Source organism: Methylobacterium sp. NPDC097929 (assembly GCF_049543375.1).
Taxonomy (GTDB): domain Bacteria; phylum Pseudomonadota; class Alphaproteobacteria; order Rhizobiales; family Beijerinckiaceae; genus Methylobacterium.
Genome location: NZ_JBMVEP010000011.1, coordinates 110,186 through 164,937, shown reverse-complemented (window position 1 = coordinate 164,937; position 54,752 = coordinate 110,186). Strand labels below are relative to the sequence as shown.

The 54,752-nt window shown below is 70.1% G+C and carries 52 protein-coding genes and 1 other RNA gene (1 of these 53 cut by a window edge); 24 read left to right on the top strand and 29 right to left on the bottom strand.

Translation table 11 applies throughout. From position 1 onward, the window contains the following. On the bottom strand, positions 1-58 hold the 5' portion of the coding sequence (locus ACPCJR_RS21390) for a methylmalonyl-CoA mutase family protein (protein ID WP_391514867.1). It extends 1,760 nt beyond the left edge of the window; 58 of the gene's 1,818 nt are visible here — the first part of the coding sequence; it begins with the start codon at positions 56-58; its stop codon lies beyond the left edge, outside the window. Positions 59-208: 150 nt separating this feature from the next. Beyond that, entirely contained in the window at positions 209-1,048 is an 840-nt protein-coding gene (locus tag ACPCJR_RS21385) for an undecaprenyl-diphosphate phosphatase (RefSeq protein ID WP_391514866.1), read from the bottom strand. A gap of 243 nt (positions 1,049-1,291) precedes the next feature. Here ACPCJR_RS21385 and ACPCJR_RS21380 point away from each other — a divergent pair, with 243 nt between their 5' ends. Genes ACPCJR_RS21380 through ACPCJR_RS21370 form a run of 3 tightly spaced genes read left to right on the top strand, consistent with a single transcriptional unit; the run spans position 1,292 to position 4,035 of the window. Next, positions 1,292-1,984, top strand: a complete 693-nt coding sequence (locus ACPCJR_RS21380; RefSeq protein WP_110351496.1) for a glutathione S-transferase family protein — start codon at positions 1,292-1,294, stop codon at positions 1,982-1,984. 32 nt (positions 1,985-2,016) lie between these two features. Next, the gene (queG, locus tag ACPCJR_RS21375) at positions 2,017-3,159 is read left to right on the top strand and encodes a tRNA epoxyqueuosine(34) reductase QueG (protein ID WP_391514880.1); all 1,143 of its coding nucleotides are present in this window, start codon (positions 2,017-2,019) and stop codon (positions 3,157-3,159) included. Between the two features lie 6 nt (positions 3,160-3,165). Next, entirely contained in the window at positions 3,166-4,035 is an 870-nt protein-coding gene (locus ACPCJR_RS21370) for an SDR family oxidoreductase (RefSeq protein ID WP_391514864.1), read from the top strand. Positions 4,036-4,046: 11 nt separating this feature from the next. Here the strand turns inward: ACPCJR_RS21370 and ACPCJR_RS21365 are convergent, their stop codons facing one another. From ACPCJR_RS21365 to glnA, 8 genes are all read right to left on the bottom strand, one after another. After that, a complete protein-coding gene (locus ACPCJR_RS21365; RefSeq protein WP_391514862.1) occupies positions 4,047-6,014 on the bottom strand; it encodes a methyl-accepting chemotaxis protein in 1,968 nt (655 codons plus the stop codon). A 114-nt stretch (positions 6,015-6,128) separates the two neighbouring features. Continuing rightward, positions 6,129-6,887, bottom strand: a complete 759-nt coding sequence (locus ACPCJR_RS21360) for an NUDIX hydrolase (protein ID WP_391514861.1) — start codon at positions 6,885-6,887, stop codon at positions 6,129-6,131. Beyond that, entirely contained in the window at positions 6,838-7,332 is a 495-nt protein-coding gene (locus ACPCJR_RS21355) for a DUF983 domain-containing protein (protein ID WP_391514859.1), read from the bottom strand. Before ACPCJR_RS21355 ends, ACPCJR_RS21360 begins: the two co-directional genes overlap by 50 nt. 23 nt (positions 7,333-7,355) lie before the next feature. Continuing rightward, the gene (rnr, locus tag ACPCJR_RS21350) at positions 7,356-9,758 is read right to left on the bottom strand and encodes a ribonuclease R (protein WP_391514858.1); all 2,403 of its coding nucleotides are present in this window, start codon (positions 9,756-9,758) and stop codon (positions 7,356-7,358) included. A gap of 156 nt (positions 9,759-9,914) precedes the next feature. Next, positions 9,915-10,253 (bottom strand): hypothetical protein, encoded by a 339-nt coding sequence (locus ACPCJR_RS21345; RefSeq protein ID WP_391514856.1) that lies wholly within the window; start codon positions 10,251-10,253, stop codon positions 9,915-9,917. A gap of 62 nt (positions 10,254-10,315) precedes the next feature. Continuing rightward, entirely contained in the window at positions 10,316-10,894 is a 579-nt protein-coding gene (locus ACPCJR_RS21340) for an NADPH-dependent FMN reductase (RefSeq protein WP_391514854.1), read from the bottom strand. Positions 10,895-10,965: 71 nt separating this feature from the next. After that, a complete protein-coding gene (locus ACPCJR_RS21335; RefSeq protein WP_391514852.1) occupies positions 10,966-12,900 on the bottom strand; it encodes a putative bifunctional diguanylate cyclase/phosphodiesterase in 1,935 nt (644 codons plus the stop codon). 344 nt (positions 12,901-13,244) lie between these two features. After that, positions 13,245-14,654, bottom strand: a complete 1,410-nt coding sequence (gene glnA / locus ACPCJR_RS21330) for a type I glutamate--ammonia ligase (protein ID WP_110351312.1) — start codon at positions 14,652-14,654, stop codon at positions 13,245-13,247. A gap of 689 nt (positions 14,655-15,343) precedes the next feature. Here glnA and ACPCJR_RS21325 point away from each other — a divergent pair. Next, complete coding sequence (locus tag ACPCJR_RS21325) at positions 15,344-16,390, top strand: glutamine synthetase beta-grasp domain-containing protein (RefSeq protein WP_391514851.1); 1,047 nt, start codon at positions 15,344-15,346, stop codon at positions 16,388-16,390. A 274-nt stretch (positions 16,391-16,664) separates the two neighbouring features. Here ACPCJR_RS21325 and ACPCJR_RS21320 read toward each other — a convergent pair whose 3' ends face one another. Together ACPCJR_RS21320 and ACPCJR_RS21315 are read right to left on the bottom strand one after the other, a co-directional pair. Continuing rightward, a complete protein-coding gene (locus ACPCJR_RS21320) occupies positions 16,665-17,594 on the bottom strand; it encodes a glutaminase (protein ID WP_391514849.1) in 930 nt (309 codons plus the stop codon). A 112-nt stretch (positions 17,595-17,706) separates the two neighbouring features. Beyond that, positions 17,707-18,045 carry a P-II family nitrogen regulator gene (locus ACPCJR_RS21315; RefSeq protein ID WP_009866062.1) on the bottom strand — a complete coding sequence of 113 codons (339 nt, stop codon included), beginning with the start codon at positions 18,043-18,045 and terminating at the stop codon, positions 17,707-17,709. A 183-nt stretch (positions 18,046-18,228) separates the two neighbouring features. Here ACPCJR_RS21315 and ACPCJR_RS21310 point away from each other — a divergent pair, with 183 nt between their 5' ends. Further along, positions 18,229-19,782, top strand: a complete 1,554-nt coding sequence (locus tag ACPCJR_RS21310) for an NAD(P)H-hydrate dehydratase (RefSeq protein ID WP_391514847.1) — start codon at positions 18,229-18,231, stop codon at positions 19,780-19,782. Here the strand turns inward: ACPCJR_RS21310 and ACPCJR_RS21305 are convergent. From ACPCJR_RS21305 to gap, 7 genes are all read right to left on the bottom strand, one after another. Then, positions 19,746-21,149, bottom strand: a complete 1,404-nt coding sequence (locus tag ACPCJR_RS21305) for an amino acid permease (protein WP_391514846.1) — start codon at positions 21,147-21,149, stop codon at positions 19,746-19,748. The two genes, ACPCJR_RS21310 and ACPCJR_RS21305, sit on opposite strands and share 37 nt — an antisense overlap. A 181-nt stretch (positions 21,150-21,330) precedes the next feature. Then, positions 21,331-22,401 (bottom strand): sel1 repeat family protein, encoded by a 1,071-nt coding sequence (locus tag ACPCJR_RS21300; protein ID WP_391514844.1) that lies wholly within the window; start codon positions 22,399-22,401, stop codon positions 21,331-21,333. Next, positions 22,398-23,066, bottom strand: coding sequence for a thiamine phosphate synthase (locus ACPCJR_RS21295; RefSeq protein ID WP_391514843.1), 669 nt, complete (start codon positions 23,064-23,066; stop codon positions 22,398-22,400). Before ACPCJR_RS21295 ends, ACPCJR_RS21300 begins: the two co-directional genes overlap by 4 nt. Positions 23,067-23,081: 15 nt before the next feature. Beyond that, a complete protein-coding gene (gene fba, locus ACPCJR_RS21290) occupies positions 23,082-24,149 on the bottom strand; it encodes a class II fructose-bisphosphate aldolase (protein WP_391514842.1) in 1,068 nt (355 codons plus the stop codon). Positions 24,150-24,259: 110 nt separating this feature from the next. Further along, positions 24,260-25,462 carry a phosphoglycerate kinase gene (locus ACPCJR_RS21285; RefSeq protein ID WP_391514840.1) on the bottom strand — a complete coding sequence of 401 codons (1,203 nt, stop codon included), beginning with the start codon at positions 25,460-25,462 and terminating at the stop codon, positions 24,260-24,262. Positions 25,463-25,481: 19 nt separating this feature from the next. After that, complete coding sequence (locus ACPCJR_RS21280; protein WP_391514839.1) at positions 25,482-25,985, bottom strand: hypothetical protein; 504 nt, start codon at positions 25,983-25,985, stop codon at positions 25,482-25,484. A 114-nt stretch (positions 25,986-26,099) separates the two neighbouring features. Continuing rightward, on the bottom strand, positions 26,100-27,107 hold the full coding sequence (gene gap / locus ACPCJR_RS21275) for a type I glyceraldehyde-3-phosphate dehydrogenase (protein ID WP_391514838.1): 1,008 nt from the start codon (positions 27,105-27,107) through the stop codon (positions 26,100-26,102). Between the two features lie 484 nt (positions 27,108-27,591). Between gap and ACPCJR_RS21270 the strand changes: the two genes are divergently transcribed. The 7 genes from ACPCJR_RS21270 (at position 27,592) to ACPCJR_RS21240 (ending at position 32,084) form a co-directional block, all read left to right on the top strand. Then, positions 27,592-27,900 carry a DUF4164 domain-containing protein gene (locus tag ACPCJR_RS21270; RefSeq protein ID WP_110351323.1) on the top strand — a complete coding sequence of 103 codons (309 nt, stop codon included), beginning with the start codon at positions 27,592-27,594 and terminating at the stop codon, positions 27,898-27,900. A gap of 22 nt (positions 27,901-27,922) precedes the next feature. Further along, a complete protein-coding gene (locus ACPCJR_RS21265; RefSeq protein WP_110351324.1) occupies positions 27,923-28,270 on the top strand; it encodes a cell division protein ZapA in 348 nt (115 codons plus the stop codon). A 92-nt stretch (positions 28,271-28,362) separates the two neighbouring features. Continuing rightward, positions 28,363-28,519: non-coding RNA, 6S RNA (gene ssrS, locus ACPCJR_RS21260), on the top strand. Next, complete coding sequence (locus tag ACPCJR_RS21255; RefSeq protein ID WP_391514836.1) at positions 28,509-29,099, top strand: 5-formyltetrahydrofolate cyclo-ligase; 591 nt, start codon at positions 28,509-28,511, stop codon at positions 29,097-29,099. Before ssrS ends, ACPCJR_RS21255 begins: the two co-directional genes overlap by 11 nt. Positions 29,100-29,109: 10 nt before the next feature. Further along, positions 29,110-29,931 (top strand): TIGR00282 family metallophosphoesterase, encoded by an 822-nt coding sequence (locus tag ACPCJR_RS21250; RefSeq protein WP_391514835.1) that lies wholly within the window; start codon positions 29,110-29,112, stop codon positions 29,929-29,931. 150 nt (positions 29,932-30,081) lie between these two features. After that, positions 30,082-31,065, top strand: coding sequence for a MotA/TolQ/ExbB proton channel family protein (locus ACPCJR_RS21245; protein ID WP_391514833.1), 984 nt, complete (start codon positions 30,082-30,084; stop codon positions 31,063-31,065). 5 nt (positions 31,066-31,070) lie between these two features. Then, the gene (locus tag ACPCJR_RS21240; RefSeq protein ID WP_391514831.1) at positions 31,071-32,084 is read left to right on the top strand and encodes a peptidoglycan -binding protein; all 1,014 of its coding nucleotides are present in this window, start codon (positions 31,071-31,073) and stop codon (positions 32,082-32,084) included. A gap of 357 nt (positions 32,085-32,441) precedes the next feature. Here ACPCJR_RS21240 and ACPCJR_RS21235 read toward each other — a convergent pair whose 3' ends face one another. Next, positions 32,442-33,449 (bottom strand): D-cysteine desulfhydrase family protein, encoded by a 1,008-nt coding sequence (locus tag ACPCJR_RS21235; RefSeq protein WP_391514829.1) that lies wholly within the window; start codon positions 33,447-33,449, stop codon positions 32,442-32,444. A 6-nt stretch (positions 33,450-33,455) separates the two neighbouring features. Continuing rightward, positions 33,456-35,318 (bottom strand): ABC transporter transmembrane domain-containing protein, encoded by a 1,863-nt coding sequence (locus tag ACPCJR_RS21230; RefSeq protein WP_391514827.1) that lies wholly within the window; start codon positions 35,316-35,318, stop codon positions 33,456-33,458. Between the two features lie 279 nt (positions 35,319-35,597). Here ACPCJR_RS21230 and rpmE point away from each other — a divergent pair, with 279 nt between their 5' ends. Then, a complete protein-coding gene (gene rpmE / locus ACPCJR_RS21225; protein WP_391514825.1) occupies positions 35,598-35,852 on the top strand; it encodes a 50S ribosomal protein L31 in 255 nt (84 codons plus the stop codon). A gap of 222 nt (positions 35,853-36,074) precedes the next feature. Here rpmE and ACPCJR_RS21220 read toward each other — a convergent pair whose 3' ends face one another. Then, on the bottom strand, positions 36,075-36,608 hold the full coding sequence (locus ACPCJR_RS21220) for a DUF1465 family protein (RefSeq protein ID WP_110351331.1): 534 nt from the start codon (positions 36,606-36,608) through the stop codon (positions 36,075-36,077). 532 nt (positions 36,609-37,140) lie between these two features. Between ACPCJR_RS21220 and rpmH the strand changes: the two genes are divergently transcribed. The 6 genes from rpmH (at position 37,141) to ACPCJR_RS21190 (ending at position 41,576) form a co-directional block, all read left to right on the top strand. Beyond that, positions 37,141-37,275, top strand: a complete 135-nt coding sequence (gene rpmH, locus ACPCJR_RS21215; RefSeq protein WP_012253788.1) for a 50S ribosomal protein L34 — start codon at positions 37,141-37,143, stop codon at positions 37,273-37,275. Positions 37,276-37,349: 74 nt separating this feature from the next. After that, positions 37,350-37,865 carry a ribonuclease P protein component gene (gene rnpA / locus ACPCJR_RS21210; RefSeq protein ID WP_391514822.1) on the top strand — a complete coding sequence of 172 codons (516 nt, stop codon included), beginning with the start codon at positions 37,350-37,352 and terminating at the stop codon, positions 37,863-37,865. Next, a complete protein-coding gene (gene yidC / locus ACPCJR_RS21205; protein WP_391514820.1) occupies positions 37,858-39,708 on the top strand; it encodes a membrane protein insertase YidC in 1,851 nt (616 codons plus the stop codon). The genes rnpA and yidC overlap by 8 nt, the downstream gene beginning before the upstream one ends. Before the next feature lie 122 nt (positions 39,709-39,830). Then, positions 39,831-40,490: a ribosome biogenesis GTP-binding protein YihA/YsxC gene (yihA, locus tag ACPCJR_RS21200; protein ID WP_391514818.1), complete on the top strand. Its 660-nt coding sequence runs from the start codon at positions 39,831-39,833 to the stop codon at positions 40,488-40,490. Further along, the gene (locus tag ACPCJR_RS21195) at positions 40,487-40,858 is read left to right on the top strand and encodes a DUF423 domain-containing protein (RefSeq protein ID WP_391514816.1); all 372 of its coding nucleotides are present in this window, start codon (positions 40,487-40,489) and stop codon (positions 40,856-40,858) included. The genes yihA and ACPCJR_RS21195 overlap by 4 nt, the downstream gene beginning before the upstream one ends. A 217-nt stretch (positions 40,859-41,075) precedes the next feature. Continuing rightward, positions 41,076-41,576 carry a hypothetical protein gene (locus ACPCJR_RS21190; protein ID WP_391514814.1) on the top strand — a complete coding sequence of 167 codons (501 nt, stop codon included), beginning with the start codon at positions 41,076-41,078 and terminating at the stop codon, positions 41,574-41,576. Between the two features lie 9 nt (positions 41,577-41,585). Here the strand turns inward: ACPCJR_RS21190 and ACPCJR_RS21185 are convergent, their stop codons facing one another. The 4 genes from ACPCJR_RS21185 to clpB all read right to left on the bottom strand — a co-directional run bounded on the left by ACPCJR_RS21185 (position 41,586) and on the right by clpB (position 47,026). Then, on the bottom strand, positions 41,586-43,025 hold the full coding sequence (locus ACPCJR_RS21185) for a short-chain fatty acid transporter (RefSeq protein WP_391514812.1): 1,440 nt from the start codon (positions 43,023-43,025) through the stop codon (positions 41,586-41,588). A 145-nt stretch (positions 43,026-43,170) separates the two neighbouring features. After that, positions 43,171-43,848 (bottom strand): metallophosphoesterase family protein, encoded by a 678-nt coding sequence (locus tag ACPCJR_RS21180; RefSeq protein ID WP_391514810.1) that lies wholly within the window; start codon positions 43,846-43,848, stop codon positions 43,171-43,173. 49 nt (positions 43,849-43,897) lie between these two features. Next, a complete protein-coding gene (locus ACPCJR_RS21175) occupies positions 43,898-44,260 on the bottom strand; it encodes a hypothetical protein (RefSeq protein ID WP_391514809.1) in 363 nt (120 codons plus the stop codon). 141 nt (positions 44,261-44,401) lie between these two features. Continuing rightward, positions 44,402-47,026 (bottom strand): ATP-dependent chaperone ClpB, encoded by a 2,625-nt coding sequence (gene clpB, locus ACPCJR_RS21170; protein WP_391514807.1) that lies wholly within the window; start codon positions 47,024-47,026, stop codon positions 44,402-44,404. Positions 47,027-47,335: 309 nt separating this feature from the next. On the opposite strand from clpB, the gene ACPCJR_RS21165 reads away from it, so the two are divergent. Continuing rightward, on the top strand, positions 47,336-47,923 hold the full coding sequence (locus ACPCJR_RS21165; RefSeq protein ID WP_391514805.1) for a glutathione S-transferase family protein: 588 nt from the start codon (positions 47,336-47,338) through the stop codon (positions 47,921-47,923). A 13-nt stretch (positions 47,924-47,936) separates the two neighbouring features. On the opposite strand, the gene ACPCJR_RS21160 is transcribed toward ACPCJR_RS21165, so the two are convergent. Both ACPCJR_RS21160 and ACPCJR_RS21155 read right to left on the bottom strand, forming a co-directional pair. Continuing rightward, on the bottom strand, positions 47,937-48,545 hold the full coding sequence (locus ACPCJR_RS21160; protein ID WP_391514803.1) for a flavin reductase family protein: 609 nt from the start codon (positions 48,543-48,545) through the stop codon (positions 47,937-47,939). A gap of 8 nt (positions 48,546-48,553) precedes the next feature. Next, positions 48,554-49,132, bottom strand: coding sequence for a nitroreductase family protein (locus ACPCJR_RS21155; protein WP_391514801.1), 579 nt, complete (start codon positions 49,130-49,132; stop codon positions 48,554-48,556). 114 nt (positions 49,133-49,246) lie between these two features. On the opposite strand from ACPCJR_RS21155, the gene ACPCJR_RS21150 reads away from it, so the two are divergent. Continuing rightward, entirely contained in the window at positions 49,247-50,164 is a 918-nt protein-coding gene (locus ACPCJR_RS21150) for a hypothetical protein (RefSeq protein WP_110351343.1), read from the top strand. Positions 50,165-50,168: 4 nt separating this feature from the next. Further along, positions 50,169-50,561 carry a hypothetical protein gene (locus ACPCJR_RS21145; RefSeq protein WP_391514799.1) on the top strand — a complete coding sequence of 131 codons (393 nt, stop codon included), beginning with the start codon at positions 50,169-50,171 and terminating at the stop codon, positions 50,559-50,561. A 16-nt stretch (positions 50,562-50,577) separates the two neighbouring features. On the opposite strand, the gene ACPCJR_RS21140 is transcribed toward ACPCJR_RS21145, so the two are convergent. Next, the gene (locus tag ACPCJR_RS21140; protein WP_391514797.1) at positions 50,578-50,709 is read right to left on the bottom strand and encodes a hypothetical protein; all 132 of its coding nucleotides are present in this window, start codon (positions 50,707-50,709) and stop codon (positions 50,578-50,580) included. 124 nt (positions 50,710-50,833) lie between these two features. On the opposite strand from ACPCJR_RS21140, the gene ACPCJR_RS21135 reads away from it, so the two are divergent. Together ACPCJR_RS21135 and ACPCJR_RS21130 are read left to right on the top strand one after the other, a co-directional pair. Continuing rightward, on the top strand, positions 50,834-52,240 hold the full coding sequence (locus tag ACPCJR_RS21135; RefSeq protein ID WP_391514796.1) for a PLP-dependent aminotransferase family protein: 1,407 nt from the start codon (positions 50,834-50,836) through the stop codon (positions 52,238-52,240). A gap of 74 nt (positions 52,241-52,314) precedes the next feature. Then, positions 52,315-54,618 (top strand): hypothetical protein, encoded by a 2,304-nt coding sequence (locus tag ACPCJR_RS21130; protein WP_391514794.1) that lies wholly within the window; start codon positions 52,315-52,317, stop codon positions 54,616-54,618. Positions 54,619-54,752 lie beyond the last annotated feature (134 nt).

Here is a 54,752-nt window from a genome sequence, read left to right as displayed (position 1 = left end):
TGCGCCAGCGCTCGCGGGTCGCGGGCTCGAACAATTCGGCGAGGGGACGATCTTCCATTGTGAGCGAGACCCTGGCGGTTCGGCGTTTCCGATCCGCTTCCTTGACGGAAGCGGCAGCTTTGCCGCCAGCCCTTGCACGGGGAGCGGGGAAACGACAACCGACTTTAGTCTGGGTGACCGCCCCCGCCTCGCTCAAAATCGTGAAGGCTCAGCCAAAAATAATCAGTCCGGCAAAGCCCAGGGAACCGACGATGATGCGCCACCACGCGAACAGCCAGAATCCGTGGCGGGACACGTAGTCCAGAACCGTGCGCACCACGATCAGCGCCGAGATGAAGGCCGCCACGAAGCCGATGACGATCAGCAGGGCGTCGTTGGACGAGAGGTTCTTGTAGTTGTCGAGCAAGTCCTTGGCGAAGGCGCCGGCCATGGTCGGCATGGCGAGGTAGAACGAGAACTCCGTGGCCGAGCGCTTGCTAGCACCCATCAGCATCGCGCCGACGATGGTGGCGCCCGAGCGGGACACGCCGGGGATCATCGCGACGCACTGAAACAGCCCGATCTTGAACGCCATCGGCAGGCTGAACTCGAACACGTCGGTCTTGCGCGGATGCTCGGTCGGCCCGTCGCCGGGGGCCGCCTTCGGCTCGCCGACCGTGTCGTCGATGACGAGCAGGACGAGGCCGCCGGCGACCAGGGTCGCGCAGACGATCCAGGGGTTGAACAGGTAGAGCTTGATGTATTTCGAGAAGAGGCCGCCGATGATCGCCGCGGGCAGGAAGGCGATCAGCACCGCCAGAACGAAGCGGCGCGCCCGCGGGTCGTTCGGAAGCGCGGTGGCGATGCCCCAGAGCTTGCCGAAATAGGCGAACAGGATCGCCAGGATCGCGCCCAGCTGGATCAGCACCTCGAAAGTGTTGTTGGGCGAGTGAAAGCCGATGAAGTGGCCGATCAGAAGCTGGTGACCAGTCGAGGAGACGGGGATGAACTCGGTGGCCCCCTCCACCACGGCGAGCACGAGCGCCTTCGCGATCAGGACGAGATCCATGAGCCTGCTGTTCCCCGCGCCGGTGGTTCGCGCCATTGGAGCGGCGCTTTCCAGAGAGCGCGGCAGACGACGGCGGTGCGGCAGCTTTGCGGCGGCAGGGTTGACGGGCGGTTACCGCGTTGCAGCGTGTTTGTTAATGAGGTGGCAACGATGAACAAATAATCCTGGCGCGTCGCCCCAATTTTGCCGGTGCGGCACGGTCTGCCCCAGGCTCTGCCTTCTTCCCGCTGAACCACGGCCTCGATGGCGACGCTCTACCACTCTCCCTTCTGCCCGAACTCCCGCTTCATCCGGCTCGTCCTGGCCGAGATGGGGATGGAACCGGTGCTCGTGGAGGAGCGGGCCTGGGAGCGCCGCCGCGAGTTCCTCGTCGTCAATCCCGCCGGCACCACGCCGGTGCTGGTGGAGCAGACGGGCCTCGCCATCCCCGGCGCGGGGGTGATCGCGGAATATCTCGACGAGACGCGGGGGCTGGGCCTCGCCGGCCGGCGCCTTCTGCCCGACACCACCACGGCCCGGGTCGAGGTGCGCCGCCTGCTCGACTGGTTCCTCGTCAAGTTCAACGCCGAGGTGACCGAGTATCTCGTCACGGAAAAGATCGACAAGCGCTTCATGTCGAGCGCCGCCGGGGGCGGCCCTCCGGACATGAACGCCATTCGTGCGGCGCGCACCAACGTGCGATATCACCTCCAATATGTCGGTTACCTGATCGGGCAGCGCCGCTGGCTCGCGGGCAACGACCTGACCTATGCGGATCTGGCGGCGGCGGCCCATCTTTCCTGCGCGGATTATCTCGGCGACGTGCCATGGGACGAGGACGAGATGGCGAAGGACTGGTACGCGCGGGTGAAGTCCCGTCCGTCCTTCCGCGCGCTCCTGGCCGACCGGGCGCCGGGAATGCCGGCGGCGGCCCACTACGCGGATCTGGATTTCTGAAAAGCGAGAAGGCCGTCCTCTCCGGCAGCGTCCTGCGCGAGGTCGTCGAGGCGCGCGCGCGCCGCCTCGGCTTCGAAGCGTTCCGCGTGACGCGCCCCGACGCCGTGCCGCATCTCCGCGAACGGCTGCCCGAATGGCTCGCGGCCGGCCATCACGGCACGATGGATTGGATGGAGGAGCGCGCCGAGCAGCGCGCGGCGCCGAGCGCGCTCTGGGCCGACACCCGCAGCATCGTCATGCTCGGCATGAATGCGGGGCCCGAGCGCGATCCCCTGGACCTCGTGCGCCTCAAGGATCGCGGGGCCATCGCGGCCTACGCGCAGCGGCGCGACTACCACGAGGTCGTCAAGGGCAAGCTGAAGGAACTCGGCGGCTTCCTCGCGGCGAAATCCGGCCATCCGGTGAAAGTCTTCGTCGACACCGCCCCCGTGATGGAGAAACCCCTGGCCCAGGCCGCCGGTCTCGGCTGGCAGGGCAAGCACACGGTGCTGATCTCGCGCGAGCACGGCAACTGGCTGATGCTCGGCGCGATCTTCGCCCGCGCCGAGCTCGCGCCCGATGCGGCCGAGGTGGATCATTGCGGCTCCTGCCGCCGCTGCCTCGACATCTGCCCGACCGACGCCTTCCCCGCGCCCTACCGGCTCGATGCGCGGCGCTGCATCGCCTACCTCACCATCGAGCATCACGGCCCGATCCCGGTCGAATTCCGCGAGAAGATCGGCAACCGGGTGTTCGGCTGCGACGACTGCCTCGCGGTCTGCCCCTGGAACAAGTTCGCGGGCGCGGCGCGGGAGGCGCGCATGGCCGCCCGCGCGGATCTTTGCGCGCCGCCGCTCGCCGAGTTGGCCCGCCTCGACGAGGCGGGCTTCCGGGCGCGCTTCGCCGGCACGCCGATCAAGCGCACGGGCCGCGACCGCTTCCTGCGCAACGTGCTGATCGCCATCGGCAACTCGGATGACACGGCTCTCGCCGGAGAGGCCGTGGCCTGCCTGAACGAGCCGGATCCCGTGGTGCGCGGCGCCGCAGTCTGGGCCTGCGGGCGGCTGCTATCGGTAGAGCGCCTGTGCGACCTGTTCGAGAGCCGTGGACGCCGCGAGGCGGACGCGCATGTGAGGGAGGAATGGCGTGCCGCCGCCCGCCTCTCTATGGGTGAGACGAGCCCCCGGGAGAGCTGACACCGCATGAACTTGTTCGTCTTCGGCCTCGGCTTCTCCGCCCGCCATTTCGTGGACACCGAGCGGGCCCGCTTCGGCACCGTGCGGGCCACGGTGACGGAGCCCGCGCGCGCAGAAAGCCTCGCCGCCGAGACCGGATTCAGCGTGCGCGCCTTCGGGCCGGAGAGCGACGATCCCCGCATCGCGCAGGATCTGGCGGACACGGACATCCTCCTCGTCTCCGCCCCGCCGGGGCAGGACGGCGACACCGCACTGAACCGCTACCGCGAGACCATCGCCGGGAGCCGCATCGGCTGGATCGGCTACCTTTCGACCATCGGCGTCTACGGCGATCAGGGCGGCGCCTGGATCGACGAGACGATTCCGGCCACCCCGAAGAGCGCCCGCTCGCGCGAGCGGCTCGCCGTCGAGGAGGCGTGGCTCGCCCTCGGCGCCGAGACCGGCAAAGCGGTGCAGATCTTTCGCCTGTCGGGCATCTACGGCCCCGGCCGCAACCCGATCGTGAAGCTGCGCGAGGGGCGCACCCAGCGCATCGTCAAGCGGGACCAAGTGTTCAACCGCATCCACGTGGCCGACATCGCCTCGACGCTCGCCGCCTCGATCGCGCGGCCGCGGGCGGGGGCGGTCTACAACGTCACCGACGACGAGCCGGCCCCGCCGCAGACCGTGATCGAGCACGCCGCGGCGCTGACCGGCCTGCCGCTGCCGCCGGCCGTCGATTTCGAGACCGCGCGCTTGAGCCCGATGGCGCGCAGCTTCTACGGCGAGAACAAGCGGGTGCGAAACCGCCTGATCCGCGAAGAACTGGGCGTGGAGCTGACCTACCCGACCTACCGGGAGGGGCTGGCCGCCCTCGTGGCCGACGCGCAGGGATAGCCGGGCGGTCCTCAGGCCACGAAGCGAACGCCGATCCCGTCCTCGGCCCGGCGGATGCAGCGGCAGCGCCGGGGCGGCTCGCCCTCGATGTGGAGGGTGAAGGTGTCCGGCAGGCTGTCCGCCGCGACGGCGAGCTTGGCCCCGCCCTCCGAGATGTTGAGGATCGTGCAGGGCAGGCTCCGCGCTTGGCCCCCACCGGCGCCGCGTTCGGGGACGAGTTCGATCCGGCCCTGCAGCGACGTGCGAACCCGCTCGTTGCCCCGGCGCTCCTCCAGCCCGACGTTCCAGGCATCGAGCTTGCTCGCGAAGCCCGCGACGCTGACCGACATGGCCTGCATGTCGGCGTTGACCTGGCCAGTGGCGGCGCGCTGCTGCGCGCTCGCGGCGGTGGTCTGCGTGATGAAGCCCTGGACCGTGTCGACCACGGCGGCGGTCGAGGTCAGCGCCCCGCCCACATCCCGTGAGACCGCCTGCATCGCGCCGATCTCGCCGGTGATGCGGGCGGTGGCCGAGCGGGCCTGCTCCGCGAGGCTCTTCACCTCGGTGGCCACCACCGCGAAGCCGCGGCCCGCCGCCCCGGCCCGGGCCGCCTCGATGGTCGCGTTGAGGGCAAGCAGGTTGATCTGCTCGGCGATGGAGGTGATCAGCTCGACCACGCCGGACATGGCGGCGGCCGCGTCGTCGAGCTTGGTCGAAAGCGTTCCGGCCGCGCTCATGCGCTCCTGGATGTCGCCCACCGCCCGGTGCGAACGATCCATCTGCTCGGCGATGGCCTCCGAGGTGCGGTGCATCTCCCCGGCGGCCGCGGCCACGGCCCGCACCCGGCCGAGCGTCTGCTCCGCCATGGAGAGGGCGCTGCTGCGCACCGACATGCTCTGGGTGATGTCGAAGGCGTATTTCACGACCTTGAACGGGCGCCCCGCGGCGTCGAAAACGGGATTGTAGGAGGCCTGGATCCAGACTTCGCGCCCGCCCTTGCCGACCCGCTGGTAGACGGCCGAGGTGAAGCGCCCTGCCCGCAGCGTCTCCCAGAACGCGGCATAGGCCCGGCTCTCGGCCGTGGCCGGCGTGACGAACAGACGGTGGTGGCGCCCCCGCACCTCGTCGAGCGTGTAGCCCAGCGCATTCAGGAAGTTGTCGTTGGCGTCGAGGACGGTGCCGTCCATGGCGAACTCGATCACCGCCTGCGAGCGGCGCGCCGCCTCGACCTTGCCCGCCATGTCCGCGGCGACGCGCTTGGCCTCGGTGATGTCGGAGGCGTACTTCACCACCTTGAACGGGCGCCCGCCGAGATCGAGGATCGGATTGTAGGTCGCCTGGATCCAGACCTCGCGCCCGTCCTTGCCGATGCGAAGATACTCGCCGGAGCGGTACTCGCCGCGGGCGAGCGCCTGCCAGAAGGCTCGGTACTCGGACGAGGCAGCCTCGTCCGGCCTCACGAAGAGGCTGTGATGACGGCCCTCGACCTCGTGCGCGGCGTAACCCAGGGCGTCGAGGAAGTTGGCGTTGGCGCTGCGGATCGTTCCGTCGAGATCGAACTGGATCACCGCCTGCGAGCGGCCGATCGCGGCGATCTGCCCCGCCGACTCGGCCGCGGCGAGCCGCTCGGCGGTCACGTCGAGGGCGAACTTGACGATCTTCACCACCCGGCCGCGCCGGTCGAGGACTGGATTGTAGGTCGCACGAATCCAGACCGCGCGCCCGTCGCGCGCGATCCGCCGGTACTCCGCGGCCTGGAAGGTCCCGTCCCGCAGCCGCTGCCAGAACGCCGCGTACTCCGTACCCTGCGCCTCCTGCGGTTCGACGAACAGACGGTGATGCCGCCCCCGCACCTCGGCCAGCGCGTAGCCCATCAGGGCGAGGAAGTTGTCGTTGGCGTCCAGCACCGTCCCATCGAGGGCGAAGGTGATGACCGCTTGCGAGCGGTGGAGGGCGTCGACCATGGCCGCCGCATCGGAGCGGCGCGCGGCGGAGAACATCAGGCATCCTGTCGTCGGTGGCAGCCGACAGATGACCCGAACCGCTTAAGGAAGCGCAAATGCATTGCGCGCGATCAATCTTTGCGAACGCGATGGAGCGGAACGTGCCGCCCCTCAGATCTCCTCCCGCAGCCCCTTGCCGCGGCGCTCGAAATAGAACGGGATCGGCCGGTAGGGCGGGAAGCCGGCGGCGGCCGCCGCTTCGAGGTCGTCGAGGATGACGCGGGTGATGCGCGGCAGGTCGAGCTTGCGGGCGGCGTCGAGATCGACCCAGGCGAGTTCGGTCAGTTCCGAATCCGGTCCCACGATGCCGGACCGCTCGGCGGCCACCCCCTTGCGATCGACGGCGAAGAAGCGGGTGTCGAAGCGGCGGGCACGCTTGGGCGGCGTGATCGCCCGGGCCACCAGATGCAGGGCTTCGAGGTCGGGCATCACGCCCTCCTCGGCAAAGGCCTGCCATGCGCCCTCCGGCGTGGCCTCCGGCGGGCCGTAATCGCGGGTGCCGATGAGAAGCCCGGTCTCCTCGAAGGTCTCGCGGATCGCGGCCAGCGCGAGCGAGCGGCCGAGATGGTGCGGCGCGCGGGGCAGCTTGGCGCGCAGGGCGTCGTCGGCCCGCTGCGAGAGGGCGCCGGCCACGGGCATGCGGCGGTCGACCGGCTCGGTACGCCCGCCGGGAAAGACGAACTTGCCGCCCATGAAGGCGAGCCCGGCATGGCGCCGGCCCATCAGCACCCGGAGCTTCTTCCGGGATCGGTCGAGGAGGATGAGGGTCGCCGCGTCGCGCGGGCGCAGCGTCACCGCCCTGCGGACGGGCGTCGCCTCCTCAGGCCGGTCCGAGTCCGGGGGCGCTGCCCGTTCTGCTTCCTGCCTCACCGCCCCGTCTCTCCCCCGTGCCGGTCCCGCCGAGCGCGGGGGGCGCCTTGCCGAAGCCGTGCATGCCGAAATTGTACTGCAGGCCGATCACCGCGCCCTTGACCGGCTGGAGCAGCCCGAGCGCCAGGACCAGGGTCAGCAGCGGCCAGACGGTCAGGGAGATCCAGAGCGGCACGTCGTAGCCCATCTCGAACTCGAGCACGAGATAGCCGACGATGTGGCCCACGAGGAAGATCACGAGGTAGGGCGGCAGGTCGTCGGCCCGGTGCCCCTCCATCTCCAGGCCGCAGGCCTCGCAGGCCGGCCGCACCTTGAGGAAGCGACCGAAGACGTGGCCCTTGCCGCAATGCGGGCAGCGGTTGAGGAAGCCGCGGGCCATGGCCAGGGTCAGCCGCGTGCGATCCGGCTGGGTCGGCTCCGGCGGGGGAAAGGTGTGCGTTTCCATGGGCAGAGCCTAGCCTCTTCCGCTCAGCGGCGCGAGCCGCGATGGCGCCGCGACCCGTCGCCCTCGGGTGCGGGCGGCGTGCCGGGCCGCGCCTTGCCGGAGGATTCTTTGCCGGAGGATGCCTTGCCCGCGAAAGCCTTGCCTACGGAGGCCTTGCCCTTACGCGCCTTCGCCTTGGCGGCGACCGCGGCCTTGCTCGGCCTCGTCTTGGTGCCGGTCCGCTTGGCGCCCGAACGGCTGCGCCCCTCCGACAGAATCTCGAAGCGCAGGGCGCCGGCGGTCGCCGCCGCCTCCACGAGGCGCACCTCGACCGTGTCGCCGAGGCGGTAGGTCTCGCCGCTGCGGTCGCCGACGAGGGCGTGCAGGGCCTCGTCGTGGCGGAAATACTCGGCGCCGATGGTGGAGACCGGCACGAAGCCGTCCGCGCCGGTCTCGGCGAGCTTCACGAACAGCCCGGAGCGCGTCACCCCGGAGATGCGGCCCGAGAAGGTGGCGCCCACCCGGTCGGCGAGGTAGCCGGCGATGAGCCGGTCGATGGTCTCGCGCTCGGCTGCCATCGCCCGGCGCTCGGCCGCCGAGATCTGCTCGGAAACGGCATCGAGCATGCCCGGCGTGGTGTCGCCGGGCAGGCCGTCCTTGCCCAATCCGCAGGCACGCACGAGGGCGCGGTGGACGATGAGGTCGGCGTAGCGGCGGATCGGCGAGGTGAAGTGGGCGTAGCGGCGCAGGTTCAGGCCGAAATGGCCCAGATTCTGTGCAGCGTAGACCGCCTGTGCCTGCGAACGCAGCACGACCTCGTTGATGAAGGGCGCGTGCTCGCTCTCGGCCACCTGGGCGAGAATGCGGTTGAACAGGTCCGGCCGGAGCGCCCCGGCCTTGGTCATCTTGATGCCGACCGAGGCGAGCACCTCCCCGAGCGCCCGCATCTTCTCCAGCGCCGGCTCGTCGTGGACCCGGTAGATCAGGGGGGAGCCCGCCTTCTCCAGGGTCTCGGCCGCGGCCACGTTGGCCTGGATCATGAACTCCTCGATCAGCCGGTGCGCCTCCAGGCGCTCCGGCACGATCACCCGGTCGACGCCGCCCTCGGCGTTGAGCAGCACCTTGCGCTCCGGCAGGTCGAGGGCCAGCGGCCCGCGATCGTCGCGGGCCCGCTTCATCGCGGCGTAGGCCGCGTAGAGCGGGCGGAGCGCACGCTCCAGGATCGGCCCGGTGGTCTCGTCGGGGTGACCGTCGATGGCCGCCTGCGCCTGGGCGTAGGCGAGCTTGGCGTGGGAGCGCATCAGGATGCGGTGGAAGCTGTGGCCGCGCTTCACCCCGTCGGCGCCGATGGTCATGCGCACGGCCAGCGCCGGCCGGTCCTCGCCCTGGCGCAGGGAGCAGAGGTCGTTCGAGATGCGCTCGGGCAGCATCGGCACCACCCGGTCGGGGAAGTAGACCGAATTGCCCCGCAGCATGGCCTCGCGGTCGAGGGCCGAGCCCGGCCGGATATAGGCCGCCACGTCGGCGATCGCGACGGTGACGACGAAGCCGCCCTCGTTGGCCGGATCGGGATCGGCCTCGGCCATCACCGCATCGTCATGGTCCTTGGCGTCCGGCGGGTCGATCGTGACCAGCGGCGCCTCGCGCCAATCCTCGCGACCGCGCTTGGTCGCCCGCTTGGCCTCGTCGGCCTCCGCCAGCACGTCCTTGGGGAAGACGTGGGGGATGTTGTGGATGTGCAGGGCGATCAGACTGACCGCCTTCTCCGAGCCGAGCGAGCCGAGGCGCTCGGTCACCCGGCCGCGGGGCAGGCCGAAGCGGGTCTCGCGCTCCACCGCGACGCTGACGAGATCCCCGTCGCGGGCCTCCCCCTCCTCGCCGGCAGGGATCGCGATCTCACGCCCCTGCGACTTCTTCTCCACCGGCAGGATGCGCCCGCCGTCGCGGCCGGCGCGATAGACGCCGATCACCTCCGCGCGGTTCTTGCCGATCACCTTGACGACGCGGCCGGTATAGCGGCCCGGCGCCTCCGGGTCCGGCGCGACGCGGATCAGGGCCCGATCGCCGAGGCCGGGGGCCGGTCGGTTGCCCTTGCGCCCGCCGCGAGGCAGCTCCACGACGATCCTGGGCGCCTCGCCCTCCCCGTCCCACTGGGCCGGACGGGCCACGAGGTCGCCGTCCCGGTCCCGAGAGGAAATGTCGGCGAGCACGACGGGGGGCAGGCTGCCGCCCTTGCGCAAACCGCCCCGGCCGCGATCCAGCGCCCCCTCCTCCTCGATCTGCTTCAGGATCGCCTTGAGCCCGATCTTGTCGGCGCCCTTCAGGCCGAAGGCCTTGGCGATCTCGCGCTTGCCGACCGTTCCGGGCGTGTCGGCGATGAAGGCGAGGATCTGCTCGCGGGTGGGAAGAACGGGCGGACCCGCTTGCGGATTGATGCGTCTGGCCAAGGGCAGGGCTCGCCGCGCCGGTCCGAACGGGTCCGGCGCGCAGGATTCTTCGATGCGGGAGAGACCGTTGACGATCCCGGCGTCCCTCGAAGATGGGCTCTTGCCCCCGCCGCGACAACGCCGCCGCGTTCCCCGTGAACAGGTTCGACGATCCGGTCAGCCCGTTGAGGCGGATTTGCGGATCGTCTCGACCGCCGCGTCCACGTCGAAATCGGCTCGCACCAGTTCGGCGAGGCTGAAGGGCGCGGCCCGCGGCAGGGTCAGGTTCACCCGCCCCTCCTCCGGTTGGAGCTCGGGCGCCTCGGCGGCACGGACCGCCAGGGTCCAGGCTCCGTCGATCCGCACCGTGTCCGGTCCCGGCGGATCGGCCGCGAGGGAGGCGAGCCGCGCGGCCGCCGCCTCGCGGAAGCCGAGGCTGCGGCGGTCATCCGAGACCAGGGCCGCCTTGATCAGCTCCGCCAGGGCTTCGCCGACTCGCTCCACGCTCGCGTTCATTCGCCGTCCCTCCGCATCCGCTCAGCCCTTGCGATGGGCAAACGGAATGCCAAGAGCAGGGTTCAGTACGGCGTGCCGCCCGCGCGCTGCGCCTTGAGCGCCTCGGCGTACCAACTGAGTTCGTCGAGGAACTTCTTGGCGGCGCGGCCGAGCCAATCCTCGGCGGGCTCGCCCGCCTCGCTCAGCGCCTTCTGGACGCGCGGGATCGGCAGCAGCGAGGGGATGCTCGGCGTGCCGAGTTCGGCCAGCATCGCCCGCAGCTGCATCGCCGCGCGCACCCCGCCGTACTGCCCGGCCGAGTAGCAGACGATGCCGGACGGCCGCCAGAAATACTCCTCCAGGAAGTGGTCGAGGGTGTTGGAAAGCGCGGGCGGGATGGAGTGGTTGTACTCGGCCGAGACCACCACGAAGGCATCCGCCCGGCGGTAGAGCGCCGCCAGCCGCTCCAGCGGCTCGGGCGCCTCGCCCTTCGGGTATTCCTTGTACATCCGGTCGAGCAGCGGAAGCTGCAGCTCGGCCGGATCGACCAGCGGCGCCGCGTGGCCGCGGGCTTCGAGCTGCGCCACGAGGAAGCGGGCGGCGCGGATGCCGGCGCGGTCGGCACGCACGGATCCGAGGATGACGGGAACGGTCAGGGACATGGTTCGGCTCGCGGCTCGGAGAGGGGCCGCGCAGACTATCCGAGGGATCCCGCCCCGTCGCCGTTCCGCGATCAGGCCGCGACGGGATGGACCTCCGCATTCGCTCCGATCGCGGCCTGCGACGCGGCCTCGAAAGCCGCGATCTCGGCCGCCGGCATCGGCTTGTGAAACAGGTAGCCCTGCATCGAGCGGCAGCCGACCGAGTGCAGGAGCTGCATCTGCTCGCGCGTCTCCACCCCTTCCACGACGCAGTCGAGGGCGAGGTGGCGGCACAGATCCAGGATCGAGCGGACGATGTTCAGGGCGGTCGCATCCTCCGCACACTGGGTGACGAAGCTCCGGTCGATCTTCAGCCGATCGACCGGCAGCCGGTGCAGGTAGCTCAGGCTGGAATAGCCCGTCCCGAAATCGTCGAGGGCGATGCGCACCCCGAGCGCCTTGAGGGAGATCAGCACCCGGCGGGCATCGCCCAGATCACGCATGAGGCCGCTCTCGGTCACCTCGAAGACGATCCGGCTCGGATCAACGCCGCTCTCCACGACGAGGGCGATGAGCTGATCGACCGTCTCGGGCGCGGCGAGGTCGTGGGCCGAGAGGTTGAACGAGAGCCGACGGTCAGCCGGCCAGTCCCGCATCGTGTCGAGGGCCTGCCCGAGCATGGCTCGGGTCAGGTCGCGGATGAAGCCGCTGCGCTCGGCCACCAGGATGAAGTCGGCCGGGGAGACGGAACCCAGGGTCGGGCTGTTCCATCGCGCCAGCGCCTCGTAGGCCTCGACGCGCCCACTCGCCGCATCCACGATCGGCTGGTAGTGCAGGTGGAACTCGGTGGCGAGATCGGCCCGCCGCAGGGCCTGCTCGACGGCGGCCTGACGGCGCAGCTGCGCCTCGTGCCGGGGCGCGAAGCACACGGCCGTGCCGCGGCAGCGGACCTTGGCGCGGTAGAGCGCGAAATCCGCCCGCTCCATCAGGCTGTCGGCGCTCAGGGCGGCTTCGGGGAAGCGCGCGAAGCCGATCGAGGCGCCGATCTGCGCGTGCCCCTCCCGGATGAGGTAGGGCTCGCGCAGCAGGGCGCAGAGCTGCCGGCCCAGGGCGTCGAGATCGGCATCCGCCTCGACGATGAGGCCGAACTCGTCGCCGCCGAGGCGGGCCACCCAGCCCAGGCCCGCCCGCTCCAGGCGCCGGGCCACCTCCCGCAGCACCGCGTCGCCGGCGCCATGGCCCAGGCTGTCGTTGACCGGCTTGAAGCCGTCGAGATCGATCACGCCGAGGCCGAAGCACCCGCCCTGCGCCTGGGCTCGTTCGGCGGTCGCCTCCAGCCGCGCCACGAAGGAGCGGCGGTTGGGTAGGCCCGTCAGCGCGTCGGTATGGGCGAGCCGGCCGTTCTCCGCGGTCAGGGCGACGAGCCGGCGGAAGTCGCCGTAGGCGAACTTCTGCATCATCGTCATGCCGATCAGAACGAACACGTAGTTGATGATGGTCACCTGCAGGAGCGGCGCACCGTAGACGAGGAAGTAGAGGCTGAAAGGGATGGCGATCGTCGTGAGGAGGCGGGCGGCGGTGCGCAGATGCATGAGGCACTGCACGCAGACCATCATGGTGACGGTGAGAAAGAACAGCCCGTGCATGTTCTCGGCGAGGCCGCCATAGGCCATCAGCGTCGCCGCCCAGATCGAGAGGCCGATCCCGAGCAGCAGGGTCCAGAGGTTGATGGCCTGCAGACGGGCGAAGGTTTCCGGCCCCTGGGACGGTTGCCGAACGGCGCGTATCCAGGCCAGCGAACGCAGCGCGACGATCGCGATCAGCAGCACGGGCGGCCCGAGGATCAGCCCCGCGGGCGCGAGCCCGTGATGCGTATAGGCCAGCGTGACCACGTTCAGACCGAGGATCGCGTAGAGGATCAGGATCTGCCGTGCGAGCGCCTGGAACTGCGCTGCCGCCAGAACGGGATCGTTCTCCTGCACGACGTAGAAGGCGCGGAGGCGGCGGAGGAGCCGCGGAATCAACATGGCCGCCTCGTCGTCGGACCTCTGATCCGAGGCATAGAAACTAACAAATCCTAATAAATCGACACGTCGGACCCGGCGAAACGAGCGTTCGGACGCGCGACGTGCCTCCAAACTGAATTGTGACGGATGATCCCGTGCTGTCCGAACGAACCGGGATCGGGATGATCGAGAAAGGCCGTTTCGAGCGAGGCTCGATAGCCGCGTCGCGAAGCCGGCGAGCGAACATTCGGAGGGGGCGGCCCCGGGGTCCGCCACAGGCCGGCACATGAAAAGCGCCGCAGCCCTGGGGGCTACGGCGCTCGATGGTCTCTCGAAGGAGGCCCGCGGCGGCTGCCGCGAGCGGATTACAGCGAGTAGTAGTTCACGAACTCGATCGGGTGCGGGGTCATCTCGTAGCGCAGCACCTCGGTCATCTTCAGCTCGATGAACGAGTCGATCTGGTCGTCCGAGAACACGCCGCCGGCCTTGAGGAAGGCGCGGTCCTTGTCGAGGTTCTGCAGGGCCTCACGAAGCGAGCCGCAGACGGTGGGGATCTTCTTCAGCTCCCGCGGGGGCAGGTCGTAGAGATCCTTGTCCATGGCCGGGCCCGGATCGATCTTGTTGATGATGCCGTCCAGGCCCGCCATCAGCAACGCCGAGAAGGCGAGGTAGGGGTTGGCCATCGGATCGGGGAAGCGGACCTCGACGCGCTTGGCCTTCGGGTTCGTCGTCCACGGGATACGGCAGGAGGCCGAGCGGTTGCGGGCCGAGTAGGCGAGCAGCACCGGGGCCTCGTAGCCCGGCACCAGACGCTTGTAAGAGTTGGTGGACGGGTTGGTGAAGGCGTTGAGCGCCTTGGCGTGCTTGATGATGCCGCCGATGTACCAGAGGCATTCCTGGCTGAGGTCGGCATACTTGTCGCCGGCGAAGAGCGGCTTGCCGTCCTTCCAGATCGACTGGTGCACGTGCATGCCCGAGCCGTTGTCGCCGTAGACGGGCTTGGGCATGAAGGTGGCGGACTTGCCGTAGCTCTGCGCCACGTTGTGGATGCAGTACTTGTAGATCTGCATGTGGTCGGCGAGCAGGGTCAGCGTGTCGAACTTCATGCCGAGCTCGTGCTGGGCCGAGGCCACCTCGTGGTGGTGCTTCTCGACCTTCACGCCCATGGACTGCATCGCGGCCAGCATCTCGCCGCGCATGTCCTGGGCCGAATCCTGCGGCGGGACGGGGAAGTAGCCGCCCTTGGTCTGCACCCGGTGGCCGAGGTTGCCGCCCTCGTAATCGGTGAAGCCGTTGGTCGGCAGCTCGGTCGAGTCGAGCTGGAAGCCGGTATGGTAGGGGTCGGCGCCGAACTTCACGTCGTCGAACACGAAGAACTCGGCCTCGGGGCCGACATAGATCGTGTCGCCGATGCCGGTGGAGCGCAGATAGGCCTCGGCGAGCTTGGCGGTCGAGCGCGGATCGCGGGCGTAGGGCTCGCCGGTCGAGGGCTCCAGCACGTCGCAGACGATCGACATGGTGGAGGCGGAGAAGAACGGGTCCATGCAGGCCGTGACCGGGTCCGGCATCAGCAGCATGTCGGACTCGTTGATCGCCTTCCAGCCGGCGATCGACGAGCCGTCGAACATGGTGCCGTCCTGGAACATCTCTTCGTCGATCAGGGAGACGTCGAAGGTCACGTGCTGCCACTTGCCGCGCGGGTCGGTGAAGCGGAAGTCGACGTACTTGACGTCATTGTCCTTGATGGCCCTCAGCACATCGGCGGCCGTATTCATGCTGTACGTCTCCTCGGGAAAATCTGACGTCGGGACGGCGGATGGTGTCCCGGTCTCGGGGCGGTCTCCCGGCCGGTCGATCGGTGCGACGCGGCCGGCCCGACGGATCGCGGAATGCCTCGCGCGGGATGCGCAGGCCTCGAACGCGCGCGCCGCGGCTGCGGCGCCGCGTGCTCACGGTCCTCCCGAGAGCCGGGAGGTCTCCGTCCGGACGCTGCGGCGCAGGGGGAATTCCGTGAGAGACACGTAGCGAGACACTTGGCTCCTGATCCGGGCACCGTCCCCTCTCGCGCCTCCGGCCGGTCTCGCCGGCCGGCGCGGACGATATCGTTCGCGCTGCGCAGTTGCCACCCACCAAAAGGCAAAAAATCCGCGCAGCGGCGGTGCTTTCGAGAGCTTTCGTCCCCGTCTCGCCCGGCCGGCGCGGTCGACTTTGCCGCAGGAGCAACCGGCGAAGCGCCGCCTTACTTGGCACATGAAATGCTAGGTGGCTGACCGTAGCGTCCGCCCGCACAGCGGACGCTCGGGGGTCGGGCAGGCGCCCTGCTTCATCGGTGGATCGGCGCCAGACGCGGCAGGGAAAGCCTGCCGGAGGCGTGAGGGTTCCGCCGGGAATGCAGGCTCGCAACGGCGCCGGTTCCGCAAAGGTTTCGTCAGGACACGGATCCTCAAGGTACGAGAGACTGGGAATGACCAAGTTTAAGCTCGAGTACATCTGGCTCGACGGTTACACGCCGACTCCGAACCTGCGTGGCAAGACGCAGGTGAAGGAATACGACAACTTCCCGACCTTCGAGCAGCTCCCGCTCTGGGGCTTCGACGGCAGCTCCACCCTGCAGGCCGAGGGCTCCTCCTCCGACTGCGTGCTGAAGCCCGTGCGCCACTTCCCCGACCCGGCCCGCACCAACGGCGTGCTCGTGCTGTGCGAAGTGATGATGCCGGACGGAAAGACCCCGCACCCGTCGAACAAGCGCGCCACCGTCCTCGACGATGCCGGCGCCTGGTTCGGCTTCGAGCAGGAATATTTCCTCTACAAGAACGGCCGCCCGCTCGGCTTCCCCGAGACCGGCTACCCCGCCCCGCAGGGCCCCTACTATTGCGGCGTCGGCGCCTCGAATGCCGGCCCGATCGCGCGCAAGATCGTCGAGGAGCACCTCGACCTGTGTCTGGCCGCCGGGATCAACCACGAGGGCATCAACGCCGAGGTGGCCAAGGGCCAGTGGGAATTCCAGATCTTCGGCAAGGGCTCCAAGCGGGCCGCCGACGAGATGTGGATGGCCCGCTACCTGCTCCAGCGCCTGTGCGAGGCCTACGAGATCGACATCGAGTACCATTGCAAGCCGCTCGGCGACACCGACTGGAACGGCTCGGGCATGCACTGCAACTTCTCGACGACGTTCATGCGCGAGACCGGCGGCAAGGACTACTTCGAGGCCATGATGGCGGCCTTCGAGCGCAACCTCGACGACCACATCGCCGTCTACGGCCCCGACAACCACATGCGCCTGACCGGCAAGCATGAGACGGCGCCGTGGAACAAGTTCTCCTACGGCGTGGCCGACCGCGGCGCCTCGGTGCGCGTGCCCCACTCCTTCGTCAACAACGGCTACAAGGGCTACCTTGAGGACCGCCGCCCGAACTCCATGGGCGACCCCTACCAGATCGCCTCGCAGGTTCTGAAGACGATCTCCGAGGTGCCGCTTCCGAACGAAGCTGCCGAGCGGGCCGTCGCGTAGGACTTTCGAGGCCGAACAGCGTGATTTGAGACAGGCCGCTCCCGCCGCGAGGTGGGGGCGGCTTTTTATGCGATTGGCTCCCTCTCATCGTGAGACACAAGGCGTCGTCCTCGAAGGACGCTCCAGGGAGCGCAGACGCAGGGGTCGCAGACGTTTGTGAAAACCTCCGCCGCCGTCGCGAGCGAATGCGAAGCGATCCAAGAGGGCGACCGCTCCGGAGGATGCGGAGCACTGGATTGCTTCGACTCCGCTTCCCAATGACGCGGAAAGAGTCCTACGCCCCGAAGATCGACCAGCCCGTGCGTTTCACCAGCATCTCCAGGGCGATACGCCCGAGATGGGAATTGCCGGCAGCATCCAGCCCCGGCGACCAGACGCAGATCGAGGCCTTTCCGGGCGCGACCGCCAGGATGCCGCCGCCGACACCGCTCTTGCCCGGCAGGCCGACCCGGTAGGCGAAGTCGCCCGAACCGTCGTAATGGCCGCAGGTGAGCATGATGGCGTTGATGCGCCGCGCCCGCTCGGCCGAGATCACCGAATGCCCGGCGAGCGGGTGGTGGCCGGAATAGGCCAGGAACAGCCCGGCCGTGGCGAGCTGCCGGCAGGTCATCGCGATGGCGCAGTGGTGGAAATAGACGCCCAGCGTGTAATCGACCGGATTCTCGATCACATCGAACGAGCGCATGTAGTTGGCGAGCGCCGCGTTGCGAAAACCCGTGCGCTTCTCCGAGGCCGCCACGCGATCGTCGATGGTGATGCCGTCGTCCTGCGCCAGAAACTGCATGAAGCGCAGGATCTCGCCGATCGCTTCCCGCGGCTGGTGGCTCGACAGGATCACGTCGGTCACCGCGATGGCGCCCGCGTTGATGAAGGGATTGCGCGGGATGCCGTTCTCCCGCTCCAACTGGACGATGGAGTTGAACGGGCTGCCCGAGGGCTCGCGGCCGACCCGGCGCCAGAGACGGTCACCGACCATGCCGAGCGCCAGCGTGAGGGTGAAGACCTTGGAAATGCTCTGGATTGAGAAGGGGATATCGGCATCGCCCCCGGCGGCGACGCGGCCCTCGCCATCGATCACCACGAGGCCGAAGCCCTGCGGATCGATGCGCGCCAGCTCCGGGATGTAGCGCGCCACCGCGCCGCGATCGGGCCGGACCCGCATCTCCTCGGCGATGTCCTTCACGATGGTGTCGAGATCGGGCACGGCGTCGCTCGGCTACGGCGCTCTTTCAGTCATGAGCGCGGATGCTGCCGGCCCTACACGAAGCGGGCCAGAACAGCGCGTCCCTGCCTCTGTGTCCGCGGATGCGGCCGGATCAGATCGCGTCCGAGCCGGTCTCGCCCGTACGGATGCGGATGGCTTCCTCGATCGTCGAGACGAAGATCTTGCCGTCGCCGATCCGGCCGGTCTGGGCCGATTTGCGGATCGCCTCCACGGCGCCCTCCACCAAAGCGTCCGAGAGCACGATCTCCAGCTTCACCTTGGGAAGAAAGTCCACGACGTACTCGGCGCCGCGATACAGCTCGGTATGGCCCTTCTGCCGGCCGAAGCCCTTCGCCTCGATCACGGTGATGCCCTGAAGGCCGACCTCTTGGAGCGCCTCCTTCACCTCGTCGAGCTTGAACGGCTTGATGATCGCCTCGATCTTCTTCATCCGGAAAAGCCCGTTCCGCGTGCGTCTCTTACCTCCATTTATCTACCATCGCCGCGGCGTGACCGCCACGCCGTTTTGGAAGGAGCCTTCGGTAAGCTGCACGTGGAATATGCAAACAAAGCAGAATTTCTAGGCAATTTCGTCGCAATCGATGAAATTTCAGGCAGAGGATGGGCCGGTTGCATGCATGAGCGGGTGAAATCCCCTGGAAGCGCGGATCGGCTGCTCACCGTTGAGGCGATGCGTCGGGTCGATGCGGCGGCGATCGCGGCCGGCACGTCCGGGCTGACGCTGATGGAGGCGGCGGGCGCCGCCGTCGCCGCGCGGGCGCGGACCCATCTGCCGGCCAACGGCCGTGTCCTGGTTCTGTGCGGACCGGGCAACAACGGCGGGGACGGCTTCGTCGCCGCCCGTCTGCTGGCCGAGGGCGGCTACTGGGTCGATCTACGCCTGCTGGGCGAGCGCGCCGCCCTCAAGGGCGACGCAGCGCTCGCCGCCGCGGCCTGGACCGGCCCGGTCGGCGCAGCCGAGGCCGAACTCGGCGAGACCGACCTCATCATCGACGCGCTGTTCGGCGCCGGCCTGTGCCGCGATCTGGACGGTCTCGGGCGCGCCCTCGTGGAGGCGGTCAACCGGGCGGGCTGCTTCGTGCTCGCGGTGGACGTGCCGAGCGGCGTCGACGGCGATACCGGCGCTGTGCGCGGAGCCGCGATCGAAGCGACGGAGACGGTGACCTTCGTCGCCCTCAAGCCGGGCCACCTGCTGGAGCCGGGCCGGAGCCGATGCGGCGCGCTCCACGTCGCCGAGATCGGCACCGGCGAGGCCGCCTTCTCCGCCGGCATCGCCGGGGAAGCGGCGGCGCTCTACCGCAACGGGCCCGGCCTGTGGACGCTGCCGCGGCTCACCGCCGCCAGCCACAAATACACCCGCGGCCACGCCCTGGTGCTCTCCGGCCCCGCCTACCGGACCGGCGCGGCGCGCCTTGCCGCCCGCGGAGCCCTGCGGATCGGCGCCGGGCTCGTGACGATGGCTTCGCCGGCCTCGGCTCTGCCGGAGAACGCCGCCCACCTCACCGCGATCATGCTGCGCCCCTGCGAGAGCGCCGACGATCTCGACGACATGCTGGCCGACGAGCGGCTGAACGCGCTGCTGCTCGGGCCCGGCCTCGGCACCGGTCCGGCGACCTGCGACCTCGTCGGGGTGGCGGCCGGGGCCGGCCGCGCGCTCGTGCTCGACGCCGATGCGCTGACGAGCTTCCGCAGCGAGGTCCGCACGCTGGCCCGACAGATCCGCGACGGCGAGGCGCGCGCCGTGCTCACGCCGCACGAGGGCGAGTTCGCGCGGCTGTTCTCGGGCACCGAGGCCGTGGCGGACGGGCTCGCGAAGCACGAGCGCGCAGCGCGGGCGGCGGCGATCGCCGGTGCGGTCGTGGTGCTCAAGGGCGCGGACACGGTGATCGCGGCCCCCGACGGGCGGCTCGCCATCAACGACCACGGCTCGCCTCATCTCGGCACGGCGGGCTCCGGCGACGTGCTGGCCGGCCTGATCGCCGGGCTGCTCGCGCAGGGGATGGCGCCGTTCGAGGCGGCCTGCGCCGCCGTCTGGCTGCACGGGGATGCAGGCCTGCGCTTCGGCCCCGGCCTGATCTCCGAGGATCTGCCCGAGCTGATCCCGGCGGTGCTGCGCGATCTCGCGATCGATCAACCGGGCGCGACCACCGCGCGCTTGCGGCCGTAGGTTAGGTAGAACACCAGGCCGATGGCGTTCCAGATCAGGAACCAGAGCTGAGTCGAGGCGGGCAGACTGTAGAACAGGTAGCCGCATCCGAGCAGCGTGACCGTGCCGACCAGCCAGGGGGCCGGCGCGCGGAAGGTGCGGGGAGCGTCCGGGGCGCGGCGGCGCATGACCAGCAGGCAGGCGGCGACTGCCATGAAGGCCGCCAGCGTCCCCGCATTGGCGAGCGCGGCGAGCTGCCCCAGCGGGATAAAGCCGGCCAGTACGACCACGAGGGCGGCGGTGAACAGCGTGATCCGGACCGGGCTGCCGGCCGACGACACCGCCGCCAGACCGCGGGGCAGCATGCCGTCCCGGGCCATGGTGAAGAAGATGCGGCTCTGGCCATAGAAGAAGGCCAGGATGACGGTCGGCAGCGCGATGACGGCCGAGACCGCGAGATACTGCGCCACCAGCGGCCGGCCGAGTTCGCGCAGGATGAGGGCCAGCGGCTCCGGGCTGTCGGAGAAGCGCGTATAGGCCACGGCGCCGACCGCCGCGACCGCCACGGCGACGTAGATCAGGACGCAGGTGGCCATCGAGCCGACGATGCCGATCGTCAGGTCGCGGCCGGGGTTGCGCGTTTCCTCCGCGGCGGTGGCGATGGCGTCGAAGCCGTAGAAGGCGAAGAAGATGATGGCCGCCGCCGCCATGACGCCCCGCTCGACCCCGTCGGCCTGCACGCTCTTGGGGAAGCCGAAGGGGCTGAACGGGGTGAGGTGGGCCGGGTCGAAGGCCGGCAGGGCGAAGGCCACGAACACGATCAGCGCCGCGATCTTCACCAGCACCAGCACGGCGTTCACCGTGGCGCTCTCCCGCGTGCCGCGCAGCAGAAGGGCGGCGACGGCCACGATGATGCCGATCGCCGGAAGATTGACGATCCCGCCGGCCTCCGGCCCCTGCATCAGCGCCATGGGAAGGCCGAGGGCGCTCGCCAACAGGGGCGCCGCGTAGCCGGACCAGCCCACCGCGACCGCGCTGACGACCAGGGAATATTCGAGGATCAGGCTCCAGCCGACGATCCAGGCGAAGACCTCGCCGAGCACGACGTAGCTGTAGGTGTAGGCGCTGCCCGAGACCGGGATCATCGTCGCCATCTCGGCATAGGCGAGCGCGGCGCAGGCGCAGATCGCTCCGGCAATGGCGAAGGACAGGATCACCGCCGGCCCTGCCTTTCCGGCTCCGACGCCGATCAGCGTGAGGATGCCGGTTCCGACGATCGCACCGACGCCCAGCGCCACGAGGTGCGGCCAGCCGAGCGTCCGGGCAAGGCGGCGCTCTCCGTCGGGCTCCTGCTGCAGGGTCTTGCGACGGAGAAGGCTGGCGGTCATTCGGGCTCCTGTCCACGACTTCTACGGGAAGGCGCGGAGCGGCGACAGTCACATGGTCGCGCGGGCCGGGACCGCCGTCCCTAGACCATCGTGCCGGATATCGTATCCGGCACGATGGTCTCGCCTCTTGTTTCGCATCGTCTTTTTCCGAAAGCCGGCGGCCACCTTTCGGGACGATGCTCTAGGGTTGGAGCTTTGCCCGCTCGGCCGCCAGGGCCTCGGCGCGCTTGCGCTCCTCCGCATTGAGGCCGGCGGTCGCCTGATCGAGCGTTTCGTCGGAGCGCCCCTGCGCCGCGGCGGCGAGGTTCCAGCCCGCGGCCTCGACGAGGTTCTTCGGCACGCCGCGGCCGGCAGCGTAGAGCCGGGCGATGCGGTTCTGGGCGATGGCGTTGCCGCGCTGGGCCGCGTGGAGGAAGTAGCGGGCGGCGCGCGCCTCGTCCTTGGTGACGCCGTCGCCGTTGAACAGCCGGATGGCGAACTCGACCTCGGCGCCGAGATCGCCGTTGTCGGCGGCGCGGCGGAACCACTGCGCGGCCTGGACCGTGTCCTTGGTCACGCCCCTGCCCTGGAGATAGAGCACGCCCAGCGCATATTGCGCGGCCGAGATCTCGGCATCCGCCGCCTTGCGGAAGTTGGCGACGGCGGCGGTGAGATCCTCCGGCCGGTCGCTGCCGATCTGGATCAGGGCGAGGTTGTAGCTGGCGCTGGGCTCGCCCTTGCGCGCCGCCTGTTCGAGCCAGCTGCGCCCGGCCTTCGGGTCCTTCGGCTGGCCGCGCCCGTCCATCGCCATCAGTCCGAGCGAGGCCATGGCGTGGGCGTCGTTCTGCGCCGCAGCGAGCCGGTACCATTCCAGCGCTCGCTTCGGGTCCTGCTTCACCCCGAGGCCCTGGTTGTACAACTCGCCCAGCAGCGTCATCGCCGCGGCGTCCTTGGGGTTGGCCTCGATGCGCTTGGTCGCCTCGCGGAAGGCGGTGACGTAGCGCCCGCGCTGGTAGGCGCCGTAGGCCGCATCCGCGTTCGGGTTCGCGCTCGGCGGCTGCGCGCCCGTGGCATTCGGCGTATAGGGCGAGGGCAGTTCGCGCTTGAGGCCGCCGGCATCCGCCTTGGGCGGAGCGACCTGCGCCGGGGGCTCGCGCGTCGTGGGCGCCTTCGGCGCGGCAAGCAGACCGGGCGCGCCGACCAGCAGGAGCGCGCACGCGCTCAGCGCGGTAAGGCGCAAACGCGTCGGAGCCGTCGGTCGGTCTACGATCATCGCACCGTGTCGAGCTGCGCCTGCGCCGTCCGCACGCCCTCGGGATCGCCGAGCCAGAGGGCGCTCTCCAGGGCGACGAACTCCGCGCCCGTCGCGGCCAGGGCAGCCACCTCGCCGGCGGCGGCGGCCACGGCGATGCAGGGCGTCTCGAAGATCTCCGCCCACCACGCGGCGCGCTCGCGCACCTCGTCGGCGTCGGGCGCGACCCCGTCGGGAAAGAGGCCGCCGAACATCAGGTAATCGACCCCGGTCTCGCCCGCGACCATCGCCGCATCCCGCGAGCCGAGCACGCCCCCGGTCCCGAGGATGCGCCCGTCGCGCAGGCGCCCGCGCAGGTCGCGCAGAGCCGTCTCATCCGCCCGGTCGAGATGGACGCCGTCCGCTCCACCGCGGGCCGCGACCGAGACGATATCGCCGGCAAAGCCGGGGATGGACACGAGCACCGCCGCACCACCCGCCTGGGCCGGGGGCGCCAGTTGCTTGACGAGGTTGATCAGGCTGCGCTCGTCACCCGCCGCGAGCCGCAGGATCACCGCCGCCACGTCCCCCGCCCCGCAAGCCGCCTCGAGCGCGCGGGCGGTGGCCTCGGCCTCTGACGCGCCGAGACCGTAGGGGGTGAGGAGGGCAAGGCGGGGCGCGGGCCCCGCCGTCTCGGTCTCGGCCATGGGTTCGCTTTCGCCTCAGGCGTCGATGCGCGGATCGAGCGAGCCGCTGGCGTAGCGCTTGGCCATCTCCGCCACCGAGATCGGACGGATCTTGGTGCCCTGGCCGGCGGTGCCGAACTCCTCGAAGCGCTGCTTGCAGAGCTTGGTCATCGCCTCCATGGCGGGCTTCAGGTACTTGCGCGGGTCGAACTCCTCCGGGGTCTCGGTGAGCACCCGGCGGATCTGACCGGTCATCGCCATGCGGTTGTCGGTGTCGATGTTGATCTTGCGCACGCCGTGCTTGATGCCGCGCTGGATCTCCTCGACCGGCACGCCCCAGGTCGGCTTCATCTGACCACCGAACTTGTTGATGATGTCCTGCAGTTCCTGCGGCACCGAGGAAGAGCCGTGCATGACGAGGTGGGTCGTCGGCAGGCGGCGGTGGATCTCCTCGATCACGTTCATCGCGAGCACGTCGCCGTCGGGCTGGCGGGTGAACTTGTAGGCGCCGTGGCTGGTGCCCATGGCCACGGCCAGCGCGTCGACCTTGGTCTCGCGCACGAACTTCACCGCCTCTTCCGGGTCGGTGAGGAGCTGGTCGTGGGAGAGTTCGCCCTCGGCGCCGTGCCCGTCCTCGGCCTCGCCGGTGCCGCTCTCCAGCGAGCCGAGCACGCCGAGCTCGCCCTCGACCGAGACGCCGGCCCAGTGGGCCATCTTGGTGACGTTGCGGGTGATCTCGACGTTGTAGGCGTAGTCCGCCGGGGTCTTGCCGTCGGCCTTGAGCGAGCCGTCCATCATGACGGAGGTGAAGCCGTACTGGATCGCGGTGGCGCAGGTGGCTTCGTTGTTGCCGTGGTCGAGATGCATGCAGACGGGGATGTGCGGGTAGATCTCGACGAGGCCGTCGATGAGCTTGGCCAGCACGATGTCGTTGGCGTAGGCGCGCGCGCCGCGGCTGGCCTGGAGGATCACGGGGGAATCGGTGGCATCCGCCGCCGCCATGATGGCGAGCCCCTGCTCCATGTTGTTCAGGTTGAACGCGGGCACGCCGTAGCCGTACTCGGCGGCGTGATCGAGAAGCTGCCGAAGGGTGATGCGTGCCATGGATCGATACCTCGCGCGGTTGGGCCTTCGCTGAAGCCCTTTATAGGTCACGGTACGGTGGCCGCCCTCCCCTCCCCGCGGCGGGAAGGGGAGGCGGGGGCGTCGTCGTCTCAGCCTTTGGTCCGCAGGGCCTCGACGCCGGGCAGTTCCTTGCCCTCCAGCCATTCGAGGAAGGCGCCGCCCGCGGTGGAGACGTAGGAGAACGCCTCGCCGACACCCGCATGGTTGAGGGCCGCCACGGTGTCGCCGCCGCCGGCCACGCTGACGAGCTGGCCGGCCTTCGTACGCGCCGCCGCATGCTGGGCCACCGCCACGGTGCCGGTATCGAAGGGCGTCAGTTCGAAGGCGCCGAGCGGGCCGTTCCAGACCAGCGTGCGGGCCTCGTCGATGGCGCCGTCGATGGTGGCGATGGAGGAGGCGCCGACATCGAGGATCATCGCGTCGGAGGGCACCGCATCGACCGTCACCGTCTCGTTCTCGGCATTGGCCTTGAACTCGCGGGCGACCAGCGCGTCGGCCGGCAGGATGATGGTGCAGTTCTTCTCCTTGGCCGCCGCCAGGATGCGGGTGGCGGTCTCGGCGAGATCCTTCTCGCAGAGCGACTTGCCGACATCCTTGCCCTGCGCGTGCAGGAAGGTGTTGGCCATGCCGCCGCCGATCACCAGCATGTCGACCTTGGCGACGAGGTTTTCCAGGAGGTCGATCTTGGTCGAGACCTTGGCGCCGCCGACGATGGCGATGACGGGCCGAGCCGGAGATTCCAGCCCCTTGGTCAGCGCGTCGAGTTCGGCCTGCATCAGCCTGCCGGCATAGGCCGGCAGTAGGCGGGCGAGCCCTTCCGTCGAGGCATGCGCGCGGTGGGCGGCGGAGAAGGCCTCGTTGACGTAGATGTCGCCGTTGGCGGCGAGCGCCCGGGCGAAGTCGGGATCGTTCTTCTCCTCGCCCGCGTGGTAGCGGGTGTTTTCGAGGAGCAGCACGTCGCCGTCCTTCAGCGCCGCGACGGCGGAGGTGGCGGCCTCGCCGACGCAATCTTCGCCGAAGGCGACCGGGCGGCCGACCTTCTCCGAGAGCGTCGCCAGGATCGGCTTCAGCGAATCCTTCGGGTCCGGCTTGCCCTTCGGGCGGCCGAAATGCGCGAGCAGGATCACCCGGCCGCCGGCATCGGCGATCTCGCGGATCGTCGGCACCACCCGCTCGATGCGGGTCGCGTCGGTCACGCGGCCGCCGTCCATCGGCACGTTGAGATCGACGCGCAGCAGCACGCGCTTGCCCTGGAGCGGGCCGGCATCGTCGAGGGTGCGGAAATCCGTCATGGCGGCGTCGGTTCGCTTCTTAGGGGTTGGAGGCCGGAGGATTGGCGGGCGCGGTCTGCTGGCCGCCGACGCCGTGGGGCAGCATCCGGTCGAGGTTCAGCCGCTGCACGGCCACCATCAGCGCGACGGTGAGCACGGCGGTGATGATCGCGGTCAGCACCAGCGCGCCGGTGCCGGGCAGGCGGCTGACCCGGTCGGACAGGGTGCGGACCTCGCTGCGCAGCGACGAGAGGTCGGCCTGACGCGCCGCATCGTTCATGCGGGTGGAGGCGGATTCGACCTTCTCCTCGACGCGCGAGAGCAGCGCCTCGGAGCGGGCGTACTTGTCCTCGATGCGCGCCGTCTTGTCCTCGATGCGGGCAAGCTGGTCGGCGTGGTTGGCCGGAGCGGCGGCCGAGGGCTCGGCGCGGCTCGCGGAGACCGGAGCCGTCGGTGCCTCCGCCCGGACGGGCGCCGGAGCGGGAGTCGGCTTGGTGGGGATGAAGTCGGTCCCGGAAGGCTTGGTCGGCGAGGGGTCGGTCATCGCAAAACGCACCTTGAGCTTCGGCGAGGCGGGCTCGCCCGGGGATCCTGAAGGCTTCGACGGGCGGCCGGAACCGTCAGGTCCGGTCGCCCTCGTGACGCTGAAGCTAGAGCGTCAGATCAGCTTGGCCATGGCCACGGCGGTGTCGGCCATGCGGTTCGAGAAGCCCCACTCGTTGTCGTACCAGGACAGGATGCGCACGAAGGTGCCGTCCATGACCTTGGTCTGGTCGAGGTGGAAGGTGGACGAGTGCGGGTCGTGGTTGAAGTCGATCGACACGTTCGGCCGGTCGGTCACGCCGAGCACGCCCTTGAGCGGGCCGGCGGCGGCGGCCTTGATCGAGTCGTTGATCTCCTGGACCGAGGTCTGGCGCTTGGCGGTGAAGACCAGATCGACCGCCGAGACGTTCGGGGTCGGCACGCGGATCGCGGTGCCGTCGAGCTTGCCCTTCAGCTCCGGCAGGACGAGGCCGACGGCCTTGGCCGCACCGGTCGAGGTCGGGATCATCGAGAGCGCCGCGGCGCGGGCGCGGTAGAGATCCTTGTGCATCTGGTCCAGCGAGGGCTGGTCGTTGGTGTAGGAATGGATCGTGGTCATGAAGCCGCGCTCGATCCCCACCGTCTCGTCGAGCACCTTGGCGACCGGCGCGAGGCAGTTCGTCGTGCAGGAGGCGTTGGAGACGACGAGGTGCTCGCCCGTCAGCCGGTCGTGGTTCACGCCGTAGACCACCGTCAGGTCGGCGCCGTCGGCGGGGGCCGAGACGAGGACGCGCTTGGCGCCGGCGTCGAGATGGGCCTTGGCCTTGTCCTTCGAGGTGAAGATGCCGGTGCATTCGAGCGCGATGTCCACGCCCAGATCGCCGTGCGGCAGCTCGGCGGGGTTGCGCACGGCGGTGACGCGGATGCGCCGGCCGTTGATGACGATGTCGTCGCCCTCCACCGCCACCTCGGCCGGGAAGCGGCCGTGCACGGAATCGTAGCGCAGGAGGTGGGCGTTGGTCTCGACCGGGCCGAGATCGTTGATGGCCACGACCTCGATGTCGGTGCGGCCGGCCTCGACGATGGCCCGCAGCACGTTGCGGCCGATGCGCCCGAACCCGTTGATGGCAACCTTGACGGTCACGGCGTGACTCCTTCGCAATAGGGCGCGCCTGCGCGCCGATGGGGGACCGGTGGGGCCGGTCGACGGCGTTGGCGCGCGTCGCCCGATGACAGCGGGACCGCTCCATGCGGGGCGGCACTGAACCTGGGATGAACCGCGGGGCGTGCCGCACCCGTCCGGTCGGCGGACGGTTCGAGCGGGAGGCCGGGACGGGTCACGATGTCAGGATTCCGTTGGGGCGGCCCCGCACCGGGGGAGCAGGGCCGGGCGCCGGCTCTCTAACATGGCGAGGGGGGCTGTCAAAGATTGCAGACAAGATCCTCTGGGGGCTGTGAATCGGCTGGCATTTCGATTGCCCTTGCCTGTAACTTTCAACGGTCACGTTTTCGGGACGGCGCGTGCGAAGACCGGCGCGTTGATCGGTCGATCCCCGTCGTTCTCAGCCGGCCACGGGGATGCGAGACGCGTCGCGTGGCTTCGATCGATCGGGTGAACCAGGGCGGACATGGCGAAGGCAGTGCAGGCGAAGGGGCAGGACGCCCCCCCTCTGGAGGAGGCGCTCCACCGGCTCGATGCGGCCCTGGCGCTCCTCGAGACGACGGTCGCCCGCAAGCTCGAGATGGAGCGCAGCCGCGGTGACCGGGAGACGGAATTCGCGCTGCTCGAAGAGGATCGGGTCCGTCTGGCCGCGGAGCTGGACGCGGCGGGCGCCCGGCTCGCGCGGGTGACCACGACCACCGGCGAGGTGAACCGCCGCCTCGATCGCGCCATCGAGACGGTGGAAGACGTGCTGTCCGGCCCCGCCGGCCGCTGAGTGTGAGTCAGAGTCTTCGCGGATGCCGCACGTCAACGTCACCATCGCCGGCAAGAGCTACCGCATGGCCTGCGGTCCCGGGGAGGAGGACCATCTCGCAGCCCTCGCCAAGAGCTTCGACGATCGTGTCTCCGAGATGCGCGGCACCTTCGGCGAGATCGGCGACATGCGCCTGCACGTGATGGCCGCCCTCACCCTCGCTGACGAGCTGCAAGAGGCCCGCGGCCGCATCGCCGATCTCGAGGCGCGGGCGGCGCAGGGCGCCGCGGAGCAGGCCCGCCTCGCCGGCGGCGTCGGCGCCGCCGCCGAGCGCATCGACCGGCTCGCCCGCGCCCTGTCGGGGCATCCGGCGGGACAGGGTCAGGGCTGACTTGTCCGGTTCCCTGCGCCGGCTCCCGAAATTCTCACCCGCGACGCGAAGGGCCCCTGGCGCCGGAGCCCCGACGGGTCTATCTCTGGCGGGCGGGGCTGCAGGGTTCGTCAGGAGAACTTTCCCCGGGGCCTTATCGACTCCCTAGGGAGCTGTCACTGGCCTCGTCCGTGGACTTGGCCAACACGGCGCCCACCTACTCTGTAGGTTTCCCGGGATCGACACTCCAACGGCTCAGGTGGCTCCGCACTCTTCCCCCGAACGCTCTCTCAAAGCGCGCCTGCGCGGCGAGGCCCTGGCGCGCCGCGACGCGCTCTCCTTCGAGGAGCGGGCCGCCGGCTCGCTGCGCGCCGCGCAGACCATTGCGGCGCTGCCCGAACTCGCCCAGGCGCCGCTGGTCGGCGCCTTCTGGCCGATCCGCAGCGAGATCGACCCGCGCCCGCTGATCGAGCGCCTGTTCGCCCGCGGCCAGCGGGTGGCACTGCCGAAGGTCACCAAGCAGGGCCTCGTCTTCCGCGAGTGGCGCGCGGGCGAGGAATTGGTGACCGGCGGCTTCGGCCTCAGCGAGCCCCGCGACGACCTTCCCCCCCTCGACCCCACCGCCCTGATCGTGCCGCTCGCCGCCTTCGACCGCGCGGGCCAGCGCATCGGTTACGGTGCGGGCTACTACGATCAGGCGATCGAGCGGCTCTCGAAGAACGGCCCGGTGCTCACCGTCGGCATCGCCTTCTCCGTGCAGGAGATCGAGCGCGTGCCGGCCGAGCCGCATGACCGCCCCCTCGACCATCTCGTGACCGAGGCCGGACCCGTGCCGCTCCGTCAAAGCTAAAACACTCGCGATGCGCATCCTCTTCCTCGGCGACATCGTCGGACGCCCCGGCCGCCACGCGGTCACCGACCGGCTCCCGGCCTTGCGCGAGCGCTGGCGCCTCGACTGCGTGGTCATCAACGGCGAGAACGCGGCCGGCGGCTTCGGCATCACGGAATCGATCTGCGACGAGATCCTCCAGGCCGGCGCCGACGCGGTCACGCTCGGCAACCACTCTTTCGACCAGCGCGAGGCGCTCGTCTTCATCGCCCGCCAGCCGCGGCTGATCCGCCCCGCGAACTACCCGCCGGGCACGCCGGGGCGCGGCGCGACCGTGATCGAGACCGCCCGCGGCGCGCGCGTCCTCGTCGTCAACGTGATGGGCCGGATCTTCCTCGATCCCCTGGACGATCCCTTCACGGCGGCCGACCGGGAGCTGGAGGCCTGCCCCCTCGGAGCGGCGGCGGATGCGGTCATCGTCGACATGCACGCCGAGGCCACCAGCGAGAAGCAGGCGATGGGGCACTTCCTCGACGGCCGCGCCAGCCTCGTCGTCGGCACGCACACCCACGCCCCGACCGCCGACCACCGCGTCCTGCCCGGCGGCACCGCCTACCTCTCGGATGCCGGGATGTGCGGCGACTACGATTCCGTGCTCGGCATGCAGAAGGACGAGCCCGTGCGCCGCTTCCTGCAGAAGACCCCGGGCTCGCGCCTGGAGGCGGCCAGCGGCCCCGGCACCCTGTGCGGCGTGGCGGTCGAGACCGACGACGCCACGGGGCTGGCCAAGCGCGTCTGGGCGGTGCGGCTCGGGCCGCACCTGGAGGAAACCTGGCCGCGGGAGTGGGAGTGAGGCCCGGGCATTCGGCCCCCCGGGCCGGAATGCCCGTTGACCGACATCGCGCCGTGACTTGATCGCGCTAGGCCGAGCCGCCACAGTGCCGCCGATTTTGTAACAGGTGCCGCCGGTTCCGGCGTCAGGCCCAACATGAGTATGGACCCGATGGCGGCCCGTTCCGCGCCCTCCGACACCCCGCCCCTGGCAAAACCCGGCATGACGCTGGTGCGGATGCTGGTGTTCCTCGCGCTCGCGGGCTTCCTCGCCTTCGTCCTCTACAAGCAGATCACCCCGGCCTTCCTCGCCAATCCGGGCCTCAACGGGCTGATCCTCGGCGTGCTCCTGATCGCGGTGCTGCTCGCCTTCGGGCAGGTGACGCGGCTGTTCCGCGAGGTGCGCTACGTCAACGCCGTGGCCGCGGGCCAGCGGCCGAAGGACCGCCCGACCCTGCTCGCCCCGCTGGTCCCCGCCCTGGAGGCGCGGCGCGACGGGCTCACCCTGTCGAGCACCCGGGCCCATCTCGACACCACCGCCGTGCGGCTCGACGAGGGCCGCGAGATCCTGCGCTACATCGCCGGCATCCTGATCCTGCTCGGCCTGCTCGGCACCTTCTGGGGCCTGATCGAGACGCTGTCGGCGGTGGGATCGGTGATCGGCGGCATGCGCGGCGGCGGCGACGCGGCGGTGATGTTCGACGAGCTGAAGAGCGGGCTCGCCGTGCCGCTCTCCGGCATCGGCCTCGCCTTCTCCGCCTCGCTGTTCGGACTGGCCTCCTCGCTGATCGTCGGCTTCCTCGACCTTCAGGCGGGGCAGGCCCACGCGCGCTTCCACAACGAGTTGGAGGACTGGCTGGTCTCCGGCGCGGAGCAGACGCCCGTCGGCGTGGCGCGGCCGGCACCCGAGCACGACCCGGCGGTCGCCCGCGAACTTCAGGCCGCGGTCGAACGGCTCACCGGCGTGATCGCGGAAGGCGTCGGCGGCCGGGGCGCGACCCAGGCGATGACGAACCTCGCCGAGGGCATCCAGGGCCTCGTGCAGCACATGCGCGCCGAGCAGCAGATGATCCGAGATTGGGTGGAGGCCCAGGCCGCCCGCGAGCGCGAGTTGAAGCAGGTGCTCGACCGGATCGCCCGCAGCAAGGGCGAGTAGCGCCGATGGCTTCCGCCCGCGCGCGCTCGCAGCGCAGCCTCAACGTCTGGCCCGGCTACGTCGATGCGCTGGCCACGCTGCTGCTCGCCGTCGTCTTCCTGCTCACCGTCTTCGTGGTGGGGCAGTTCTTCCTCTCGCAGGAGCTGACCGGGCGCGACGCGGTGCTCAACCGCCTCAACCGCCAGATCGCCGACCTCACCGACCTGCTCGCCCTGGAGCGCTCGAACCGCCGCGCCCAGGAGGAGGCGGCGGCCAGCATGCGCAACACGCTGACCGCCACGGAAGCCGAGCGCGACCGCCTCCAGGCGCTGACCGCCGCCAGCGAGGCCGCCCAGGGCAAGAGTGCCGATGTCGACGCGCAGCTCGCCGCCGAGCGGGGCGCGACGCAGCGGGCGCAGAATCAGGTCGAGCTTCTGAACGAGCAGATCCGGGCCCTGCGCCGGCAGCTCGCGGCGCTGGAGGATGCGCTGGCGGCCTCCGAATCCCGCGACCGGGAGAGCCAAGCCCGGATCGCCGAACTCGGCAGCCGCCTCAACGTGGCGCTGGCCCAGCGGGTGCAGGAGTTGGCCCGCTACCGCTCCGACTTCTTCGGGCGCCTGCGCCAGATCGTCGGCAGCCGCTCGGACATCCGGGTCGTCGGCGACCGCTTCGTGCTGCAATCCGAGGTGCTGTTCGCGGCGGGCTCGGCGTCGCTGAAGCCCGAGGCCGGCCCCGAGATCGACCGGATCGCGGGTGCGATCCTCGACATCTCGAAGGAGATTCCCGCCGACATCCCCTGGGTGCTCCGGGTGGACGGCCACACCGACGCCCGGCCGATCCAGTCGGCGCAATTCCCCTCGAACTGGGCCCTCTCGGCCGCCCGCGCCATCGCCGTGGTGCAGTACCTGCGGAGCAAGGGCATCCCGCCGCAGCGCCTGCTGGCGGGCGCCTTCGGCGAGTTCCAGCCGCTCGATTCGGGCACGAGCGAGGAGGCCTATTCCAAGAACCGGCGCATCGAGATGAAGCTGACGGAGCGGTGAGGGTGGCAGCGGTGCGGCTTGCGAACATCGCCTCAGCCGCCGCCCCTCTCCGTCATCGCGAGGCGGAGCCGAAGCGACCCAGGGCGCGACCTGTCCGGACAGTGCGGAGCCCTGGATGGCCAAGGCTTCGCCTCGCAATGACGGGGGAAGAGACTGAAGCCATCACCCCGAAACCGTATCACGTCAGACAGGAGCACTTCGTGCGAGAAGCGCTGACGCCGCTTGGCGACCGTAAGCTCGTCGACGAGGGTTCGCTTCGGGCAGCCAACCGCCCCTCGCCATTCCTTCGAACGGTATGGCGCTCCTGACCGACGGCACGGCGCTTTTTATCACCGCCGCCCCGCTGAAGGAGCCCGGCTAAAACTCCGCCCGATACGCGAACAATCCCGGCACGCCGCCGGTCATCACGAACAGAACCGCCGCGCCCGGCGCGTAGGCGCCCGCGCGCACGTCGTGGAGCAGGCCCGCGAAGGCCTTGCCGCTGTAGACGGGGTCGAGCAGCAGCCCCTCCGTTCGCGCCATCAGGCGCACGGCCTCGCGCATGCCCTCGGTCGGGATACCGTAGCCCGGCCCGCGATGGGCGCCGTCCACGCGGATGGCGTCGTCGGACAGTGCGAGGCCGGCGCCCATCAGCGCGAGGGTGTCGCGGGCCCTGGCCAGCGTCGCGGCCCGCGCCTCGGCCTCGGGGGCGAGCACCGTGTAGGATTGTGCGAGCCCGGGGTCCCGGCCCGCGGCGGCGAGCCCCGCGGCGAGGCCGGCATGGGTGCCGGAGCTGCCGTTCGGCACGACGATGCGGGCGAAGGCGAGGCCGAGATGGGCCGCCTGATCGAGGATCTCGGCGGCGCAGGCGGCGTAGCCGAGGCAGCCGAGCGGGCTCGAGCCGCCGGAGGGGAAGACGAAGACGCGCCGGCCCTGCCCGCGCAGCTCCTCCGCCCGCACCTCGGCTTCGTTCAGCGAATCGGCCTCGGCCGGCAGCAGGTGGACGCGGGCGCCGAACAGCTCCTGCAGCAGCCGGTTGCCGTTGCCGGTGTAGTCGGCATCCTCCCGGGGCACGCTGCGGGTGAGGAACAGCTCGCAGGCGAGCCCCATCCGCGCGGCGGACGCCGCGGTGAGCCGGGCGTGGTTCGATTGCAGGGCGCCGACCGTGATCACCGTGTCGGCGCGCTCCGCCAGCGCCTGGCCCAGCAGGAATTCGAGCTTGCGCAGCTTGTTGCCGCCCAAGCCCACCGGGCCGACATCGTCGCGCTTCACGAACAGGCGCACGCCATTCAGCTCCGAACCGAGATGGGTCGAGAGCCGGTCGAGGGAGCGGATCGGCGTCGGCCCGTCGGTGAGCGCGACCCGGGGGAAGCGGGTGAAATCCATCGGCCGCTACTCCGCGGGCAACGCGGCGAGCTTCGGGCGGGGATCGCGGGCGCGGGCGCTCTCGTCGAAGCTGTCGGCGAATTGCAGGCTCGCGAGCTGGGCGTAGAGGCCGCCGCGGGCCAGCAGGCTCTCGTGGGTCCCCTCCTCCACGATCCGCCCGCCGTCGAAGACGAGGATGCGGTCGGCGGCGCGGATGGTCGCGAGCCGGTGGGCGATCACCAGCGTGGTGCGGCTCTGCATCAGCCGGTCGAGGGCGCTCTGCACCGCGCGCTCGCTCTCCGCATCGAGCGCCGAGGTCGCCTCGTCGAGGAGCAGAATCGGCGCATCCTTGAGGATGGCGCGGGCGATGGCGATGCGCTGGCGCTGGCCGCCCGAGAGCGTCGTGCCGCGCTCGCCCAGCAGCGTCGCGTAGCCCTGCGGCAGGGCGCGGACGAAGCCGTCCGCATTCGCGAGGCGGGCCGCCTCCTCCACCTCCGCCTCGCTCGCCTCGGAGCGGCCGTAGCGGATGTTCTCCAAGACGGTCCCGGAGAACACCACCGGGTCCTGCGGCACGAGGGAGAGGCGCGCGCGCAGGGCGTCGAGATCCGCCCGCGGCAGCGCCACGCCGTCGATGCGCACGCTGCCCTCGTCCGGATCGTAGAAGCGCAGGAGCAGCTGCAGCACCGTCGTCTTGCCGGCCCCCGAGGGTCCGACGAGCGCCACCCGCTCGCCGGGCGCCACGGAGAAGGAGATGCCGTCGAGCGCCGCGTGCTCGGGGCGGGTGGGATAGCGGAAGCGCACCGCGTCGAAGGCGACCTCGCCGCGGGCCGGGTTCGGCAGGGCAACCGGGTCCTCCGGCGAGCGGATCGCCGGCTCGGCCGCCAGGATCTCGCCGAGGCGCTCGGCGGCGCCCGCGGCCTGGGCGAGTTCGCCGTAGACCTCCGAGAGCTGGCCGAGGGCGCTGGCGCCGAACACGGCGTAGAGCACGAATTGCGAGAGCTGGCCCGCGCTGGTGGTGCCCGCGAGCACGCCCTTGGCACCGTACCACATGACGCCGACGACCGAGGACGAGATCAGGAAGATCGCCACCCCCGTGAGCAGGGCGCGGGCGGTGATGGAGGCGCGCGCGGCTCGGTAGGCGTTCTCGGAGGCCTGGGCGAAGACCCCGGCCGTGGTCCGGCCCATGCCGAAGGCCTGCATGGTGCGCACGGCCCCGATCGCCTCCGCCGCGTAGGCCGAGGCGTCGGCGAGCCGGTCCTGCGCCGAGCGCGAGCGGCGGCGCACGCCGCGCCCCGACAGGATCAGCGGGAAGACGATGAGCGGGATCGCCGCGAGCACGAGGATGGAGAGGCCCGGGCTGGTCCAGACCATCATGGCTACGGCGCCGACGAACAGGAACAGGTTGCGCAGCAGGATCGAGATCGAGACGCCGAACACCGCCTTGACCTGCGTGGCGTCGGCGGTGAGCCGCGAGACGATCTCGCCGGACTGCGCCTTGTCGAAGAAGGTGGGGTCGAGGCTGGTGAGCCGCGCGAACACCGCCGAGCGCAGGTCGGCGACGACGCGCTCGCCCAGCGTCACCACGGAATAGTAGCGGCCCGCGCTCGACACCGCGAGCACCGCCACCACGCCGAGCAGGGCCACGAAGTAGGAGTTGATGAGCGCCTGCCCCTCCGGCGAGAAGCCGTGGTCGATCACCCGGCGAATCGCGATCGGTACCACCAGCGTGGCGCCGGACGCCGCGATCAGCGAGATCAGCGCGGCCAGGATGCGACCCCGGTAGCGGCTGGCGAAGGGAATCAGGGGCTTGAGCGCCCCGAGCGGCGCCCGGCCCCGCGCCGCCTGCATGTCGGACTTCGCGTCGGACGACGCGTCACGCCTGCGGGCCATCATTCCTCGACATCGCTTCTTCCCGTCTCGCCGTCTTGGTCTTGTCGGCTTCGTTCCAGGCCATCGCATAAGCAGCGACCGCCGTGATTTCCAGTTCGCCGCGCGTTTCCGAAAGGATGTCCGGTATTCCAGACGCTTTGTCCGATCCGTCCGGTATCCCTTGTCGGCGGTCCGAGGCTGAGGTATAGGCGCGCCTTCATCGGAATGCGCGCGATGTTTTGCCCCTGGCCCCTGCCTCAGGCGGCGAGGTCGGTTGGCGTGCTACCTCAGGAATTCGTCATGGCAAAGAACGAGGCCGGTAAGGCCAAGGGGACCGAGCACCCCGACTACCACTTCATCAAGGTCGTGATGACCGATGGGACCGAGTACAAGACCCGCTCGACCTACGGCAAGGAAGGCGACGTCCTGAACCTGGACATCGACCCGACGACCCACCCGGCCTGGACCGGCGGCGAGCAGAAGATGCTCGATCGCGGCGGCCGCGTCTCGCGCTTCAACTCCCGCTTCAGCGGCCTTGGCTTCGGCAAGAAGTGATTTATCGGGGTTTGGGCCTCGGTCCGAATCGCTGAGACGGCGCCGCTCGCGGCGCCGTTTTCGTTTGTGTCGGGACAATCGAGCGGGGCCGTCGTCGCTTCACCGGCGCTCGCGATGCGGTCGCGGCAGGCTCGCCGACCGCATGCGCCGACGCTTCGAGCGGTCCGCAGCCATCGGCGGACGGACGGGCGGACACTCGCCCGACCTCAAACGTTCAGAACATCACTCGCCGCCGAAGGCCGCGCGCAGCCGGCCGAACTGAGCCGTCACCGGGCTCTCGCGCGGCAGAGGCACCGGACGGTCCTCGCTAATCAGCGCGTCGAGATGCAGGATGCGCGCGTGCAGCCGGCGGGAGCGGCGCACGAGGTCCTGGAGCCGCACGGGCAGAGCGGCGAAGGCGTCGCCGGTCTCGGGCAGGACGCGCTCCGATTCGTTGAGCTTGACCCGGGTCTTCTCCTCTTGGGCCTGATTCAGGGTCAGTTCCCCCTCCGAGACCGCCCGCTGCACCAGCAGCCAGGAGGCGATCTGCATCAGCCGGGTGGTGAGCCGCATGCTCTCGCTGGCATAGGCCAAAGTGGCGTCGCGGGAGATCAGCCGCGATTCGCTGCGACCCTCCCCGTCGAGATAGGCCGCGGTCTCCTCGACCAGCAGCATGCCCTCGCGGAACAGGCTCTTGAACGCCTCCGAGGCCACGTAGGACTCGCCGAAGCTCACCCATTCGCGCTCGTCCCGGAACGTGACGTCGAACTCGGTCATCCTGCCTCCTGTACCGCCGGCGACACCATCTGCCCCGGAACGGGACGATTTCGGTGCGAATGCGGTCAGTCCGGCAAGTGTAGCGCCGATTGTGGGCCTTGAGAGGCTTCAGCTTCTTTTAAGGTTAAGCGGTGCAGGAGGCCCGCGAGGCCGGTGCCGCCTGCCGGGGTGCGGCCGGTGCGGCGGCGCCAAAAAAGAAGCCGCTCCGAGGAGCGGCTTGTTCCGAGTCAACAGGGAGGCATCAAACAGAGTGGACGAAAGATCCCACTCAGGATCCAGACAATCTGGATGTTCCTCTTCGTAGACCGGAAAGGTTAACGCACCCTTAAGCGCGAAGCGGCCGGCGGGCCCGCAACGCGGTCCCGTCATTGACTTGCGGCGCCCCCTCCGCCATAAGCCGCGCCACTGCGAAGCGGCGCCCGGTTCCGGGCGCCCTTCGTGTTTGCAGATCCCATTTCGAGGCTCACGCCACGGTCCGCGCGCTGATTGCAAGCGCCGCCGGGTTCGACACCTCGACCGCCGGAGACCGACCATGAAGAGAACCTACCAGCCCAGCAAGCTCGTCCGGAAGCGCCGTCACGGCTTCCGCGCCCGCATGGCCACCGCCGGCGGCCGCAAGGTCATCGCCGCCCGCCGCGCGCACGGCCGCAAGCGCCTCTCGGCCTGACGCCATCGTCCGGCGCCGTGATCCACGGCGCCGTGTCCGAACCTGCACGCCCGCGGATCGGGATCGGAGCGCCCGTGTCGACGATCCGACGTCTCCGGCGGCGCCCGGACTTCCTGGCAGCCGCCCAGGGCCGGCGCTTCCACACGGAACGCATGAGCGCCCAGGGGCGCCTGCGCGATCCGGCCGAGATGCGCGACGGCGCGCCGGCCGAGGGCCTCTTCCTCGGCTTCACCATCACCAAGCGCGTGGGGCATGCGACCGAACGCAACCGGATTCGGCGACGCCTGCGCAGCGCCGTGCAGGCTGCGGCCACGGATGCTCCCGCCTTCGGAGCCGATGTCGTCGTGATCGCCCGGCGGCCCGCCCTCGACGCCCCTTTCGACAGCCTCGTCGAGGATCTGCGCCGCGCGTTCCACACGGTGACGCGTCCGGCAAAGCCGCGCTCCGGCGACCCCGCTTCAGGAAGTGCCAAGCCGCCCTCCTCACACCCGCGACGCGGCGGCATACGCTCCGGCCGCGGCGCGGCTGCCGGCTCCTCCTCCACCCTTCCCCCCACTTCGAAGGCGCCTGACGGATCGACCGATGGGTAACGACAAGACGAACATGTTCGTCGCCATCGCCTTGTCTCTGGTGGTCCTGCTCGGCTGGCATTACTTCGTCACCGGGCCGGCCAGCGAGCGGCAGCGGCAGGCGACGGCGCAGAGCCAAGCCACACAGCCCGGCGCACCGGCGACCGCCGACGGCATCCCCGCGCCGAGCCCCCGCGAGGGCAGCCCCAACGCGCCCGTGCCCGGCACGGTGCCGGGCGCGAACGCGCAGGGTCCCGTTTCCCGCGAGGACGCGCTGGCCCGCTCCGCCCGGGTGCGCCTCGACACGCCCGCCCTCTACGGCTCGATCGCGCTCAAGGGCGCGCGCATCGACGATGTGAGCCTCAAGAACTACCACGAGACCGTCAGCGACGAGAGCCCGCGCATCGTGCTGCTCTCGCCCACCGGCAGCGCCAACCCGTACTACGCCGAGTTCGGCTGGGTCGGCGCCAATGCCGGTCCGCTGCCCAACGGCGACACGGTCTGGAAGGCCGACGGCGACCTGCTCGCCCCCGGCAAGCCGCTGACGCTGAGCTGGGACAACGGCCAGGGACTCGTCTTCAAGCGCATCATCGCGGTCGACGACAAGTTCATGTTCACGGTCCGCGACGAGGTCGAGAACACCTCGGCCAACGCGGTCACGCTCTATCCCTACAGCCTCGTCTCCCGCTGGGGTAAGCCGCAGACCCAGGGCTACTTCGTGCTGCACGAGGGCCTGATCGGCGTGCTCGGCGGCGACGGCCTGCAGGAATACACCTACGACAAGATCGCCAAGGAGCCGGCCTACGGCGGCGCGGCCACGCAGGGCAAGGCGTGGACGAACGTGACCGGCGGCTGGGTCGGCATCACAGACAAGTACTGGGCCGCCGCGGCGATTCCCGAGCAGGACAAGCCCTTCACCGGCGCCTTCACCGAGCGCACCGACGGTGCCACCAAGGTCTACCAGACCTCCGTGCGGGGCGATGCCATCTCGGTCGCGCCGAACGCGTCCTCGGTCACGACGCAGCGCCTGTTCGCGGGGGCCAAGGAGGTCAACCAGATCAACGCCTACGAGCGCGAGCTCGGCATCAAGCAGTTCGATCTGATGATCGACTGGGGCTGGTTCTGGTTCCTCACCAAGCCGATGTTCCGGGCGCTGGACTTCTTCTTCCACCTCGCCGGCAATTTCGGCGTCTCGATCCTGCTCGTGACGCTGATCCTGAAGATCTTCTTCCTGCCGATCGCCAACCGCTCCTACGTCTCCATGGCCAAGATGAAGGCCGTGCAGCCCGAGATGACCTCCATCCGGGAGCGGTACAAGGACGATAAGGTGAAGCAGCAACAGGCGATGATGGAGCTGTACAAGAAGGAGAAGATCAACCCGGTGGCCGGCTGCTGGCCGGTGCTGATCCAGATCCCGGTCTTCTTCGCGCTCTACAAGGTCCTGTTCATCACCATCGAGATGCGGCACGCGCCGTTCTTCGGCTGGATTCAGGACCTCGCCGCGCCCGATCCGACCAGCCTCCTGAACCTGTTCGGCCTGCTGCCCTTCGCGGCGCCCGACTTCGTCCACCTGGGCGTGTGGCCGATCATCATGGGCATCACGATGTTCGTGCAGATGAAGATGAACCCCGCGCCGCCGGACCCGGTCCAGGCGCAGGTCTTCGCCTTCATGCCGCTGGTGTTCACCTTCATGCTCGGCTCGTTCCCGGCCGGCCTCGTGATCTACTGGGCCTGGAACAACACCCTCTCGGTGATCCAGCAATACATCATCATGCGCCGCAACGGCGTGAAGGTGGAGTTGTGGGACAACCTCAAGGGGCTGTTCAAACGCGGTGACAAGAAGGCCGCGGCCACCAAGAGCTGAGCCGCGGCGACACCCATCCATCCCTCGGATCCCGGGCATGCCCGGGATCCGCTGCGTTCCGGCCCGGGCCGCGCCCGCCCGGTGTCATCGGAACGGCATCGGCGGGCGAGGCGAAATCCGTGATGACCGAAGCCGAGACCGACACCCCCACCCCCGAATTGCTGGAAGCCGGTCGCCTGCTGTTCGCGGGCGAGGCCGAGTTCACCGCCGCGGCTCCGTCCATCGGCGTCCTGCCGCCGATGGAGGGTGTCGAGATCGCCTTCGCGGGACGTTCCAACGTCGGCAAGTCGAGCCTCGTCAACGCGCTGACCGGCCGCAACACCCTGGCGCGCACCTCGCACACGCCGGGCCGGACCCAGCAGCTCAACTTCTTCCGCATCGGCGGCCGCCTGATGCTCGTCGACATGCCGGGCTACGGCTATGCGGCGGTCGAGAAGGCGAAGGTCGAGGCCTGGACCCAGTTGATCCACGCCTATCTCAAGGGCCGATCGAACCTCGCGCGGGTCTACGTGCTGATCGATTCCCGCCACGGCCTGAAATCGATCGACACCGACCTGCTGGACGGGCTCGACAAGGCGGCGGTGTCCTACCAGATCGTGCTGACCAAGGGCGACGCGCTCAAGAAGGCCGAAATCGACCGGCGCATCGCGGGCATCCAGGCAGCGCTCGCCAAGCGCCCGGCGGCCTACCCGGAAGTGCTGCTGACCTCGAGCCGCGACGACCGCGGCGTGGCGGAGTTGCGCGCCAGCATCGCCCGGCTGCTGCAGGAGCGCGGCGCGTGAGCGGGCTCGACCGCATCCTCGCGGCGCTGGCGGCCGTCGCCGGCGGGCTCGGTGTCGCGGCCAGCGCGGCGGCCGCGCATACCAGCGGCGGAGAGACGCTGAGGACCGCCGCGCAGTTCCTGCTGTTCCACGCCCCCGCCATCCTCGCCCTGACGGGCCTCGCCGCGGCCGGACTGACCCGCGGCGCCCTCACCCGCCTCGCGGCGGCGGCCCTGCTCATCGGCCTCGTCCTGTTCTCCGGCGATCTCGCCCTGCGGGCGCTGACGGGGACGCCGCTCTTTCCCATGGCGGCGCCGAGCGGCGGCGTGGTGCTGATGGCCGGCTGGCTGCTCGCGGCGATCGCGGTGCTGATCCCGACGCGGCGCTGACTCCTGGAACATCGTGCCGGATATCGTATCCGGCACGATGCTCGAGCCTCTTGTTTCGCATCGTCTTTTTCCAAAAGCCGGCGGCCACCTTTCGGGACGATGCTCTAGGCCGAACCTGCGGGAGGGACGCCTGCTCCGATCCTGGCTTCTGCTCGCCGCCTGCCTTGCGGCTTTCCCCGCGCACGCCGCGGAGATCGAGGAGAACGAGCCGCTGGTGATGCGGCTGATCTTCGAGGATTGCCTCGGCTACATCCGCCACGGCCGCACCCCGTTCGAAGGGCTTGCGACGCGGCCCGCCTCGCGGGAGGCGATCGATCAGCTTCCGCGTCGCGCACCCGACCGCGAGAAGGCGGTCGAGCTGTTGTCCCCGCGCTACCTCGCCTCGTGGGGGCGCGATGCCGACGGCCGGCATTGCCTCATCTTCACCGTCTGGTCGGGCGTGCGCGACGGCCTGCCCATGCGGCTCGGCGTGCGGGCGAAGGATTTCCTCGGGCGCGTCACCGAAAAGGCGCGGGCCGCGGGCCTCGACGAAGCCCTTCCGGCCGATACGTTCTCACCCCTCGCCACGAGCCTCTGGTCGGAGAAGAGCACCGGCCATGATCGCGGTCCCCTGCGCCCCGTCAGCTTCACGATACTTCCCACCGGCGGCGACGAGGTGGGCGGCCTGATGGATGCCGGCCTCATCGTCATGGGCGGCCCGCCCCAGGGCCGCCCGTAGGTGCAAGCCTCAGCCGGGGATCACCGGCGGGTGGTATTCGAGCGTGAAGGCCAGTGCCCAGAGCAGGAACAGCACCACCGGCAGGTGGACGATGAGCTGCAGGAAGCTGAAGCCGACGATGTCGCGGGCCTTCAGCCCGAGGATGCCGAGCAGCGGCAGCATGAAGAACGGGTTGATGAGGTTCGGCAGCGCCTCGGCCGCATTGTAGACCTGCACCGCCCAGCCGAGATGCACCTTCAGCTCGTTGGCCGCCTGCATCACGTAGGGCGCCTCCAACAGCCACTTGCCGCCGCCCGAAGGGATGAAGAAGCCGAGCAGGGCCGAGTAGACGCCCATGGCGAGCGGGAAGCTGCCTTGCGTGTTCAGCGCCACGAAGGCGTGGGCGATCACGTCCGACAGGCTGTGGCCGGCGGCGTTCTTGGCGCCCGTCAGGATCGCGGCGATGGCGGCGTAGAACGGGAACTGGATCAGGATGCCGGCGGTGGCGGGCACGGCCTTGCCGAGGGCGACGAGGAAGCGCTTGGGCCGCCAGTGCAGCACGAGGCCCACCATCAGGAACAGAAAGTTGTAGGTGTTGAGGCTGGAGATCGCGATCATCCAGTCCTGGCGCGCGAATTCCTGGATCAGCCAGCCGGCCGCCAGCAGGCCGATCAGAACGGTCAGGACGGGGGCGTGCTCCAGCCACTCGCCGGGCTGCTTGGGCGGCGGCAGGCTGGTGTCCTCCTTCGACACGTCGACGCCGAGATCGTGGGCCGTCACCGCGGTGTCGCGCCCCGGCGCAGAGGCGACCGCGATCACCGCCGAGAGCACGACGAGGATCGCGGTGATCAGCATGGACTGCCAGAGGAAGATCGTCTCGCTGAAGGGGATCACGCCGGTGATCTGCAACAGACCCGGCGGCAGGCTCTTCGGGTTCGCTTGAAGCTGCGCGGCGGAGGAGGACAGCCCCATCGCCCAGGTCGCCCCGAGCCCGAGATAGGCCGCCGCACCGGCCGCGCGGTAATCCATCCGCAGGTCGGGCCGGCGGGCGAGCGCCCGAGCGAGCAGGCCGCCGAAGATCAGGCTGAGGCCCCAGCTCAGGAGCGAGGAGAGCATGGTGGCCAGCGCCACGTAGCCGATGGCGCCGCGCCCGGTCTTGGGTACCAGCGCCATCCGGTCGATCAGCGCCTGAACGGGCGCGGAGGTCGCCACGACGTAGCCGCCGATGGTGACGAAGACCATCTGCATGGTGAAGGGGATCAGGCTCCAGAAGCCGTCACCGAAGCTCTTGGTCACGGCGGGGACCGGCGCCCCGTTGAGCAGCGCGGCGCCCGCGACGATGACCACGGCGATGGCCACGAACACGAAGGCGTCCGGGAACCACTTCTCCGCCCAGTCGGTGAAGCGGAGCGCGAGGCGGGCGAGCGCCCTCTCCTCGGTGCGGGCGCGGGGCTCTGCGGGCGCATCCATGGACGTCGTCTCCTGATCCGCGGCGCGGCCGGCCGCGGTTGCCTCTCGTTAGAGAGGCAGCCGCCGCCCAGTTCAAGGATGTCCGGTGATGAAAGCTCGGCGCTCACAAAAAATCGAGGATGAGCGGCTCCCTGGGCGCGGCGTGTCAGGTCTGCGCCTGAACCCGCAGAAACTCGACGGCCGGCCCCTCCGCGTCCGAAAAGACGCCCGCGGTGAGCGCGTTGCCGTAGACCGCGCCGGTATCGAGGTTCGTGCGGAAGCGCCGGCAATCCGGCCCGCCGCGGGTCTGCGGGGTGTGGCCGTGGACGACGTGGCGGCCGAAATCGTGGTCGGCGGAGAGGAACGGCTCGCGGATCCAGAGATGCGTCTCGCGGTCCGGGTCGGGGATCTCGGCTTCGGGCCGGAAGCCGGCATGGACGAACCAGCGCCGCGCGTCCTCGTGCAGGGTCGGCAGCGCCTCGATCCAGTCCAGCACGTCGCCGGGGATTTCCTCGGGGCCGGCGGCATCGTAGGAGGCGAGCGTTTCGGTGCCGCCGTTCATCAGCCAGTGGTCGAGGGCGCCGGGCTCCTGCAGCGTCTTGAGCAGCATCGCCTCGTGGTTGCCCATCAGGCAGACCACGCCCTCCGGCTCGCGCCATTGCAGGCGGCGCAGGGTCTCGATCACCCGGGCGCTGTCGGGTCCGCGGTCGATGTAGTCGCCGAGGAAGACGAGCTTTTTCGCGCGGTCCCCCACATGGGCCTCGATGCGCTCCAACAGGCGGTCGAGCAGGTCGGCGCAGCCGTGGATGTCGCCGATGGCGTAGGTGAGCGTTTCGGCGGTCATATGTCCTTTGTCGTGCCTCGCTTCCTGGAGGGCAAGACGAGGCGGCTCGTCACGGACGAAACACATCGGGGAAGGATTTGCCGAGCAACCCCTTCTGTCGGCGGCACCAAGCGGTCACGTCGAAGGCGTCGATCTCGGTACGAAGGCGGCCTTGCTCCGACTTCACGATCTGCAGGAACGGCTCCTTTCCGCCCTGCCTGATGCCGTCGGCAATGAGCGCGCGCTGCAGATCCTCGGTGAAGCCGACATCGATTCCGATATGCACCGGACACCGATTCTTGATGGCGGTCACGCGGGCGGTGTCGGCCGCCGTCGCCTGCATCCCCTGCGCCGTCGCATCCGGACGCTCCTGCGCAGTTGCCGTCCCGTCAAAGAGGCAGAGGGCGACGGCTCGAAGCGTCTTCACGATCATGCCTCCAGTTGCGTTCGGAGCCATGTCGCCGTGGCGCGCGAGCGGTGGCAAGCGCGCATCGCATGGAGGTTGTACACGGCATGGAGGTTGTAACGGCCGCCCCGGCGCGGTCTCCCGCACCGGGGGGTCACCCTCTCCCGATCAGTTCAGCAACACCCCCGCCGGCCGCCGCTCGGCGGCGACGTCGCCGATCATCAGCCCAGCCGGGCCGACCCGCACCGGCACCGTCTCGCCGTCGTGGATCACGCCCGAGAGCAGGGCCTCGGCGAGAGGGTCCTGCACGTTCTTCTGGATCACCCGCTTGAGCGGGCGCGCGCCGTAGGCCGGATCGTAGCCCTTGTCGGCGAGCCAGGTGCGAGCCTCGTCGTCCACGTCGAGGGTGATCTTGCGATCCTCCAGGAGCTTGGCGAGACGCCCGAGCTGGATGTCGACGATCGCTCCCATCTCCGAGCGCGCGAGGCGGTGGAACAGGATGATCTCGTCGATCCGGTTCAGGAACTCCGGCCGGAAATGGCCCTGCACCACCCCCATCACCTCGTCGCGCACCGCGTCCGTGTCCTGGCCTGCAGGCTGGTTCACCAGATATTCCGAGCCGAGGTTCGAGGTCATGATGAGCAGCGTGTTGCGGAAATCGACCGTGCGGCCCTGCCCGTCCGTCAGGCGCCCGTCGTCGAGCACCTGCAGGAGGACGTTGAACACGTCCGGATGCGCCTTCTCGACCTCGTCGAACAGCACGACCTGATAGGGCCGGCGCCGCACGGCCTCGGTGAGCGCCCCGCCCTCCTCGTAGCCGACATAGCCCGGAGGCGCGCCGATGAGGCGGGCGACCGCGTGCTTCTCCATGTACTCGGACATGTCGATGCGCACGAGCGCCGTGTCGTCGTCGAACAGGAAGCCGGCCAGCGCCTTGGTCAGCTCGGTCTTGCCGACGCCCGTCGGCCCGAGGAACATGAACGAGCCGATCGGCCGGTTCGGGTCCTGCAAGCCGGCCCGCGCACGGCGAACCGCGGTCGAGACCGCTTCCACCGCCTCGCGCTGGCCGACGACGCGCTTGGCCAGAGCCTCTTCCATGGCCAGCAGCTTCTCGCGCTCGCCCTCCAGCATCTTGTCGACGGGCACGCCGGTCCAGCGCGAGACGACGCCCGCGATGTGCTGCGGCGTCACCGCCTCCTCGACCATGCCGTCGCGGGCGATGGCGGATTCCGCCTTTGCCTCGATTTCGGCGAGCTGCTTCTCCAGCCCCGGGATGATGCCGTAGGCGAGCTCGCCCGCGCGCTGGTACTGGCCCTGGCGCTGGGCCGAGGCGAGATCGTTGCGCGCCTCGTCGAGCCGCTTCTTCAGCTCGGCGGCAGCACCCAGCTTGTCCTTCTCGGCCTTCCAGCGCGCCGTGATGGTGGCGGACTGCTCCTCGAGATCGGCGAGTTCCTTCTCCAGGCGCTGGAGCCGGTCGCGGGAGGCGGCATCCGTCTCCTTCTTCAGCGCCTCGCCCTCGATCTTCAGCCGAACGATCTCGCGGTCGACGTTGTCGAGCTCCTCGGGCTTCGAATCGACCTGCATGCGCAGGCGCGAACCCGCCTCGTCCACGAGGTCGATCGCCTTGTCGGGCAGGAAGCGGTCGGTGATGTAGCGGTTCGACAGCGTCGCCGCCGCGACCAGGGCGCTGTCCTGGATGCGCACGCCGTGGTGCTGCTCGTACTTCTCCTTGATGCCGCGCAGGATCGAGACCGTGTCCTCGACGGTGGGCTCGGACACGAAGACCGGCTGGAAGCGCCGGGCCAGCGCGGCGTCCTTCTCGACATGCTTGCGGTACTCGTCGAGCGTGGTCGCGCCGACGCAGTGCAGCTCGCCCCGCGCCAGCGCGGGCTTCAGCAGGTTGGAGGCGTCCATTGCCCCGTCCGCCTTGCCGGCGCCGACCAGCGTGTGCATCTCGTCGATGAACAGGATGATCTGGCCCTCGGCCGCGGTCACCTCGGAGAGCACGCCCTTCAGCCGCTCCTCGAACTCACCGCGATACTTCGCGCCGGCGATCAGCGCGCCCATGTCGAGGGCGAGCAGGCTCTTCTCCTTGAGGCTCTCCGGCACGTCGCCGTTGACGATGCGCAGCGCCAGCCCCTCGACGATGGCGGTCTTGCCGACGCCGGGCTCGCCGATCAGCACGGGATTGTTCTTGGTGCGCCGCGACAACACCTGAATGGTGCGGCGGATTTCCTCGTCGCGGCCGATCACCGGATCGAGCTTGCCCTCGCGGGCCGCCTCGGTGAGGTCGCGGGCGTATTTCTTGAGCGCGTCGTAGGCGTTCTCGGCGCTCGCGTTGTCGGCGGTGCGGCCCTTGCGCAGGGCGTTGATCGCCGCGTTGAGCGACGCCGCGGTCACGCCCGCCGCCGTCAGGATGCGGCCGGCCTCGGTGTCCTTCTCGACGGCGAAGGCGAGCAGCAGGCGCTCGACGGTGACGTAGGAATCGCCCGCCTTCTCGGCGGCCTGCTCGGCGGTATCGAACAGGCGCACGAGTTCGCGCGTCGCCTGGGGCTGGGCCGAATTGCCGGACACCTTCGGCTGCTTGGCCAGCCATTGCTCGACCTGCGCATGCGCGACCCGCGACTGGCCGCCGGCCCGGTCGATCAGACCGGCGCAGAGCCCTTCGGGATCGTCGAGCAGGACCTTGAGGAGATGGCCGGGCGCGAGTTGCGGATGGCCCTCGCGGACGGCGAGATTCTGCGCGGCCTGGACGAAGCCCCGGGCGCGCTCGGTGTATTTCTCGAAATTCATGCGGTTTGCCCTTCCCCGGATCGGAGGGTTCCCCGCCCGCTTCCGCGGCACGGAGCATCCGATGCGTTGCCCCGCGGGGTCGGCCCCGCCGGGACACCGACGCATTGTTGAAAGCCGTCGGCAGGACTGATCTGGTGTTGCAACCGCGTAACACAAGAGGGTTCGGCGGCCGTCGGAGAGGCAAATCGGATCGCCGGCCGCGCCCTGGATACGTTGCGAGGGCACAACCTCAACGATTGCAGCGATGTAGAGTCTTGCGCGGTCCGGTTGCGCGGTCAAAATCTCCCGATTCAACGATGAGGCCCGCACATGCTGACCGTCTACGGGGACCGCAAATCCGGCAACTGCCTGAAGGTGGCCTGGGTCGCGGCGCATCTCGGGATTGCTCTCGACTGGCGCGCGGTCGACATCCTGAAGGGGGAGACGCGCACCCCGGCCTTTCTCGTCCTCAACCCGGACGGGCGCGTGCCGACCCTGGTGCTGGAGGATGGCCGCACGCTCGCGGAGTCGAACGCCATCATCGGTTATCTCGCCCGCGACTCCGCGCTGATCCCGGACGATCCCTTCGCGAGGGCCAAGATGCGGCAGTGGTTGTTCTGGGAGCAGTACAGCCACGAGCCCTTCATCGCCGTGCGCCGCTTCCAGCGTCTCTATCTCGGCCGGGACGAGGCGGAGCTGGACCCGAGGCTGCTGGAGCGGGGCCACGCGGCGCTCGCCCTGATGGAAGGGGCACTCGAGGACCGGCCCTTCCTCGTCGGCGCGAGCCTGAGCCTCGCCGACGTGGCACTCGTGGCCTATACCCGCCTCGCCCACGAGGGCGGCTTCGATCGCACGCCCTACCCGGCCCTGCGGGCCTGGATCGCCCGCGTCGAGGCGGCACTCGGCATCACGGGGTGACGCGCCCGCGCGGTCAGCCTCCGCCCTTCGGCCGCCGCAGCGCGAACCGATTCTCGGACTCGGCGGTGAAATAGTCGAAATAGCCGCCGCGCAGGATCGGGCGCATGGCGCCCGTATCGACCCGGCCGTCGGCCACGAAGCGGTCGTCGATGTAGATCGAGACCACCTGCCCGATCACCATGAAGTTGGAGGGCTCGCCGCCGCCGAGAGGCACCAGCGGCACGGTCTGGAGCCACTTGCACTCGATCGCCGCGGGCGACTCGGCCACGCGCGGCGGGCGCACGCGGTGCGAGGGCGCGGGCGTCAGCCCGGCGAAGTCGAACTCGCTCGCGCCCCGCTGCAGCGGCGCCGAGGTGGCATTGACCGCCTCGCGCAGATCGAAGGTCGCGAGACTGCACACGAACTCCCCGCCCTCCTCCGCGAACGCCATCGCGTCCTTGCGACCGGAGGAGGAGAACATCACCATGTCCGGCTCGCCGCCCACCGCGTTGAAGAACGAGTAGGGCGCGAGGTTCACCCGGCCCGCCCGGTCCATGGCGCTGATCCAGCCGATCGGCCGCGGGGCGACGATGGCCTTGAACGGGTTGTGGGGCAGGCTCGGATGGGCGGCCTCGTAATGCATCGAAGTCTCTAGAGCCGGGTGACGATCTGGTCGAGGTCCGGCCGCGGCCGATCGGAGGGCACCTCCCGCGGCCGGCCGATATGGATGAAGCCGGCGATCCGCTCGGCCGGGTCGAGCCCGAGGGTGTCGAGCACCCGGCGGTCGTAGGCGAACCACTCGGTCAGCCACGCACTCGCGTAGCCGGCGGCGTTGGCCGCCACGACGAGGTTCATGCAGACCGCGCCCGCCGAGAGCACCTGCTCCCATTCCGGGATCTTGGCGTGCGGGCCGGCGCGGGAGACGACGGCGACGACGAGCGGCGCGTGGCTCAGACGCTGGCGCTCCTGGGCGCGACGCTTCTCGTCGGCCTCGGGAAAGTCGGCGGCAAACGTCGCCTCGATGAGGGCGCCGACCCGCTCGCGGGCCTCGCCCTCGATGACGAGGAAGCGCCAGGGTGCGAGCTTGCCGTGATCGGGCACCCGGGCGGCGATCGTGAGCCAGCCGTCGAGTTCTTCCGCGGAGGGGCCGGGGTCCGACAGCAGCATCGGCGGCACCGAGCGGCGGCGGCGCAGCAGGTCGAGCGTGGCGGCGTCTCGTATCTCGGTCATGGACAATCCGCGTGGAGGGGCCGAAGCTGGAACACCCACCGCCATGCCGCCGCCACGGTCGGGTTTCAAGAGCGCGGACGCGCCGACGGGGCGGACGGAGGGGATCGAGGGACGATGGGACGCGGGTCCGGGGGCTGCAAGGCTGTTCTTTGGGCTCTCCTCGGGGCTCTCCTCGCCGCCCTGCCCGCCCGGGCACAGCCGCAGAGTCCGTTCGGGCCGGGGCTGCCCTCGCCGGGCATCACCGGGCCGATGCTGCCGCCGCCGGCCGCGGAGGGCGAGGCGGATCTGGCGCTCTCGGCGGTGTTCGCGGGCTCGAACGGGCCGATCCGCTCCGGGCTCAGCTGGCGCATCTACGAGGATCGCGGCGAGGCCGGCCGGCCGGTGATCGTGGCTCGCTCGAACGAGGCCGCGCCAAGCTTCAAGCTCGCGGCCGGCGCCTATCTCGCCACCGTGACCTACGGCTACGCCAGCGCCTCGAAGCGGATCACGATGTCGGGCCGGGCCGCCGCGGATCAGCTCCGCGTGGCCGCGGGCGCCCTCCGCCTGTCGGGCGCGGTCGGCGACCAGAAGATTCCGGCCAACCAGCTCGCCTTCTCCGTGTTCGTGCCCATCGGCACCAATTCGGAAGGCCGCCTCGTACGCAGCGCCATCAAGGCCGGTGAGGTCGTGCGCCTGCCGGAGGGCACCTACCATGTCGTGTCGAGCTACGGCGATTCGAACGCGATCCAGCGCGCCGACCTGCGGGTCGAGAATGGCAAGGTCACCGAGGCGACGATGAACCACCGGGCCGCCACGGTGACCCTGAAGCTCGTCGCCGCGCCGGGCACGGAGGCCTTCGCCGGCACCGCCTTCAGCGTGCTGACGCCGGGCGGCGACACGATCCGCGAGGCGATCGGCGCCTTTCCCTCCGTCACCCTCGCGGAGGGCGACTACGTGCTGATCGCCCGCCACGACGGGCAGGTCTTCACCCGCGAGTTCAAGGTGGAAAGCGGCATGGACCACGATGTCGAGGTCGTGGCGAAGGGAAGCTGATCCGATGCGTCCGCACCAGACCGCCCTGGCGGCCCTTCTGATCCTGTCCGGCGCTCACGCCGCGGGCGCCCAGACCGTCGTCGATGGCTCGGATGCAGCGGTGGGAGCCGATGCGGCCTCGACGGCGCTGAGCCTGATCGGGAAGCAGATGGGCGACCCGCAAGCCCGGGTCGCCGGCCTGCGGATAGGCCGGGCCGGGGCGCTGTGCGGCACGGTGGATGTCCGCAACCGCATGGGCGCCTATACCGGCCCCCGACCCTTCGTCGCCGATCTCCCGGAAAACTTCCTCGGGCGGCTGCCGGAGGGGCCGGAGCTGCGCAGCCCGGGCAGCCCGACGGCGTTCCGCGCCATGGAGCGCGCGAGGGCGCTGTTCGAGGCGAACTGCACCGCCGGCTGAGCCGCGCGGCCCGCTCTCAGGCGAACGGCACGATTAGCGGCAGGGCGAGAATCAGCCCGCCCAGCAGCACGACGGCGTCGCGGATGCGCCGCTCGATCCAAGCCTTCCTCCCGGGGCTGGGCGCGGTGATGTCTTCGGTCAAGCTCATATCGGCCTCCTGTGCTGCGATAGCCTCGATATGCGGGGTGTCCGCCTTTCCCGACAGGGACGGTTGCGGTACGATTTCAACGAACTGTCCGGAACGACCATCCGTACAGTTCGGAGGAGCCGTCATGACGGACGCGCTGATCGAAGCGGCAGCGAGACCGGCCCTCTCGCGGGTCGAAACCGTGATCCGGGCCATCGAGGCCCGCATCGAGGGCCGGGCGCTCGGCCCCGGCGCGCGGCTCCCCTCGGTGCGGGGACTCGCCGAGAGCCTGCAGGTCTCGAAATCGACGGTGGTCGAGGCCTATGACCGGCTGGCGGCGCGCGGCGCCATCGTCTCCCGCCCGGGCTCCGGCTTCTTCGTCTCGGCCCGCCCGGAGCCGCTCTGCCTCGCCGCCATCGGCCCGCGGCTCGACCGGGCGGTCGATCCGGTCTGGATCACCCGCCAGTCGCTGGAGGCGCGCCCCGATTCGCTGCGGCCGGGCTGCGGCTGGCTTCCGCCGGGCTGGCTGCCGGAGGACGATCTGCGGCGCGCCCTGCGCCACGTCGCCCGCCAGAGCGATGCCGTGATGTTCTACGACGCGCCGCAGGGACTGGCGCCGCTGCGCCAGCACCTCGCCCTGCGTCTGACCGAGCGCGGCATCCGCGCCCATCCCGACCAGCTCGTGCTGACCGACTCGGTCACCCACGCCCTCGATCTCATCATCCGCTTCCTCGCCGAGCCCGGCGACACGGTGCTTCTGGACGATCCCTGCTACTTCTCGTTCCAGGCCCTCGCCCGCGCCCATCGCCTGCGCATGGTCGGGGTGCCCTTCGGGCCCGAAGGGCCGGACCTCGCCGCCTTCGAGCAAGCGCTGATCGAGCACAAGCCCCGCTTCTACATCACTAATTCCGGCCTCCAGAACCCGACGGGCGCCTCTTTGAGCCCGGTCACCGTCCACCGCATCCTGCGGCTCGCCGAGATGCACGGCACGCTCATCGTCGAGGACGACGCCTACGCCGACTTCGAGGCGGAGCCCGGCCCGCGGCTCGCCGGCTTCGACGGGCTCGACCGGGTGATCCATGTCGGCGGCTTCTCGAAGACGCTCTCCACCGGCGCCCGGGTCGGCGTGATCGCGCTCCGGGGGGATTGGGTCGAGCGCCTCGTCGATCTCAAGCTCGCGGTCTCGCTGAGCGACAATCACCTCACCGCCGCCACCGTCCACCGTTTCCTCGCCGAGGGCAGCTACCGCCACCATCTCGACGCCCTGCGCAGCCGGCTGGCCGAGGCCCGCGGCACGGTGGTGCGCCGCCTCAAGGAGGCCGGCCTGAGCGTCCCCTTCGTGCCGAGCGGGGGCATGTTCCTCTGGGCACGGCTTCCGGACGGCCTCGACGCGGCCGACGTCTCGCGCCGGGCGCTGGCCCGCGGCGTGGTGCTGGCCCCGGGCAACGTCTTCTCCCTCGGCCAAGGCGCGGCCGATTACATGCGCTTCAACGTGGCCCAATGCGCCGACCCGCGCGTCTTCTCGGAACTGTCGCGGGCGATGGAGGGGTGAGCCGGGCCGAAGGCAACCCTTAAATCTTTGCCGGTATGCGAGATCCTCAGGACGATCTGAGGGGATTTCGGGCGATGGCACGCGTCGAGGCGTCGCGGCGGCAGGCGCTGCCGGCATCCTCTCTGGCGGCACGGGCCGCCTCCCGGGTCGGGCTCGTCGGCCTGTTCTCCGGAACCCTCGTTCTCGCGGCCCTGCTGCTGTTCGGCCTGCAGCCGATGTTCACCAAGCGCGTGCTGCCGATCCTCGGCGGCTCGCCCGCGGTGTGGTCGGTGGCGATGGTGGTGTTCCAGACGCTGCTCCTGGCCGGCTACGCCTATGCCCACCTGCTGACGCGCCGGCTGCAGCCGCGGGCGGCGCTCGCGACCCACGTCCTCGTCCTGCTCGCCGGCTTCGTCTTCCTGCCCGTGGCGGTGGCCAAGGGTTTCGGCGCGCCGCCCGCGGAGGGCGAGGCCCTCTGGCTGATCGGCCTGTTCCTCGCCTCGATCGGGCTGCCGTTCTTCGCGCTCTCGGCGAGCGCCCCCCTCCTCCAGGCTTGGTTCGCCCGCTCGGGCCACGCGCAGAGCGCCGACCCCTACTTCCTCTACCGCGCCTCGAATGCCGGCTCCTTCGCCGCCCTGCTGGCCTACCCGCTGCTGGTCGAGCCGCTGCTCGGCCTCGACGCGCAGGCGCGGCTCTGGTCGTTCGGCTACGCCGCGCTGACCTGCGCCGTGGTCGCCTGCGGCCTGCGCCTGCGCAACGGGGCACCCGCCGGGATCGCCGCCGCAGCCGCCGAGGATGAAACCGACCGGCCGCTCGGCCTCACGCGCCGCCTCGCCTGGATCGGCCTGTCCGCGGTGCCCTCGGGCCTGCTCGTCGCGGCCACGGCCCACATCTCCACCGACGTGGCGGCGATCCCCCTGATCTGGGTCGTGCCGCTCGCGCTCTACCTCGTCAGCTTCATCCTCGCCTTCCGGCCGGCACGATCGGAGACGGAGGGTTCGGGCAAAGCGCTCGGTGCCCTGCAGGTCGCCGGCACGGTGGCCGCGTTCGTCGCGCTGCTGGTGAGGCAGACGCCGCTCCTTCTCGATCTCGGCGTGACGCTGGGCCTGCTCTTCGTCAACGCGTTGATCGCCCACCGCGCCGTCTACGCCCTGCGCCCTCCGGCGGCACGTCTCACCGAGTTCTATCTCTACACCTCGCTCGGCGGCGTGGTCGGCGGCATCTTCGCCGCCCTGGTGGCTCCGCAGATCTTCTCCGACATCACCGAGTATCCGCTCCTGCTTGCCGCCGCGCTGGTCTGCCGGCCGGGCGTCTGGGCCGGCGGCTGGTCCCACTTCGCGGCCGAGGCACGGCGCTCGCTCTTCCTGCTGGGCGCCACGGCCACCATCGCCCTCGCCCTCGCCCTGTACCGGGGGCCGCAAGTCGGGGTCGGCATGCTGCTGGTCGGCCTGACGCTGAGCCTCGCCGCGAACTGGCGCAGCCCGGCCCGGGCGGGCCTCGTCGGCGTCCTCGTCGGCATCGCGAGCCTCCTGCCGGAGACGATCCTGCCCGGGAGCGACACGCACCGCAGCTTCTTCGGCCTCCACCGCATCCAGAACTCGAATGACGGGCGCTTCCGCCTGCTCTCGCACGGCACGACGATTCATGGCGCCATGCGCCTACGCGAGGATGACGGCACGCCGAGCACGGGTCGGCCAGAGCCGACCACCTACTACGCGCCCGGCACGCCGCTGGCCGACGTGTTCGAAGTGAGCCGCCGCGCCACCGGCCCCATCCCCGCGGTCTCGATCGTCGGCCTCGGCGCCGGCAGCCTCGCCTGCTACGCCCAGGCCGGCCAAGCCTGGACCTTCTACGAGATCGATCCGGTGGTGATCCGGCTCGCGCGGGACCCGGACCGGTTCCGCTTCCTGTCCGAATGCGCGCCCGAGGCCCGCATCGTGCAGGGCGATGCCCGCCTGACTCTGGCCGGCCGCCACGACGCGGCCCGGGTGCTCGTCATCGATGCGTTCTCGTCCGACTCGATCCCGATGCACTTGCTCACCCGGGAGGGACTAGGGGTCGAGCTCGCCCATCTCGATGGACACGGCGTGCTGGCCCTGCACATCAGCAACCGCGATTTCGAGCTGCGGCACGTGCTCGCCCGCGTCGCGGCCGAGCACGGGCTGACGCTGCTCCACCGCACCGACCTGCCGACGGAGGCCGCGGCGAAGACCATGCGCTCCGCCTCGCAGGTGGTCATCCTCAGCCGGGATGCGGCCGTGCTCCGGGAAGCGCAGGCCCTGGGCTGGCGCCCGGCGGCGGTCGACCTGTCGCGCCGGCCCTGGAGCGACGATTACGCCAATGCTCTCGAAGCGATGCGCGACCGCTGGCTTCCGCCCGACGAGGCCGGGGCACCGTAGGACGGTCACGAAGGCGGCACGGTCGGTCGCGGGACATCCTCCCTCGACCGCGCCTCGCGCCGAACACCTCGTGAGTGCGCCGTGCGTGTCATGCGACAGGCACGGTCTCATAGGGTTTCCGTTTAATTGCTTCG

Excerpts from the sequence above, each read along its gene's own strand:
- ACPCJR_RS21385 (WP_391514866.1), bottom strand. The coding sequence starts at position 1,048 with ATGGATCTCGTCCTGATCGCGAAGGCGCTCGTGCTCGCCGTGGTGGAG.
- ACPCJR_RS21380 (WP_110351496.1), top strand. The coding sequence starts at position 1,292 with ATGGCGACGCTCTACCACTCTCCCTTCTGCCCGAACTCCCGCTTCATC.
- ACPCJR_RS21370 (WP_391514864.1), top strand. The coding sequence starts at position 3,166 with ATGAACTTGTTCGTCTTCGGCCTCGGCTTCTCCGCCCGCCATTTCGTG.
- ACPCJR_RS21365 (WP_391514862.1), bottom strand. The coding sequence starts at position 6,014 with ATGTTCTCCGCCGCGCGCCGCTCCGATGCGGCGGCCATGGTCGACGCC.
- ACPCJR_RS21355 (WP_391514859.1), bottom strand. The coding sequence starts at position 7,332 with ATGGAAACGCACACCTTTCCCCCGCCGGAGCCGACCCAGCCGGATCGC.
- ACPCJR_RS21345 (WP_391514856.1), bottom strand. The coding sequence starts at position 10,253 with ATGAACGCGAGCGTGGAGCGAGTCGGCGAAGCCCTGGCGGAGCTGATC.
- ACPCJR_RS21340 (WP_391514854.1), bottom strand. The coding sequence starts at position 10,894 with ATGTCCCTGACCGTTCCCGTCATCCTCGGATCCGTGCGTGCCGACCGC.
- ACPCJR_RS21335 (WP_391514852.1), bottom strand. The coding sequence starts at position 12,900 with ATGTTGATTCCGCGGCTCCTCCGCCGCCTCCGCGCCTTCTACGTCGTG.
- glnA (WP_110351312.1), bottom strand. The coding sequence starts at position 14,654 with ATGAATACGGCCGCCGATGTGCTGAGGGCCATCAAGGACAATGACGTC.
- ACPCJR_RS21325 (WP_391514851.1), top strand. The coding sequence starts at position 15,344 with ATGACCAAGTTTAAGCTCGAGTACATCTGGCTCGACGGTTACACGCCG.
- ACPCJR_RS21315 (WP_009866062.1), bottom strand. The coding sequence starts at position 18,045 with ATGAAGAAGATCGAGGCGATCATCAAGCCGTTCAAGCTCGACGAGGTG.
- ACPCJR_RS21310 (WP_391514847.1), top strand. The coding sequence starts at position 18,229 with ATGCATGAGCGGGTGAAATCCCCTGGAAGCGCGGATCGGCTGCTCACC.
- ACPCJR_RS21305 (WP_391514846.1), bottom strand. The coding sequence starts at position 21,149 with ATGACCGCCAGCCTTCTCCGTCGCAAGACCCTGCAGCAGGAGCCCGAC.
- ACPCJR_RS21300 (WP_391514844.1), bottom strand. The coding sequence starts at position 22,401 with ATGATCGTAGACCGACCGACGGCTCCGACGCGTTTGCGCCTTACCGCG.
- ACPCJR_RS21295 (WP_391514843.1), bottom strand. The coding sequence starts at position 23,066 with ATGGCCGAGACCGAGACGGCGGGGCCCGCGCCCCGCCTTGCCCTCCTC.
- fba (WP_391514842.1), bottom strand. The coding sequence starts at position 24,149 with ATGGCACGCATCACCCTTCGGCAGCTTCTCGATCACGCCGCCGAGTAC.
- ACPCJR_RS21285 (WP_391514840.1), bottom strand. The coding sequence starts at position 25,462 with ATGACGGATTTCCGCACCCTCGACGATGCCGGCCCGCTCCAGGGCAAG.
- ACPCJR_RS21280 (WP_391514839.1), bottom strand. The coding sequence starts at position 25,985 with ATGACCGACCCCTCGCCGACCAAGCCTTCCGGGACCGACTTCATCCCC.
- ACPCJR_RS21270 (WP_110351323.1), top strand. The coding sequence starts at position 27,592 with ATGGCGAAGGCAGTGCAGGCGAAGGGGCAGGACGCCCCCCCTCTGGAG.
- ACPCJR_RS21265 (WP_110351324.1), top strand. The coding sequence starts at position 27,923 with ATGCCGCACGTCAACGTCACCATCGCCGGCAAGAGCTACCGCATGGCC.
- ACPCJR_RS21250 (WP_391514835.1), top strand. The coding sequence starts at position 29,110 with ATGCGCATCCTCTTCCTCGGCGACATCGTCGGACGCCCCGGCCGCCAC.
- ACPCJR_RS21245 (WP_391514833.1), top strand. The coding sequence starts at position 30,082 with ATGGCGGCCCGTTCCGCGCCCTCCGACACCCCGCCCCTGGCAAAACCC.
- ACPCJR_RS21240 (WP_391514831.1), top strand. The coding sequence starts at position 31,071 with ATGGCTTCCGCCCGCGCGCGCTCGCAGCGCAGCCTCAACGTCTGGCCC.
- ACPCJR_RS21235 (WP_391514829.1), bottom strand. The coding sequence starts at position 33,449 with ATGGATTTCACCCGCTTCCCCCGGGTCGCGCTCACCGACGGGCCGACG.
- ACPCJR_RS21230 (WP_391514827.1), bottom strand. The coding sequence starts at position 35,318 with ATGGCCCGCAGGCGTGACGCGTCGTCCGACGCGAAGTCCGACATGCAG.
- rpmE (WP_391514825.1), top strand. The coding sequence starts at position 35,598 with ATGGCAAAGAACGAGGCCGGTAAGGCCAAGGGGACCGAGCACCCCGAC.
- ACPCJR_RS21220 (WP_110351331.1), bottom strand. The coding sequence starts at position 36,608 with ATGACCGAGTTCGACGTCACGTTCCGGGACGAGCGCGAATGGGTGAGC.
- rpmH (WP_012253788.1), top strand. The coding sequence starts at position 37,141 with ATGAAGAGAACCTACCAGCCCAGCAAGCTCGTCCGGAAGCGCCGTCAC.
- yidC (WP_391514820.1), top strand. The coding sequence starts at position 37,858 with ATGGGTAACGACAAGACGAACATGTTCGTCGCCATCGCCTTGTCTCTG.
- yihA (WP_391514818.1), top strand. The coding sequence starts at position 39,831 with ATGACCGAAGCCGAGACCGACACCCCCACCCCCGAATTGCTGGAAGCC.
- ACPCJR_RS21190 (WP_391514814.1), top strand. The coding sequence starts at position 41,076 with ATGCGGCTGATCTTCGAGGATTGCCTCGGCTACATCCGCCACGGCCGC.
- ACPCJR_RS21185 (WP_391514812.1), bottom strand. The coding sequence starts at position 43,025 with ATGGATGCGCCCGCAGAGCCCCGCGCCCGCACCGAGGAGAGGGCGCTC.
- ACPCJR_RS21180 (WP_391514810.1), bottom strand. The coding sequence starts at position 43,848 with ATGACCGCCGAAACGCTCACCTACGCCATCGGCGACATCCACGGCTGC.
- ACPCJR_RS21175 (WP_391514809.1), bottom strand. The coding sequence starts at position 44,260 with ATGATCGTGAAGACGCTTCGAGCCGTCGCCCTCTGCCTCTTTGACGGG.
- clpB (WP_391514807.1), bottom strand. The coding sequence starts at position 47,026 with ATGAATTTCGAGAAATACACCGAGCGCGCCCGGGGCTTCGTCCAGGCC.
- ACPCJR_RS21165 (WP_391514805.1), top strand. The coding sequence starts at position 47,336 with ATGCTGACCGTCTACGGGGACCGCAAATCCGGCAACTGCCTGAAGGTG.
- ACPCJR_RS21160 (WP_391514803.1), bottom strand. The coding sequence starts at position 48,545 with ATGCATTACGAGGCCGCCCATCCGAGCCTGCCCCACAACCCGTTCAAG.
- ACPCJR_RS21155 (WP_391514801.1), bottom strand. The coding sequence starts at position 49,132 with ATGACCGAGATACGAGACGCCGCCACGCTCGACCTGCTGCGCCGCCGC.
- ACPCJR_RS21150 (WP_110351343.1), top strand. The coding sequence starts at position 49,247 with ATGGGACGCGGGTCCGGGGGCTGCAAGGCTGTTCTTTGGGCTCTCCTC.
- ACPCJR_RS21145 (WP_391514799.1), top strand. The coding sequence starts at position 50,169 with ATGCGTCCGCACCAGACCGCCCTGGCGGCCCTTCTGATCCTGTCCGGC.
- ACPCJR_RS21140 (WP_391514797.1), bottom strand. The coding sequence starts at position 50,709 with ATGAGCTTGACCGAAGACATCACCGCGCCCAGCCCCGGGAGGAAGGCT.
- ACPCJR_RS21135 (WP_391514796.1), top strand. The coding sequence starts at position 50,834 with ATGACGGACGCGCTGATCGAAGCGGCAGCGAGACCGGCCCTCTCGCGG.
- ACPCJR_RS21130 (WP_391514794.1), top strand. The coding sequence starts at position 52,315 with ATGGCACGCGTCGAGGCGTCGCGGCGGCAGGCGCTGCCGGCATCCTCT.